Below are 55,666 nucleotides of genomic sequence, written 5' to 3' on the forward strand. Positions count from 1 at the left end.
GACAACCACCTGGGCAAAGGCCAGCGTGCCCTGCGGGGTTTCGATCTTGACGCCCCCGGGGCCGGGGTGCAACCGGGCGACATCGCACCGCAACATTTGCCCGCCCTGCCGGACCACGCGCTCTGCCAGCACCCGCAGCAGCCTTTGCGGATTGACGCTGTGACCCTGCCCGTGGATCACCACCGCCTTGCGGTAATGCGGCGAGATGTCGGGTTCCAGCTCGCGCAGCGCGCCGGCGCCCACAAGCTCGACATGCGCGCCCCGCTCGCGCCGAAGCCGCAGGCCGACCGCGTTCAGGTCGGCCTGCGCCTCGTCGCGGTAAAGCTGGATATAGACGCAGCGACGGACCAGTTCCTCGTGCCCGCTGCCGCGCAGCAGGTGTTCGTAAAGATCGACGGTCGGCGCATAGAGGCTGCGCAGAGCGTCGGCCTGCGCCGGGATTCTGCCCGGTCGTCCGGCTTGCAGAAAGCGCGCCAGCCAAGGGGCGGCCGCCGGCAGATGACGCAGCCGGATCGCCATCGGACCCAGCGGGTCCAGCAGCCAGCCGGGAACGGATTTCCACAGCCCTGGCAGGGATTCCGGCACGCAGGACCATGGCGAAAGGTTCCCGGCATTGCCATAGGAGGCCCGTTGATCGTCGGTCCCGGCCCGGTCCAGGACGGTGACCCGAAAGCCCTTTTCCTGAAGATAAAGCGCCGCGCAAATGCCAATGATACCGCCGCCGACGACGGCGATGCTTCGTTCGTCCGGTGTCATGTTCATTCCGAATTGTGAGTGCTGCCGGAACCGGCCACAGGGCCCCGGGCGCGCGACAGCCGCGCGCCCGGTCGGCCGGTCATTTCCGCATTTCGGCGGCCGCTTCGGCCATGATGCCGTAGGTGGCGCGCATGTCCGCCACCCATTCGTCGCCGTGGCGGAAATCGACTTTGGCGCCGATATTCTCGAAGGCCTTGACGACCTCAGGATCCTGCATCGCCTGTGCGCTGGCCTCGACCAGTTTGTCCACCACCTCCTGCGGCACCTCCTTGGGCGCGAAGATGCCCGACCAGCCCTCGAAATCGCCCTTGATGCCGAAATCGGCAAAGCTGGGCACGCCGGGATATTGGTCGGACTTCTTGTTCACGACCAGCAGGCGCGCGCTGCCCGACTTCAGATGCGGATCGAAGGCGGGGGGAAACGAGACGGCAGAGTCGATGTGGCCGCCGATCAGCGAAACCATCGACTCGGCGGTGGTATTGGCGTGCACGTAGTCGACGGTATAGCCCGCTTGCCGCGCGGCGATGCTGGCAAGGATCGTCCCCGACGAGGCCGCGCCCCAGGATCCCTGCGTCAGCCGCTTGTCCTTGGCGCCCTGCATGAACTCTTCGAAACTGCCGTAGGGGCTATTCTTGGCGACCAGGATCCCCAGGGGAACCGCCGACAGTTTCACCACCGGGGTGAAGCTGTCGAAATCATAGGACACGTCGCTGAAGTTGGGCGTGACCTGCACATTGCTCAGCCCGACGTTCAACAGCGTATAGCCGTCGGGCTTGGCGTTCACGACCTCGGTCGTGCCGATAACCCCGGTGCCGCCGGCCTTGTTGACCACCGCGACGGGCACGCCCAGGATCTTCTCGACCGCATCGGCCCAGACCCGCGTGGTCAGGTCGGAATCGCCGCCCGCGCCCCAGGGCACGATCACCCGGATGGGCTTGTCGGGAAACTCGGCCGCGGCCGGCATCGCAAAGGCCGATGCGAAGGTGCCGATGGCGGCAAGAAGGGCAAGCTGTTTTTTCACTTTTGATGCTCCTGTTGGAAGAGGTGTCGACCGGCCGGAACCGGCGATTGGCTTGCCGCGAGCGCGCGGCGGCGCGTCTTGCGGTTCATGCGGATCGCCGACCAGACCGACAGTGCGGCAAGGGCGATGAACCCCCAGCCGATGGGCGAGGCCAGCAGCCGCAGATAGTCGCCGCCGGCGATGGAAACCGCCTGGTCGAGGTTCTGCTCGAAGATCGGCATCAGTATGAAGCCGATGATGAAGGCGGCGGGGTTCAACCCGACAAGGCGCATCCCGTAGCCCAACACGGTAAAGACCAGCAGGATCATAATATCGTTCAGGCTTTGGTTGGTGGTGAAGGCGCCGATGACGGCAAAGGCGAAGACGCAGGGGAAGATGAAATAGGTCTTGACCGAGGCCACCTTCATCCAGAACCGGAAGCCGAAGCGCGCGATCACCAGTAGGAACAGATCCACCATCAGGAAGCCGGCGAAGATGGCATAGATGGTGTCGGTATGTTCGTAAAAGATCGTCGGTCCGGGGGTGATGCCGTGGATCAGGAACGCGCCCATCAGCAGCGCGGTCACGTCGTCGCCGGGAATGCTGAGCGTCAGCATCGGGATCATGCTCGACCCGCAGACGGCGTTGTTCGAGGATTCCGCCGCTGCGATCCCGTGCAGCGAGCCCTTGCCGAAGGTCTCCGGCTCCTTGGATGCGCGCTTGGCCTCGCCATAGGCCAGGAAGGCGGCCGCGCTTGACCCCAGACCCGGCAGAGCGCCGACCACGGTCCCGATGCCGGTCGATTTCAGAATCGTCCCGAAGACCGATCGGTATTCGCGGAAGCTGATCCGGTTGTCGGCGGGATTGGGCGAATGCCTCAGGACCAGTTCGTGTTGCGGGGTCTTGCGGCGGCGGACGCCCTCGATCACCTCGGGCATGACCAGGACCCCGATCAGCAGGGGAAGGAAGGTGAAGCCGCTCAGCAGCTCGGGGATGCCGAAGGTCAGCCGCGCCGCCCCCGTCAAAGCCGACATGCCGACCATCGCGAACAGCATCCCCAGGCAGCAGGACAGAAGCCCCCGGGGCACCGATTCCCCGGTCATCGAACCGACCACCGTGAAGGCAAAGACCAAAAGCCAGACCTTTTCGATCGGACCCGCCTGCAGCGACAGCAGCGAGATCGGCGCGGCCACGAAGATCAGCACCAGCGTCGCCAGCATCTCGCCGGTGACCGAGGCGTAAAGCGCCAGGCACAACGCCTTGCCCGCTTTCCCGGCCCGCGCCAGCGCATGCCCGTCGAGCGAGGTCAGGAAGGACGCGGCCGCGCCCGGTGTATTGATCAGGATCGCCGAAATCGAGCCGCCATAGATCCCTGCCTTATAGACCGCCAGCAGGGTCACGATGCCCACCACCGGATCGAAATAGAAGGTCAGGGGCAGCATGATCGCGATGGCCATGATCCCGGAAATGCCGGGGATGGCGCCGAAGACGATCCCGACGCAGACCCCCAGCGCAATGCCCAGCACCGGCGCGGGCGCCAGAACCGCGGTGAAACCGTTGATGATGTTGGTCAGCATGGCGATCTCACAACGACCATTCGGGCAGATAGACCCGGATCAGCTCGCGGCAGCCGTAGAAGGTGACGACCGGAATGACGATGGAGACGACCGCCATCGCCAGCCACGACCGGCCCCCGAGCAGGACGGCCACGGCGAACATCGCGGCCGAGGTGGCGACGACGAAGCCGAGCGTGGGCAGAAGCCACCAATAGGCGGCGAAGATGCCCACATAGATCAGCACACCGCCCAGACCCTCGGTCGCGATCGTTTCCTGCGGCGCCAAGGCGCTTTGTGCGATGATCTGCCGCAACGACGCTATCGCGATCATGGCCGCGAAGATCAGGATGAACCCCGCCACGACGCGCGGCATGAACATCGAGCCAAGCTGCGTCTCGACCCCGCCCTGGGCCAGCCCGTCGCGCGTCAGGATCAGGATAGCGCCGGCGATCAGGACCGAGCCCAGCACGACATCGACGTAACGCCGGTTCATGGCTGCCTCCGCGACCGGCCGGTGGGCGTTCCCCCGCGCCAGCCGCGCTCTGCATGGCCGGGCATCCATCTCTTCATGGTCATCGTTCTTGGGCGGAACAAAGCTGCCTCCTTGTCACTAAGACGCCGGTTCACTCCTGCGCCTGTCTTGTTGCCCGCAGGATAGGTGGTAACGTGCCATAAAGTCGAATTTGAAAATTCTTCATAGCTAAAATTTTCTCTTATAGCATGGGATTCGATCGCTGGAGGTAGCAATGAACAGCAAGCAGCTTGTCGTCTTTCGCGAGGTCATGCGGACCGGCTCGTTTTCCGAGGCGTCCCGGATTCTCTACCGCACCCAACCCGCGATCAGTGCCATGATCGCTAGCCTGGAATCGGAACTGGGCTACAAGCTGTTCCTGCGCCGTTCGGGACGGCTGATCCCCGTGCCCGAGGCCCATTACCTGTTCGAGGAAGCGAGCGAGATTCTGGAGCGGCTGCGCAATGTCGAACAGAACATGACCCGCATCGGCAATCTCGAACAGGGGGAACTGCGGGTCGTCTGTATGCCCGGCCCGTCGGTGATCCTGGTGCCGCAACTGGTGACGCGCTTTCTCGAGAATCGTCGGGATGTGCGGCTGACGCTGCTGACACGCAGTTCATTGCAGGTGCGGCATTTGGTGGCCACGCAGAAATTCGACCTCGGACTCGCAGATCTCAGCGACCATGTGCCAGAGGATTCGAACCTGCTGCGGTTCGAGCCCGTGACCTACGATTGCGTCTGCGCCCTGTCCGAGAAGGATCCTCTGGCGTCCCGCTCGGTCATCACGCCGCAGGATCTGGCGCAGCGCGACATCGCCGCGCTGTTTGCCGCGCATTCAACCTACGGCCGCACGGCCGAGGCCTTCGCTTCGCATGGCGTGCCGTTCCGTCCGAGGTTCGAAACGCAATATTTTTATCCGCTGCTGTCCTTTGTCGAGGCTGGCCTGGCCTGCGCCGTCATCGACCCGCTGAGCGCGGAAAGCTATCGGCTGTCGCGCAGCGATGCGGGCAGGGTGACATTCCGTCCGTTCCGCCCAGCCGTCCCATTCACCGCAGCGGTTGTCATGCCGCAGCATCGTCCCTTGTCCAAGCTCGCCCAGGCCTTCGCCGAGATTCTGCATGACGATCTTAACGTCCACCATCGAAGATATTCGGACCTGAGCTAGGGTCAGGATCCAGCCTTCGCGAGGGGACTGAAACATGAGCAACTTTTTCTGGCGGACGGATGCGCCGATGGCGGCCCCGTCTTTCCCCAAAGCCATGGCACGCTGAGCGCGGATGACCGGCGTATTCCAGGGTCCATCCCTGTAAGTTGCAGAGCCAGAAGATGATGATTGCGTTGAGGAAGATGTCGGAAAGCAATTCGGGGAACTGTTTCCCGGCGATTGGCCAGTCTTCAGTCGACCGCAGGCATTCTCGATGCGGTAACGCTTTCGATAAAGGCGTTTCTTGTGCCTGCCAGGTTTCCTGCGTTTCTTGCTGGGCGGGATGCAGGGACAGATGCCGCGCTCCTTCAGGTCGTCGCGCAGCCAGTCGGCATCCTAGGGCTTGTCACCCAGAAAGCGCCTGGCTGGCGACCGCCAGCCAGGCGCGACCCCGCTGATGCAGGCCCCCGGCAGGGCCGCGGCCCAACCTTACTCTGCCGCGCCGATGGCGGTCAGCCCGGCGGTGGCGCAGGTCGCGTCGATCTCGCCCGAGGGCGCGCCGCCGACGCCGATACCTCCCACCAGGGCTTCACCGATGCGGATCGGCAGGCCGCCCGCCTGGATGACCATCCGCGCATCCATGTCGCGCAGACCGGCATTTTCGGGGGCCGAGGCGATGAAGCCCGCCAGTCCGGCGGTATCGCGGCCCATTGCGGCCGAAGTGAAGGCCTTGCCGGCTGCACTGGCGCCGGTATGCGGACCCGATCCATCGGCCTTGAGCATGACCTTGGTCGCCCCGTCGCGCGCCACGATGGCAACGCTGACATTGTGGCCCTCGGCGGTGCAGGCCTGTAGCGCCGCATCAGCGGCCTTCACCGCCAGATCGAGGGGCAGATAGGGTGCGGTCGGCAAATCCTGCGCGGCAGCCGCAAGGGGAGCCAGCAGGGCTGCGGCAAGAACGGGAAGGCGGATCATCGGGATCTCCTGTCATTTATGATGACCGGAAGTTAGTCCCGCCCGTCCAGGCTTGGTATGCGTAGACTTGGCACGCGCATCCGTAGAACTACGGAGCGGCGCTCCCCTCCAGCCAGAGCCGGGTCATCTCTGCCTGCGAGGTGGTGCCGAGCTTGCCGCCGATGGCCGCGCGGTGGCTTTCCACCGTGCGCGGCGACAGGCGCAGTGCTTCGGCGATCTGCCGGGTGGTGAAACCCGCCGCGATCTGTTCCAGAACCTCTGCCTCGCGCGCGGTCAGGACCGACAGCAGCGCCAGCGTCTCGGCCAGTTCGGCGCGGCGGTCCAGCTGGCGGTCGAGGATCGTCTGCGCCTTCTGGATGGCGTCGATCAGATCCTGCTCATCGACCGGCTTCGACAGGAAGTCGATGGCGCCATTGCGAAAGGCGCGGCGACACGCCTCGATATCGCCATGGCCCGACATCACGATGGTCGGCCAGTCAACGGCCAGATCCGCCAGCCGCTCCTGAAGCTTCAGCCCCGAGATCACCGGCATGCGGATGTCGAGGATCAGGCAGCCCGGCGCCAGTTGCGGCAGGCGGGCAAGGAAGGTCTGCGGATCGGCAAAGCCGGTCACCGGGATATCGACGGTCGACAGCAGAAGCGTCAGCGCCTGACGCACCGCCGCATCATCATCGACAAGGTAGACGGGATGGATCATGACGCCTCCTCCAGCGGCAGGGTGATGCGAAAGCAGGCGCCTTCGGCGCTGTCCCGCAGCACGATCTCGCCCCCGGCGCGTTCGACCAGCCGTTGGCTGAGCGCAAGGCCAAGCCCCGTGCCATCCGGCCGGGTCGTGGTGAAGGGCGTGAAAAGCCGCTCTCGCAGATTCGGCGCGATGCCGGGGCCGTTGTCGCTGACGGTGAGCACGGCGTTTCCGGCCTCTGTCCGCAAGGTAACGCGGATCTGCCCTGCGCGGCTGTCCTTCAGCGCCTCCAGCGCGTTGCGCAACAGGTTGAAACCGACCTGCTCCATTTCGACCGGATCGGCACGAACGGGGACGGGTTCCGCCGGCAGGTCGAAGTCCAGCGCCACATCCTGCGCCTCGGCCTGCTGCGCCAGCAGCGCCGCGACATTGCGCAGAGCGGCCCGCAGGTCGAATGCCCGCAACGGTGCCGCCTGCGGGCGGGACCAGTTGCGAAAGCGTTCCAGAATGGCCGAAGCGCGGCGCGCCTGGGCCACCGTATCCTCCAGCACCGGGGCCAGCCGCTCACGGTCATCGCGCGCCAGAAGCCGCCGCCCGGCCTGCGCCTGGGCCAGAATGGCGGTCAGCGGCTGGGTCAGCTCATGCGTCAGGCCGCTCGCCATCTCGCCCATCGCATTGACCCGCGCTGCATGGGCCAGCCGGGAATCAATCGCGCTAAGCCGGGCCTGCTCCAACGCCAGACCGGCGCGCCGCCGCTGTCGCAGGAAGGCCAAAGCGCCGAGCCCTGCGCCGAAAGCGGCAAGAAGGATCAGCACGCTGCGCAGCGGAGGGAACAGGTCCGCCAGGACAATGCGGCGTGCGGTTTCCAGCCGCAGGGGTTGCGAGGCGCTGCCGAGGATCCTGGTCTGCGCAGTCTCTGCCATCGCGCCGCGCCGAAGCAGCGGTGTTCCATCCGGCAGCGAGAGAGCCAATCCGACTCCGGGTTGGTGCCAGAATGGCCCCGCCTCCTCCAGCAGGCGGGCTGCGTCGATGGACAGGATAAGACCATAACGTGCGGCGTCGGAATTGGGGCTACGCTTGACCATGATGTAATGCCCGCTCCGGCCCGGATCGGGCAGAAGTGCGATTTCACCGTGCGACGCCCGGGCAGCTGCCGTGACCTGTTCCGCCAGTGCGGGTTCGACGGCGGCTCCCGCGCCCATGCCCGGGCCCAGCGGCACCAGAGAAATGGCGGTGATGCGTGGATAGAAGCGGGCGATGCTTTCCGCCGCTTCCAGGAACAGCCGTTGTTCCGGATCATCGCTGGCCACCGCAATCGCGGAAAGCGCCGTCAGATGCGCATCATGCTGATCGGCCCGCTGCGACGCTAGGCGGTGCAGCACGGCGGTCTGCTGCGCCAGTTCCTCCGTCAGCGTCCGGTGCTGCACCACGCCCATGGTCGCCAGCAGGACCGCGAGCAGCCCGCCTCCGAGAAGGGCAAGTTTCAGAGGGCTTTCCGGAATGGGCAAGGCGCGCGTCATGCTGTCAGTCTGGCAGCTTGGAGCGGCGAGGGAAATGCCCGGTTCGACCGGACATGGGCCCTGCGGCATCGACCTCGGCCTGCTGCGCCAGCCAGCGACACAGCGCGGCAAGACCGGGTGACGCGATGGCAGTTTCGGGCGCGATCCGGCCATGTGGGTTGCCATCGGGGTCAAAACCGAACGGAGCAACCAGTCGTCCGCGTGCAACCCTTGGCGTATTCGCACCGAGGCCCACCAAGCGCTGCCTCTGCAATCAGGAAGCGGTGGTCCCGCATAGCGGCCGGTGCGGGCTCCGCCGATGGTCAGCGCCCACCGGATCGCCAAAGCAGCCACTCAGGCCGTGCCGCAGCGGCAAGCCGGCGCCAAGCCATGGTTGACAGGAAATGCGCTGACGTATCCTGCGCATATCAAGCCCACGCATGGCTTGCGCGGATACGACCCGAACCGGCTTGGCGTTGTTGTTCCTGCGGGCTAATTTGCCCTTTCGGAAAAAGGGAAACCGGATGCGCAAACTGAAATGCACGAGCTGCGGCGGGACGCTCGGCCTCGTGACCACGGCAGAGGGCCACCTGCTCGGCAGATGCGGCAATTGCGGGTCCGAATATGTGGTCGAAGCGCAGGGCCGCCGCCATGTCGTGCTGGAGCACCGCTTTCCCGACGGGCGGCCCGCCGGGGCGTTCCCACCGCCGCCCGTCTCGCGCCGAGGGGCGCTTGCGGCGGGGCTCGGCGTGATGGCGACCGGGGGCGGGATCTTGGTGCTGCCGCACTTCCTGCGCGGCGCGCACCGGGCAGCGCCCCAGGAGGGGCTTGCGGTCAAGACCCGTTTCAATGTCGGTGGCGAAGGGGCGGGGCCCGGGCTTTTCCGCGAATATCCGTCTCATATCGGCATCGACAGTCTTGGCCGGGCGATGATCCAGGACGGCGGAAGGCGGTTTTACATCTTTGGCCCGGATGGCGCTTTTCTGAACCAGTTCCCCTGTCCAAAGGACAGCGGTGCGATGCTGGCCGTGCTGCCGGACGGCAGCATCATCACCGGCAGTTCGCGCCGCATTTTGCGGATCGATCCGATGATCGGCGACATCGTCGGCAGCCAGCCCATGCCGGAGGGCGACAGCTATTGGGCCAATGGAGAAGGCTCTTGCGTCACACCGGACGGGGGGCTGGCCCTTTACCGCGTCGCACCGCGCAGCGACGGGGATGACGAAAGCCTGCCGCCGCCGGACACGCTGATCCTTCTTGACCGCGATCTGACCGAACAGCGCCGCCTGACCGGGCTGATGGCCCAGGCGCTGGCCGCCGACCCCATGGCCACCAGCGCGCCCACGGCAACCGGCATCGCGATCAACGGCGCGGGCAGCATCTACATCGTGATGAAGCGCAGCGAGGATCAGGACAGCCGCGATGGCATATTCGAGTTCAATGCCGATGGCCGCTTCCAGCGCCGTATCGCGACCACGCCGAAATTCTCTCCCTGCATCGTCGCCAGTCCCGACGGCAGGCTATGGCTTTCGGATCCTTGGGACAACATGTTGGAAGAGATCATGCCCGATGGTATCCGGCGCGTCGATCTGGCGGCGGCGGGGAGGGAAAACGGCGCACAGATCGGCAATATCCGCTCGATCGCGGCTTATCCGAACGGTGACATTGCCGTCATCGGCGTGTCGGCATGGCGATTTGCCCGGCTCGGCATCGGCACCAGCTAAGAAAAGGCCAAAGCCGTGAAATGCACAAGCGTGGGGATGCGCATTTGCGGACCATATCTGATCGGCAAGACGGTGCTGAAGCGTGGGCTGGTCTGGTTGGGGCGAATCGATATCCATCCGGCACGCTCCTCGGGCCTTGCCGAGTCCGGCACCCGTGTCATTCAATCCCTGGCGGCCTTCATGACGAACAACACCCTGCCTGCCCTGATCGCGTTTCTGCTGGCGGCCATTGGTCCTGCGCTGGCGCAGGATCTTCCGCCCCATCAGTCGCTGGAAACCCGTCACGTCTGCGCTGCGCAGCCTATCCATGAGACCCCGGCCGGAACGGAAGCGCGCATGCTGGAGGCGGGCGCCGAGGTCTTGCTGCGGGATGTGACCTTCGGCCCTGAGGGTGGCGCATGGTTTGCCCTGGATTATCCCACCGGCAAGGGGCTTGAGCGCGCCACGGGCTATCTGCCGGTGTCCTCGGTCAAGCATTTCTGTGCGCCGGAGGGGGCTGCCCCCGAGGACAGCGCCGCCCGCCTGCAATCCTATCTTGCACCGCCGAACACCTGCCATGCCGTGGCGGCCCGGGCCGATACGGTCGAGGAGTTGAACGGCCATGCCCGCTCCATGGCCGCCTATGCCCCGGCAATGGCTGGCTACCGGTTGCATTCGGGCGGGTTTGCCCTGTCGCTGGGGCTTGTCAGCACCAACCTCCGCGATCGGATCAGTTCACCCGCTGCGCGCCTCCAGACCGGCATCACCTGTGTGTCAGGCGCCGATTTCGCCGAGGCGCTGGTCCATGACGGCACGGCCTTCGTCCCGGCAGATCCCGGCGGCTTGTCCGATGACGCGGCCCGGCTCTCCGCCGCGCAGGCCTTGCGCGCACGGGGGCTGGAGAGCGGTGACCCGGCTGCCTTGAAACAGGCCTGCGATCTCGGCCTCGGCGCGGCCTGCACCGAATTCGCCAGCCGGATTCATGACGCGCCTGACGGCCCGGGTCGCGGCCCCGCCGTGGTCACCCGTTATGCGCTGTTGGGTTGCATGGCCGGGGATCTGGAAGGCTGCCGGATGGCCGTCAACCGGCAGGGCAATACGCTGGAGCTTGCGCGGGAGCAGGCTCTGCCCGATGCCGGGCCGGGTGAGGGCCGCGTGACGACAGAGATTGCAAAACGTCTTTGCGACGCCCAAGACCGGTTCGGCTGTGTTCTGCTGGCGCGGGGCACGGCCGTCGACCGCGCACCCTCGCTGGTCGAGGCATCGTCGAATTTCGCGGCCAATCTGACGGCCTGTCAGCAGGGTATTACCTGGATCTGCGAAGGGCTGAGCGACGATCTGGACAGGGTCCGCGCGGCCCGCGGCACCGGTTTGACCGGCAATGAACGCTATGCGCTGGCCGGGATCGAGGCGGGGCTATGCGCCCCCGGCCCGCGTGAACCCAATCAGCGCAGCTGTACCGGCGCCTATTACCTCTACCGCGATTTCCTGAACTACAGCGATGCGGCCACGCTGGATTGATCCGGTTACGGATCTCGGCCACCGCCTGCCGTTTGGTCGGTCGCTGTGTGCTGGCATAGGCGTCAATGACTTCAGAAGCCATCGCCTCGGTCCGGTGACACCAGCGCAACCCGCGATTGCCGCTGCGATGAGTGCTGGGTAGGAGTGCCAGCAGGTCGTACCCGCCGTGCTCGTAGGCACGAAGCCAGCGCAGAATGGTTTTGGCGCAAGGGAGCTTGCGTGTAACCAACTCCGCACCCGCGCGTTTTCCACCGGAGCCATTGCCAATCTGCCCCGATTTCCGCCGGACCTCATAGTCGAGTACGGGCGTGATCATCGTGACCGATGTATAGGTTCTGACGACTTTGCCGCCCTGCTCCAAGGTCAGAAAGCTGTCGCAGATCGCCTGCCGCCAGAGAAGAATGGACCTGGATCGGTCATCGAGTTCGGCCAGCACATCAGCCGGACGGTTCTTCCTGTCGCGGCTACGGGCAAAGTCGAAATACCCAGCCTGGTAGCGGGTATCGGAGGATTGCAGCAGATCATGAACCTCGGCATGGGTGAAGCTCTCCGTGATCCCCGGCTGGTCGGTACGTTCAAGAATGATGGTTTCGGCCTGCACCTCAGTAGGGCGATAAGCAACACCGCCCACCGTTAGCAGATCTGAGCGGGAGAGACGGAGGCGTATGTTCATGCTGCGACCTCCGTCAAAGCGGGACGGTTCCACATGATCCGCCGCGCAGCTTCTGAAGCCGCCCTCCGGTCCAGCTGTTCGTCGGTCACGAGTTTGACCCGATGCGCGAAATGCTTTGGCATGTCGGCAGCGATATGGCGCAACTCGGCGATGAAATCCCGTCGGATCACCCTGTCCGCAGGCTTGATAGCGACCGCGATCCGCTCGCCATTGGTCAACGTGATGAGAAAATCGAACACATGCCTCGCAGTGCTGCCATCGGCGCGGCGGTACAGAATCGCGGGCGGCTGTTCCAGAATGTCATGTATATCCGGGCGCAGCAGCGTCAGGCACAGAAAGCGGTATTCCAACATGCTTTCGAACTGGATGACACGCGGGCGCTCGTAGGCCGGAAGTTTGGCGATCATGCTGCCGCGCAGGCTCGCCTTGGAGCGGCGTACAACATCCCGGCTCGCGCGGCTCGGTTCTGGCGCGCGGTAGATCAGGGTCTGGTTCATATGGTTTCGGAACGCGCGGTCATCCATGCCCCTACCTTTCGGCGCAGGGGATGAAGCGCTTCCGCCTTCTTTCAAAAATGCAGGGGCAGTCCCGCCGAAACCATTCCGGCGGGTTGACTTTTTCTGCGTCTTGAGGGAAAGAAGAAGTGTCGCGACCAAACGACATCTAATTCTGAAGGGCCTTCCTGTTCCACTAGGAGGGCCTTTTCCCTTTGTGACGGTATGCTATTTTTCGGTTGAGCCCTCCTCCGCTGTATATCTCTCTGGGAAGAGCCGCTCTGGCGTTGTCCCCAAGGCGTATGCCAGCTCCGCTTCGACCCGCCGCGACCGGCGGTAGCCTTAGCTGACAATCGTGATTGTCTCAGGTGCTACCCCAACCTCTCGTGCGAGTGCGCTGATCGAAAGACCGACTGCACTCAAGCGTTTGCGGATGTCTGCGTGGCGCGCCAGATCAACAGTCATTGTTACTCCATGCTAGACTAGGGGTTCCAGGCGAACTGGGAGCCGAAATTTGCGAATCACCCGTCCCACAAATGGATCAAGTGATTCGACGAATCAATAACAAAGGTCTCGCAAGCCTTTGAATTATCAAATTGAATTTAGATTGAGTCATGTGCACGGTGATTTGGGTCATCACCGAACACCCGTGCGATTACGCTGTGATCCCGATCAAGGTTCGACGGCAGGACAAGGGAACCGACATTCCCCAAGTGGCCTGCCGCTTGACTTCAAGATCGCCTGATTTTGCTCGCTGGGCAAGCGTTTTTCGCCCCGAGCGGTGTCTGTCGTCGCGCAAACGGCCGAAGTCGGGTGGATCAAGCCTCGAACCCGCAGCATTCTGGCCCGGCAGAGCCGCTTTTCCGCGCGGCAGACGGACCTGTCCTGCCGCTTTCGTTCAGCTTGGGCATGGATCGTGGTCATGCGCATGACGGAGGCGTTCGAAGACGGCGGATGGCGGCAAGGACGGCCCGCACCATCGGGCCGGTGACGGCGACCTCGGCCAACTGGAAGGTAATGGCGCGGGCGTGGCGGACGACGCGGGCGCCGATCTTGATCAGCTTGAGTTGCAGGCTGGTCAACGACCAGTCCGCCATGGCCTCGGGCAGTTCGATGCAGCGCAGGAAGGTTGCCAGGTTGTAGGCCAGCGCGTGCAGTTGCAGCCGCACCTCGTTGTGCCGGAACTTCCGGCATGACAGCCGCGTCCAGCGAAAGGCATATTTGCCTTCCTTGATGTGCTGCTCTGCGGTGCCGCGCTGGTTGTAGAACCTCACCACCCAGTCTGGCTCCATCGGCAGGTTGGTGACGATGAAGCCGACTTTGGGGAACAGCTCGCCCGGATGCCATTCGATCTTGGCGATGACGCGGCGCGGCTTGTCCCAGGACGCCGCCTGATACTCGAAGTCCTCGAAGAACCGTTTGACCTTGGTCAGCGAAGGCCGTCCCACGGGCCGTGTCAGCCGATGCGCGATCTTCTCGCGCAAGACGGCGTTGGCGGGCAGACGGATGGCGTAGAAGAACCTGGCTTCTTCCAGCCGCATATAGATCGCGGGGATCGCGTAGGCAGCGTCGGCCCGGAAGAAGCGTCCACCAAGGTCGCGGCCAGCATATCGGGCAATGACGGGATCAAGGACATCCCGCCAGCCATCGGCGCTGTGGACATTGCCGTTACGCAGGGCGCAGCGCTCCAGCATGCCAAACTGGTTGAACAAGAAGATGGGGTGATAGCAGGTGCAGTCGAAATGCCCGTTCCAGGCAGCACCTTCCTGATCGCCGTGGGTGGGGCTGACCGAGCTGTCCATGTCCAGCACGATGTATTTCAACCCGTTGCGGTCATGAAACCGGTCGATCCATTGGCCGTTCAGATCGGCCAGCGCCGCCCGGTTCGCGGCCAGAGCCAGCGTCTCGGTCTCGAACCGTCCCATCTGCGATGCCGAAGCAGCTTGCGCCTCGACGGCCCTGCCGCCAACGACCTGACGCATCACGGGATCGAGGGCCAAGCGGTCGGCATCGTTCACATCCTCGTATCCGGCCAGTCGTCCGAACACCGATTGCCGGAACAATCCGTCAAGCCGATGGAGCGTGTTCTTCCCGGTGCGGCTGTCTCGCAGCGCCTCCGACGCCAGATTGGACAGGCCGAGCACGTCATCAAGCTCGCGCATCACCAGCAGGCCACCGTCTGAACTGATCTGCGCACCACGGAACTCCAGACGCACACGGCGGTCGAAATCAACCCGATCTCCCCGCGCCAAGCCCGCACCCTCCAGGTGATCCATGAAACGCGCCCCTCGCAGCCGTCAACGCCATGATTTATATGCGAAATATCACGATTACGACAGCGAAATCAGCGACTTACTTGGAGAATGTGGGGGGAAACCGTCTGGTGAACTCTGTGCAGAATCCCACAACTCTGAGTGTTCGGCTCCAGCAAAGTTGTTTTCGCCGTCTCAGGAGGACTGCGCAATCATGACCGATTATAAAAATCGGCACCGCGCCCCCACATGCACTAGTGCCGCCCAGATCGGCCGGGCCGGTGGTCATCTCCCCGGTCGGGCTACGCCCTCCATTCGTCACGCACCCGGCGCTTCGTCTCATCCTGATTGACGCGCGGCAGCTGAAAGTGCTGCTCGTAGCCCATGGCATGCCATGATACCCCTCAATGAAGGAATAGCCGGTGGGTCCATGCCAAGCCTCGGCATAGATTCTCCGCAACGCTGGATAGTATCACTGTGCGGCACAAAAAAGGATGACAGCCATGAGACGCGAGAATCGCCGTCGCTTCACCCCTTTCGCCTCCCTGTCGCGACACCGGCAGCGTGATGCCTTCGTGCGTTTGCGTTGGAAAATTCTGGGCGATAAGCCGATCTATGGTGGGCTGTTCACCAGCCATCTGGTGCTGGACGAACCGGGCCGCCCAGATATCTACAGGCAGTGGTTTCTGGGCCTTGACGGTCACAGCATCTGGAACGCCAGCATAACCACCGGCAACCTGCGTTTCTGGGAACGCGCCGAGGATCTCGCCTCGGAGCAGACCCGGTCACGGCTGACGGAGGCAGAACTGGAAGAGGAATATTGCTGGAGATTCAGTCCTGCGTTTTATGACGGAAGGCAGAAACTTTATCGGGTGATCCAGTCCGAACCGCGCCGTCATGCCGCGCTCGATGGCCTGACCGTCAGGGAGTATGAGGAGAAGGTCGCCTGGGAGGTCTTGCGCGAGACCCCGCCGGTGATCCATGAATCTTTCCGGCTGGACCACTCATACCAATACGGCATCGGGCTGGAAATTATCGTCGATGCGCCATTCATCGATCACACCGTGATCGAAGGAGCAATCTTAAGGTTTCAGGAGCTTGGCGAGATCGGTTGGAAAAACCCCGAGCCAATCCCGCGCGATCACCTGCCGTTCCAGACAGAGGCAGAAGCAATGACCGCCGCTGAGCGCCATATACCGCAAGTCTGAACAGCTGTGGTACCAGCGAGCCAATAAAGGTGCTTTCGCGACATCATGTTTTGCTTGCGGCACAGCTCTAGAAGCCGTTGATTGAATGAAAATTTTGAGGTGCCGGTTTGAACCAGATTCCACGGGTATGGGGCGTCCATATGGGCGAGCATGTCGGCAGCCGCCCCGTGGACGGCGGATATGTCGCAATCGGCTGGTCGGCCTTGGGCGACCTGAGGCAGTATGCAGATCGGGACGCCCTCAAGGCTGCACTGGCCCTACACTACCCAAACAAGAAAGTCGGCTCACGGCCCGTCGATGCAGGCATCCTTTTTCGCTTCACCCACGAGATGAAGGCAGGCGACATCGTCGTGTATCCTTCGAAGCATGACCGCATGGTCAATGTCGGCAGGTTCACCGGCGCTTTTGAACATGTTGCTGACGACCCCGATGACTATCCCAATCACCGGGGCGTCGAGTGGCTGCTGCACCTTCCCCGAAACGAGTTCGGGCAAAGCGTCCTCAACGAAATTGGCGCGTTCATCACGGTGTTCCTAATCCAAAGCAGTGCTGACGCATTCCTTACGAAGCTGGGCATAGCGGTACCTGAAGGCGATGCCCCGGTGAACGAACCGGCAGTAGAGGTTGAGGACGACGATACGGCGACAGTCGCCGTATCCAAGCAAGCGGAGTTGACGACCGGCGATTTCATCATCCGCCAGATCATGACCAAGCTGTCGGGCTATGAGTTCGAGGAGTTTGTCGCGCATTTGCTCGAATGCATGGGGTACACCGCCCGCGTCACGCAGCGTTCAGGCGATGGCGGCGTCGACGTGATCGCCCATCGCGACAAGCTCGGGTTTGAACCGCCCATTCTGAAGGTCCAGTGCAAACGCAAGACCGACCAAGTTCCGCGTCCGGAAGTAGACCAATTGCTCGGCACCTTGGGCGAAGGGGAATATGGGCTGTTCATTGGTCTAGGCCCACATTTCCCAAGTAAGGCGCTGATTTCGCTGTCCTGACCATTATATTTCCTATATAAAACATGGTGTTGAAGGCTGCGAGGGGCGCGTTTCATGGATCACCCAGAGGGTGCGGGCTTGCAACGGGCAGATCGGGTGGATTTCGACCCTCGCGTGCGGCTGGAATTTCGCGGCACGCAGCTCAGTTCCGACGGCGGCCTTCTGGTGATGCGCGAGCTTGATGACGCGCTCGGGTTGTCCGATTTGGCGTCAGCGGCGCTGCGCGATACTCGCTCTGGCAAGAACACGGTCCATCGGCTCGACGGCCTGTTCCGGCAATCAGTCTTTGGGCGGCTGGCCGGATACGAGGATGTCAACGACGCCAACCGTCTCGCCTGCGATCCGGTCATGCGCCAAGTTGTCGGCGGCAGAGCGGTCGATGCACAAGCGGCCTCGGCATCGCAGATGGGACGGTTCGAGACCGAGACGCTGGCTCTGGCCGGGAACCGTGCCGCGCTGGCCGACCTGAACGGGCAATGGATCGACCGGTTCCATGACCGTAACGGGCTGAAGTACATCGTTCTGGACATGGACAGCTCGGTCAGCCCGACCCATGGCGACCAGGAAGGGTCCGCCTGGAATGGCCATTTCGACTGTAGCTGCTATCACCCCAACTTTCTGTTCAACCAGTTCGGGATGCTGGAACGCTGCGCCCTGCGCCATGGCAACGTCCACAGCGCCGATGGCTGGCGTGATGTTCTCGACCCCGTCATTGCGCGCTACGCGGAGCGCGACCTTGGTGGCAGGTTCTTCCGGGCCGATGCTGCCTACGCGATCCCGGCGATCTATGAGCGATTGGAAGAAGCGCGGTTCTTCTACGCCATCCGGCTGCCCGCAAACGCGGTCCTCAAGGACAAGATCGCGCATCGGCTAACGCGCCCTGTCGGGCGGCCGTCACTGACCAAGGTCAAGCGGTTCTTCGAGGAATTCGAGTATCAGGCGGCGTCCTGGGACAAGGAACGCCGGGTGATCGCCAAGATCGAATGGCATCCGGGCGAACTGTTCCCGCGTGTCGGCTTCATCGTCACCAACCTGCCGATGGAGCCGGACTGGGTGGTGCGGTTCTACAACCAGCGCGGCACCGCCGAGCAGCACATCAAAGAGGGCAAATACGCCTTTCGCTGGACGCGGCTGTCGTGCCGGAAGTTCCGCGACAATGAGGTGCGGCTGCAACTGCACGCCCTGGCGTACAACCTGGCCACCTTCTTGCACTGCATCGAGCTGCCCGAGGCCATGGCCGACTGGTCGTTGACCAGCCTGCAACTGAAGCTGATCAAGATCGGGGCACGTGTGGTCCGTCACGCCCGCACCATCACCTTCCAGCTGGCCGAGGTCGCTGTCACCGGCACGATGGTACGCGCCATCCTCGCCGCTATCCGCCGATTGCGAGCGCCACCGCTATGCGCATGATCGCGATCCACGCTCAAACTGAACGAAAGCGGCTGGACAGATCTGTCCGCTGCGCTGAAAAACGCCGCCCCTGGGCAAGGAAACAGCGGCTTCGCGGTCTGATCCGTCCAGATCCAGCAGTCTGCGCGACCGCAGGTGCCGCTTGCGGCAGAAAATCCTTGTCTAGCGCTCGGATACAGGCGATCTTCACCTCAAACGACACGCCACTTGGGGAATGCAGGCTAGGATCATTCAGCCGCCAATCCGTGGAACTGGAGCGCAACCGACCCAAGCTGCGGCTGATCGACGGCGAGCAGTTTGTCGAGCTTGTCCTCGAAAACTACTCTCGGCTTTCACCGCGATATCGGACATTGCTGCCTTTGAAGCAAATCTACGTACCCGATCTCCAAGGGTGAGGGGTTGTGACTTCATGCAACAATGTTTGTTTCGGTGGCGAAGGGCGGGAAGCGGACTTGCGGCGGCGCAGCGCGGCAAACGCAGGATGTCCACATCCGATCATTCATCCAATCTGTATGCGTCAAGGATGCCAACGCTCGCCAAGTTCAGCACTCTCATCTTCTCGTTTGGCATCTCGTTCGTACCGTTGCGCAATGCGTTCAAGCATGGCAGCAACGCGAGGAAAGCTATTGGATTGTCGTACGCCGAGTTCACGGTATTCTTTCGAGAGGGCACGCTCCTGCTCGCCGCCATCATAAGGGCCACGAACCGTCACGCCCCTTGAATTGTAGACGCCGAATTCGAAGGATCGCCGAAGGTCAGTCAAATCTGGCCGATCAAGTAACCGTAGGACCGCAGCCGGTAACCATCGATCAAAGCCGTTGCGTTCAGCAACGCGGGCAAGGCAGTCAGCAAGTTGAGATAGCGCCATCCCGAGCCGCGCTTGTTCTTCCGCAAGTCGTATCATTTCCTCGCTCCATGCAAGAAAAGTGTCGCCATCAAAGGTGCCGTCTTCTTTCAAACCAGGGATTTGAGACCATGAGTGAAAGATGTGATAACCCAATTCAGCGCGAATGCGCAGTTGTTCGGGATCGACGCTCTCCATATCTGGCTCATGCGCACCATCCGCGCGCCGGAATATCCATCTTAGTAGCCCAATGAATTCTGAGGGATCCCGCATCATGATGCGGTGAGTCGCCCAAATAGGGCGATCGCTTCCGCCGCCGTAGTCTTCAAGAAGTCTCGCAAAAGGCCATTCGACTCCGGCGATTTCTGCCTCGGTGACATCCTGCGATGCATCAAGATACTGCAGGATCTGCACGAGGTGCCAACGGTCCGGCAAAGTTCCTTCTGGCTCATCGCCGCGCGCGATACAATGAAGTATCTCGATCCAGAGCTTGGCTGCTATTTTTCTGGGCTCGAAACAAGCTGCGGCATATGCGGATTTTGGACGGGATGCTTCCAGCAGACGTTTCACTAAAAAATCCGCGTCGCCTGCGTCGTCATCGCGGAATATCTGGATGTTGGCTTTTTCCCAGTACGCGCTCTGAACTTCACCACCAATCCGTTCGGCCAGTTGCCAGCCACTTTTCATATTCGGCAGGCATCTGCCGAGGCGATACCGACCAGCTTCACTTTCAAGCAATCCCCGATCCTGCATCTCTCCTACTAGATCTGCGATTTTGTCTTCATCGCGAATGAACAGTGCCTGCATCAAAAAAAGCTCTGCTTTGCCGCCTGAGTCGGTGTTGGTCAGTGCTCGGGTGGCCCAACGGACGGCCTGCTCTCGCGGAGCTTCCTCGCCAGCCAGAATCCGCGCTGCGATTTGTGGATGAGCGAGATTCAGCGCAAATTCGTAAACACCATCTTCGCCGTGTATGCGCTCGATTTCTTCGACGGCCTCACGGCGCAGCTTTTGCGTGAGTTCGTCTCGCTTGCGCCAATCCAATTCGTTGGTTTCGTCATGGCCCAACGCAGACCAGCCTAGATATTCCTGCTCAAATAGCCACAAATGGCGCTGACGGGCGTCGACCGGGCGCAAATGGTCGAGCATGCGGTCAAGCAAAGCAAGATGTTCGTCTGCCCCATCTCTATCGTGATCGCCCTGATCTGGCTTCTGAAGCCGACGGCCTAGCTGCCCTCGCTCGGTGCGAATGCGCTTGGCCAGGGAACCCTTCGCCACATCGGATGCCTCCTTGGCCCATCGCTCGATCTCTGCCCCAAGGCGTCCAAGATCATCAGGATGAAGGCCGTCATACGCATCAATGACCGCCGTCAACTCAGCGTCATTGAGCGGTGCAAGGTCGAGAAGCAATTGACTGGCGGCCCGACGTGCATTCCAGCAGTCAAGATTTGTGACAGCTTCATAGTCGCCTTCAACTTTAAGCCAACGCGGCATCGCAGTCCGGGTCGCAAACTTAGGACCTGAGGCGATCAGGGACTTACAGGCCTCAATTGCGGGCAACCGATAGGTTGCAGATAGTCTGCGCAGAACATTCATCCTCTCGGCAACACCGACGGTTGTCGAAGGTACCCAGTCCCGGAAAAGCGCCGAAGCGGTATTCGCGGGACTGTTGGAATAGTTGTCGTTTATTGGGTAGGCGCAGAGGCGAAATACGATCTCTGCCACTCGAGCGAAGTGAATTGGAGACCACGCAAGCGCTTCAAGTGCCCATAGCAATTCTGTGCGAAGGCACTCTTGCGAGATACCTGCGTCTCCGACACAGCGTATGAGGCTGGAAACAGGTGGGTTATCACTGTTTAAGTCTGCCTCCACACAATCGAGAAAGGCTGCTGGCGAAGCTTCCGCCAATGCCCGCAGATGGGGACGGATACTTACCCAAGCATCTGGTGTCATATCCGACAGCAAATTTCGGACAAGGCGATCTATACGCGAAGGCAAGTCAATTCCGAGACGGTGTCCGCAGATGACATCGCCATATGTCGAAAGGATGCCCAAGGTGTCTCCCATGCCGGAAAGCAGGGCGCCCGAGTGAGAGCGGATCTTGCCGTGAATATTGGCGCACCACCATTCATTTTCAGGGAGGTCAAGCTTCGGATCCCTTTCACCAAGCGCGTCCGCCGTCAAAAGGAGGAAATTGTCGAGATCGCCTGGCTCGATATAAGGCCCGACGGCAAAAAGGGCATCGAGCTGTGATACCATAACAGTCACATTTCCTATCTGAGCAAGCGGTGCATCCTCGCCGCGCGACAGATACCTGACAGCGCCCAACACCTCGTCCTCGGATGCTCCTGCAAGAAGCGCGACCATAGCCGGATCATCGAAACGTTCGTCCTGTATCCATCCTCCCACCAACGCATGCGGGATCAGCTGCCTTGCTGTGGCCGTGTTCCGTGCCCATGAGGGGTTACGTACGGCGGGGTCATCTGACAGGCGTCGGCGCAGCACTGTGACCGAATGTCCAACCTCCAGCGCTCGACGCTGCGCTTCATCTCTTGAAAGCCCCACTTCTTCGAGGGCCTCCCTGAAGGTTTCTGCCCCAACATGCGGCAGTTCAAGCTGCTCACGCGTGGCTAGCTGGCCTTTCGACATAGGGCGAATAATCTGGAAGCGATTTCTATCGCCTAATGCAGGCTCTAGGTCTTGGGGAAGATCCAGTACAAGGATCGGTTTCTGGCCTGTCCCAGCACCTGGCACCGCATCCGATGAGGTCACGACCACCATTCGGTCCAGAAGGTCATAGGCATCGGCCTGAATCAGAGCCGCAATTGAAAAGGCCACTGCTTCCTGTCGGCTATCCGAGATGATAGGAATTGTCCGACCGCCATCTCGGAGCATATTCTGGTACGTTTCGCTCTTACCGCCCCGTCGTTCCGCCACCAATCTGGCCGGTATGCTTGGGGTCGACGCGCTCGCCCAGCCTCTGTACCAGTCCTCAGGCGAAATTAATCCAGGATGGCTCAGTCCAAGCCGTTCTGCCAGCCAGATGCGTGTCCCAGGAGCCTCTTCCAGCCATGTTTCGATTCCACGACGTCCCAAACATGGACTTCAGCCCAGTCCCCGCTCGCGCGGCGAGCAGTCAGCCAATCCTCTTTGCTAGCCCAACGTCTTGGGGTCACAAAGACAAATGCTGTATCCTTTCGGATTTTGGCATCGAATTCTTCGACCCTCTTATCATAGTCGGCGTTAGCCTTTGTGGAGGGAGATTGATCGCAGCCCATTTCCCATAGCGACTTTCCAGCCGGCACCCACGGGGTTGAGGTCTCACTCACTGCCTCACCATCAACGCCATGGAGGGCGATTGCATCATTGCCGGGAAAGCGAAGCGACTTCAGACCCGGAGTGGTTTCACGGATCAGGCGTCGAACAAGTACAGGCAGCAGGGAACGCGCTTCAATGCGATCTGCCCATTGCCGAATATTCGTTTCCGTTATCATGTTCTTGTCCCCGCAATCCACTCTCTCAATTTGGGCGTGCAGATAGATTACTCAAGCACCCATGTGATATTCTGAGAATCATGAGAACCGTCCGATTCACATAGGCATTTAGCAAGAACAGAAGCCATCGCCGAAAGTCCGCGCAGCGCTCCCTCGTCCGAGCGGTCATCCCTCACCCGAAACCACGGTTCAATGATGTCGCATAATGCCTGTGGCTTCTAGCCCCGGCGAACTTCCGGTTCGGTGAAGCTGCGCTGCGGCATCGCGCCACCTGCGAAGGGCAGCAATGGGCCGAAAGCGGCCTTCACCTCTAGCCGCTTCGCATGAGCGACTCGCGGCTGAGCGCCGCGAGTATCCTTGAGGGCCGGAAAAACAAAAAAGCCAGCAGAGCGCGCTCCACCGGCTTCGGTTTTCTTCACAGACGCATATTCTCCAACAAATGGATAATCCGCTGTCATTAATGGAAGATCTATCTGGCACTTGCCACTTGTGAATTGGTGGAGCCAAGGGGAGTCGAACCCCTGACCTCTTGAATGCCATTCAAGCGCTCTACCAACTGAGCTATGGCCCCACCGGAGGTCCGGGCGGCGTCTCCGGCGCCCGTGTGAGGCGTCGTATAGGAGGGCGTGCCGACAGGTGCAAGCGGAAAAAACACCCCCATCGCCAAAATTTCGTCACATCCGCCTTGCGCTCTGAAAACACTGGCTTTTCATTGCCGGATCACCGTCCCGAACCATAGGCGGGCGCCGGATGCAGCGGACGGCCGATTCCCGGCCGCCCCGTGATCCCTCAGCCCAGACCCAGCTTGCCGCGCAGTGTCGCAAGATCCTCGGCCAGCGTGTTGACCTTGGCCGAGAGCAGGTTGCGGTCCTCGTCCGAAAGCTCCTCGTAGGACACGTAGCCGCCCTCCTGGGCCTGGTACTTCACCAGCACCTCGTTCACGGCCTTGAAATTGCCGTCGACCTTGGCCACGAAATCGGCGTCGCTGTCGGCGATCAACGGGCGCAGCAGCTCATAGATCTTTTGCGCGCCCTCGAAATTCGCGTCGAAGTCCCACAGGTCGACATGCGAATAGCGGTCCTCCTCGCCCGAGATCTTGGTCGCGGCGACCTCCTCCATCAGCACGGCGGCGCCGCCCACCACCACCTCGGGCGGGAAGGTCAGGCCGGTGATGCGGTCGTTGAGCTCGGTCACGTCGGCCAGCAGCTTGTCGGCATATTGCTCCAGCCCCTCGGTCGAGCCCTTCTCCCACAGACCGTATTCGATGCGGTGGAAGCCAGTGAAGGCCTCGTCCGCCTCGGCCTTCTCATAATCGTCGGCGCGGGCGTCGATCGACACGTCCAGGTCCGAGAACAGCTCGGCGATCGGCTCGATCTTTTCATAGCTGGTGCGGGTGGGGGCGAAGAGCGCCTTGGCCTCATCGACCTTGCCCGCCTTGATCGCGTCGGTGAAGAGTTTGGTGTCCTCGACCAGCTTGGCGGTGTTCTCGGCGACATAGATCTTGTATTCGGCCAGCGGCTCGACCAGCTCCAGCGACGGATCGGCGGCAAGCGCCAGCGTCCCCCAGCCCGCCATGGCCAGCGCCAGCGCCGTCGTTCCGAGATGTTTTCCGGTCATGGTTCCAAAACTCCCCATTGGTGCAGAATGTCGGCTTGGCGGATCAGCTCCGCCTGGCTGCGGTGACAAGGGACGAGCCGAGGTAGTCCCCCGGTCCGATGCCGGGCAGGGCGAAGAAGTAACCGCCCCCCACCGGCTTGATATATTCCTCGAGCGGTTCGCCGTTCAGCCGGTTCTGCACGGCGATGAAGCCGGCCTCGAGATCGGCTTGGTAGCAGATAAACAGCAGACCCTGGTCGAGCTGGCCGTTCTTCAGCGCGCCGCGGGAATAGTTGAAGGGCCGGCGCAGGATCAGGTTCCGGTCGCTGGCCGGGTCGCGCGGATTGGCCAGCCGGATATGCGAATCCGGCGGGATCACCATGCCTTCGGGGTCAGCGGCGTAATTCGGGGCGTCATGTTCGGTCGCCCCGGGCGCGTCGAGCGGGGCGCCGCTGATCTTGGTGCGGCCGAAGATGCGCTCCTGTTCCGAAAGCGGCGTGCGGTCCCAGCGTTCGACGAAATTGCGGATCACCCGCACCGCCTGATAACTGCCGCCATGCGCCCAGTCCGGCTCGTCCGGGCCGCGGGTCCAGACCAGGCGATCCATCAGCGCCGCGTCGTTCGCATCGGGATTGGCCGAGCCGTCGCGGAAGCCCAGGAAGTTGCGGGCGCTGGGGGTCGAGCCGTCAGTGGCGGGCAGGACCGGCGGCACGAAGCCCTCGATCATCCAGCGCAGCACCAGGAATTCCGACAGGTTCTTCACGATGTCGCGCAGCGCATAGATGCAGGTGTCCTGCAGGTTGGCGCAGAGCTGGATGGACAGATCGCCGTGGCAGATCTCGGGGTCCAGCGCATCGTTGGGGAATTGCGTCATGCGCTGCAGGCGGGCCGGCTTCAGCCCGGCCAGCCAGTCATGCCTTTCGAACAGAGAATCGCCAAGGCCGACGGTGATGGTCAGGTTGTCGGGCGAGATCACCGGCCCCAGCAGGCCGGAATCGGCAGGCGGCAGCTTGGGGTCGCGCGCGGCGATCAGCCCGCCCGCGGCCAGGAATTCCGCGCGCTGGGTCAGCAACCGCATCATGCGCTCGAAATCCTCGAGCGAGGCGACCACCACGTCGAAGGCCGCGAAAATGCCGTTGGCCGGCCGGGGCGTGGTGATGCCGGCCTGATGCGGGCCGTGGAAGGGCACCTGCTGTGCCGCGGTTTCCGCATGGGCCTTGGGCGCGTCGTCGACATTGGGGATGGTGTTGGCGGGACCGCCGTCCTGGGCGCGCAGCGGCAGGGCGCCAAGGGCGCCGAGCGCCCCGCCGATCCCGAGCCCCTTCAGCAGGTTGCGGCGAAAGATCGAGCGGGGGGTCTGGTCCTGCATCTCAGTTCTTCCCGATGGCCGGTTGCAGCTTGCGCAGCGATTCCGACAGCTGCGTCAGGGTGGCCGACAGCTTTTCGCGCTCGGCCCTGGGCACATCGCCATAGGTCGCATGGCCCTGGGCGACGGTGGCTTGCATCTGCGCCTGCGCCGCTTCCAGATCCTGGCCGATCACCGTGTCCAGCGCCGGATCGACGCCTGCCACGACCTGGCGCAGCAGGTCGGAAAGCTTGGCGATGCCCTCCAGCCCGGCGGAAAGATCCTGCAGGTCGTTGCCGGCATAAAGGTTCTCGCCCTTGGGCACCTGTGCCTGGGCAAGCTGCAGGGCGCTTTCGGCCGGCATCTCGATCAGCAGGCCGGGGTCCAGCGGCGCCTGCTTCAGCCGCCCGGCGAGTTCCTTCAGATCCGCGACCAGCGCATCGGCAAAGGGCTGCAAGCCCTCGGTGCTGTTCCGGGCGAAAAGCCCGTATTCGAGGCGGTGATAGCCGGTGAAGCCCGGATCCTGCTCGCGCTTTTCCAGATAGGCGGCGCGCGGGTCGATACGCTCCTCGAGGTCCGAGAAGCGATAGGCCAGCGGCTCGATGCGGCGATAGGGCAGGCGGGCGTCGCGCCAGGCCGTCCGGGCGGCCTCGAGATCGCCCGAGGCGATGGCCTCGCGCAGGGTCTCGGCCGCCTTGACCGCGGCATTGCCCTGCATAACCAGGTAGACGCGATATTCCGACAGCGGGCCCAGGAACTTGCGCAGCGTGACCTCCGAGGCGGCGACGGCGGCCTCGTCCGATGGAGTTACGCTGAGCGTGCCGCGCGGGTTCGACAGAAGCCCGCAGGTGATCGCATAGTCGCCGGGCCGCAGCTGCACCTCCAGCGTGGCGCGAAAGCCCGGGGCGATGTTCTCGCGCTCGGCCACCACCATGACGCCGTCCAGGATCTCCCATTCGATGGGGCGGTCGCTGGCGTTCACGATCTCGAAGCTGCGCCGGCCGCCGGGGACGGTGATGGCGTTCGGCTCACAGGTGGTGGCATTGACGGTCACCAGCTGGTCGGCAGCCGTCTGGCTGCCGGCGGTCTGCTGCGTCGCATACCAGAAGGCGACGCCGCCCGCCGCGACCAGCACCGCCGCCCCCGCGATCGCCAGGTAGAGGCCATTCGATGGTGAAGTCATTTGCGTCCCGCGGTTTGCGGCCGCACCGGCAGGGCACCGGAATGCGGCCTGAGAAAAAGCGTCAGCGTCACGGCCAGGAAAATGCCCCAGACCAGCGCTTCGCCCAAGGTCGGCGCCTCGCGATAGCCCAGCAGGCCCGAAAGGACGGTTCCGAGCGGGCCGGTTTCGGGCAGGATCCGGCTCAGGTCATAGATCCGCTCCTGCAGCCCGTTCCACAGCCCCGCCTCGTGCAGCGCCTTGACCGAGCCTGCCAGCAGGCCGGCCGCGACCAGCAGGATGAAGATGCCGGTCCAGCGGAAGAACCGGCGCAGGTCCAGCCGCAGCGCCCCGGCGTAAAAGCCCCAGCCCGCGACGATGGCCGCGATCACGCCCAGGGCCGCGCCGATGGGGGCCGCGCCGTCCTGGCTTTGCTGGAAGATCGCCAGCAGGAAAAACACCGATTCCAGCCCTTCGCGCGCCACCGCCAGGAAGACCATCCCGATCAGCGCCCAGGTGCCTGCGCTGCCCTTGTGCGACAGCGCCTCGTCGATGTCGGCATGCAGCGCGGCCTTGATCGAGCGTGCGGCGCGGCGCATCCAGAACACCATGCCGGTCAGCACCGCGACGGCGACCAGGCCGATCACCGCCTCGAACAACTCCTGCATCCTCTGCGGGAAGCCGTTGGCCAGGATCTGGATCGCCGCCCCGGCGAAAAGCGACAACGCCACCGCCAGCAGGACGCCGACCCAGATCGCCGGCAGCCAGGCGCGGCGGCCGGTCTGGCTCAGGTAGCTTGCGATGATGCCGACGATCAGTGCGGCTTCCAGCCCTTCGCGCAGCATGATAAGAAACGGAGCGAGCATCGGCCTTTCCCCAGCTATGTCGTGGTGCGGGTCCGGCTGGCGTCGGGCGCAGCCAGTCGGGCGGGCATCGCGGCAGGTTCTTCGACCCGGGTGGGCCGGTTTCCCGACTCATTAAGGCGGAAATCGGCAAAGTCAATCCAGAGCGAAACCCTAGGAAAGTTCCGCGACGCGGCGCGTCAGCCGCGGCCGTGCGGCTCGGTCCAGTCGATCAGCGGATTGATCGGGATGATCCGGCTGGGGTTTATCGTGGCGTGGCTGTAATGGTAATGCCGCACGATATGGTCGAAATGCACCGTCGCGGCCACCCCTGGCCATTGGTAAAGCGCGCGCGTCCAGCCCCAGAGATTCGGGTATTCGCGCAGCCAGGCGCGGTTGCACTTGAAATGCGTGTGATAGACCGGATCGAAGCGCGCCATGGTGGTGAACAGCCGCCAGTCCGCCTCGGTCACCCGGTCGCCGCAAAGATAGCGGTTCTGCGCCAGATGCGCCTCGAGCCAGTCCAGCGTCTCGAACAGGGGGTGGACCGCCTCGTCATAGGCCGCTTGCGAGGTGGCGAAGCCCGCCTTGTAGACGCCGTTGTTCACGCGGTCGTAGATCCGTTCGTTCATGGCGTCGATTTGCTCCAGCAGGTCGGGCGGGCAATAATCGTCGCGGTTGCCGGTGATCCCGTCGAAGGCCGTGTTGAACATGCGGATGATTTCGGCGCTTTCGTTGCTGACGATGGTATCGCGGGCCGTGTCCCAAAGCACCGGCACCGTCACCCGGCCCGAGGCGCTGGGATCCACCTTCAGATAAAGCTCGCGCAGGAAGCGCAGGCCGAACAGCCGATCGCCGGTGGTGCCGGGGAAATCGGCGGCGAAAGTCCAGCCGTCCGACAGCATGTCGGGATGCACGACCGAGATGTCGACATGCGGAACCAGCCCCTTCAGCGCCCGATAGATCAGCGTGCGATGCGCCCATGGGCAGGCATAGGAGACATAGAGATGATAGCGCCCGCTCTCGGCCGCGAAGCCGCCTTCGCCGCTGGGGCCGGGGCTGCCGTCGGGTGTGATCCAGTTGCGATAGGCGGTGACGCTGCTCTGGAAGCGCCCGCCCGCGCTGGCGGTGTCATACCATGCGTCGTGCCAGACGCCATCGACCAGTTGACCCATCTCGTCCGCCTCCTTGCAGCGTTTCTGCGACCTTGGGGACCAGCATAGCCGACCGGGTCCGGCGGACAACCGGGCTAGCGGCCAAGCTGCCCGCGCGTCCAGCCGACGATGGCCGCCGCATCCATGGCGCCCGATTGCCGGCCGATCTCCTGCCCGCCGCGATAGAGCAGCAGCGTCGGGATGCCGCGGATGCCCAAACCGGCGGCGGTCTGCGGTTCGGCCTCGGAATTCAGCTTGATCAGCCGGACCTCCGGCTCCAGCATCCCGGCCGCGCGGGCGAATTGCGGCGCCATCATCCGGCAGGGGCCGCACCAGGGCGCCCAGACATCGACGAGCACCGGAATCGAGTTGCGGCCGATCTGGCGTGCGAACATCTGCCCGCCCACATCGGCGGGCTGGCCGGAGAACAGCGGCAGCCGGCATTTGCCGCAACGGCCGGCGCGCGGGTCGTGTCCCGACGGCAGGCGGTTCAGCGCCCCGCAGGCGGGGCAGACGATCAGGCTGTCGGTACCGGGCATGGCCCACCTCCGATGCTTTGTCTTGACGATATATTCATATTCTTGTAGGTATGCAAGAATGGTAAACGAAACTCTTCCCGAGCCCGGCCGGATCGACCCAGAAGCCATGCGGAGCGCCGCAGGCGAGGCCAGCGAGTTCTTGAAATCTTTGGGCAATCAGCACCGGCTGATGATCCTTTGCGCGCTGAGCTCGGGCGAGAAATCGGTGGGCCAGCTGGCCGGATTCCTTGGCATCCGCGACTCCACGGTGTCGCAACACCTGGCGCTGCTTCGGCGCGACCGGATCATCTCGGGCCGGCGCGAGGGGCAGGTGATCTGGTATCGCATCGACAGCCAACCCGCCCGCCGCGTCATGGCGGTGCTTTACGAAAGTTTCTGCGCCGCCTGATCACCGGTGCCGCGCAGGGTGCGGATCGCCTCGTGCTGGCTCAGGAAAACCCGCCCCGACAGGTGGCGCAGGAAGTCGCAGCGCTGCAGCCGGTCCATCACCGGCCCCTTGACCTCGGACAGGTGCAGCTTGATCCCGCCCTCGGCCAGCCGGCGGTTGATTTCCGCCAGGCTTTCCAGCGCGCTGGCGTCGATGTCGTTCACCGCCGGGCACATCAGCACCACATGGCGGACCTGCGGGTGCTCGGCCACCAGCGCGGCGATGCGGTCTTCGAGAAAACGCGAATTGGCGAAATACAGGCTTTCATCGACGCGCAGCGACAGGATCTCGGGCCAGGTGATGACCTCGTGGCGGTCGACATTGCGGAAATGCTCGGTCCCCGGCACCTGGCCGACCACCGCCGAATGCGGGCGCGCGCTGCGGTAAAGCTGCATGACCAGCGACAGGATCACCCCGGCGCTGATGCCCTGTTCGACCCCCACCAGCAGCGTGACCAGGATCGTCGCCGCCATGGCCAGGAAATCGCGTGGCGAATAGGCCAGCACGCGGGCCAGGGCGCGCAGATCGACCAGCGACAGAACCGCCAGGATGATCGTCGCGGCCAGCACGGCCTGCGGCAGGTCGGCAAGTTGCGGGGTCAGGAACAGTGCCGCCAGCGCGATGCCGATGGCGGTAAAGGCGCCCGCCGCCGGGGTCTGCGCCCCCGCGTCATGGTTCACCACCGAGCGGGCGAAGCCGCCGGTGACCGGATAGCCGCCGGACAGCCCGGCGGCGATATTGGCGGCGCCAAGGCCGATCAGCTCCTGGTCCGGGGCGATGCGCTCGCGCCGCCGCGCCGCCAGGGTCTGCCCGACCGAGACCGACTCGACGAAGCCCACCACCGAGATCAGCAGCGCCGCCGGGGCCAGTGCCGGCAGCAGCTCGGGGGGCAGTACGGGCAGGCCGGGCCGGGGCAGTCCCTGCGGGATCGCGCCGACCAGCGCGACGCCCCGTTCATCCAGGTCCAGCGCCCGGACCAGCAGGATCGAGACGGCGATGGCAAGGATGGGTGCCGCGCGGGCCAGCATGTCGGCCAGCCAGCCGGGCAGGCCGGCGCCTGTCAGGCCGGACCGCGCCCAAAGTCGCGCGGCCCAGAGAAAGGCCAGCGCGCCAAGCCCGATGGCCAGCGTCCAAGGATTGGTGCGGCCGATCTGCGCGGCAAGCGCCGGGACGATCTCGACCAGCGTGGCGCCTGCGGCTTCGATGCCGAGAATATGCCTGACCTGCCCGGCGGCGATCAGGATGCCCGAGGCGGTGATGAAGCCGGAAATCACCGGATGGCTCAGGAAATTCGCCAGGAAGCCCAGCCGGAGGATGCCTGCGACGACCAGCATGGCGCCCGAAAGCAGCGCCAGCCCGGCGGCGGCGACCAGCGGATTTGCCAGCCCCTGGGCAACCACCGGCCCGATGGCCGAAGCGGTCATCAGCGACACCACCGCCACCGGTCCCACAGCCAGCACCCGCGAGGTGCCGAAGACGGCATAGGCCACCAGCGGCAGGATCGAGGCGTAGAGCCCGACCTCGGGCGGCAGGTTGGCAAGCATCGCATAGGCGAGGCTTTGCGGGATCAGCATGATCGTCACGATCGCCGCGGCCAGCAGGTCGGCGCGCAGCGTCGCGCCGTCATAGCCGCGCGTCCAGTGCAGCGGCAACAGGCGATGGCTGGGCATCATGAGCGCAGCCAGCGCGTCACGGCGATGCCGGCCCCCATCGCGATGACGAAGATCGCCGCGTCGGGCTGGCCGAGACCAAGCGCGGGAACCGCGCCTCCGGGGCAGAAGCCGGCGATGCCCCAGCCGATGCCGAACAGCGCCGAGCCGCCAATCAGCGCCGGATCGAGATCCCGCCGCGTCGGCAGGTGGAACCGCGGCGCAAGCAGCGGCTGCCGGCGGTTCAGCACCAGGCGGTAGCCGACGAAGGTCACAGCCAGCGCCCCGGCCATGACCAAGCCCAGCGACGGATCCCAGGCCCCCGCGAGGTCGAAGAAATTCAGCACCTTGGCCGGGTTGATCATGCCGGACAGCGCGATGCCGGCACCAAAGATCAGCCCGGCCAGCAGGGCGGCGAGAACCGGCATCTCAGAATCCTCCGATCACATGGCGGATGACGTAGACCGTGGCGAAGGCGGTCAGCATGAAGGTCAGCGTCGCCACCAGCGAACGGGGCGACAACCGCGCATTGCCGCAGACCCCGTGCCCCGAGGTGCAGCCGCCGCCATAGGTCACGCCGATCCCGACCATCAGGCCGCCCAGCACCAGCAGCGGCCGCGGCACCGGGCTGTCGAAGGGCACCGGCGCGCCAAGCGCCAGCATCAGCGCCGGTGCGGCGACCGCGCCCAGCAGGAAGGCGGCGCGCCAGCCGCGGCCCTGCCGGCCTTGATCCCCGCCGCCGGGCAGCAGACCGGCGATGATGCCGGTCATGCCCGCGACCCGGCCGATCAGCGCCATCAGCAGCACGGCTGCCAGCCCGATCAGTGCCCCGCCAAGGGCGGATTGCAGAGGGGTGAACACGGTCATTTGCGGCCGCAGGTGCTGAGGCCGAACAGCGCATAGGCCGGGCAGGTGCGGGCCAGCGCGGTGACGACCAGCGCCGCGCCGACCGCCAGGCTGAGCCATTTCCCGAAGCCAGCCAGCCCGGCCAGGAAAGGCAGCAGGATCAGCAGTATACCCAAAACCAGCCGCAGCGAACGGTCGATGCTTCCGACATTGGCTTTCATCGTTACTCTCCCTTGGTTCAATCCCAGGCCGCCTGCAGCAGGTCCAGCGGAATCTTGAGATAGCGGCGGCCGTTCGCCTCGGGCTCGGGAAGGCGGCCGGCATTGGCATTGACCTGCAGCGCGTGCAGGATCAGCTTGGGCATGGGTAGGGTCTTGTCCCGCGCCTCGCGCAGGGCGACGAAGCGGGCCTCGTCCATGCCGGCGACATGCGGGTTCTTGCGCTTCTGCTCGGCCACGGTGGATTCCCAGCGCGGCTCGCGTCCGCCCTGGCAATAGTCGTGGCCGGTGAAGATCCGGGTCTCGTCCGGCAGGGCCAGGATGGCCTGGACCGAGCGCCACAGCACATGCGCATCGCCGCCGGGAAAATCGGCCCGCGCGGTGCCGCTGTCGGGCATGAACAGCGTGTCATGCACGAAGGCCGCGTCGCCGATGACATAGGTGATCGAGGCCAGCGTATGGCCGGGCGAGAACATCACATGCGCGGGGATCTTGCCGACGCTGAACCGCTCGCCCTCGGCGAAGAGCCTGTCCCATTGCGAGCCGTCGGCGGGAAAGTCCGGCCAGTGGTAATAGCCTTTCCACAGCTTCTGCACCTCGGTCACCTTCTCGCCGATGGCGGTCGGGGCGCCGGTCCGGCGCTTGAGGTAATCGGCGGCCGAGAAATGGTCGGCATGGGGATGGGTGTCCAGAATCCACTGCACCTCGTAGCCCCTTTCGGCGACGAACCGCAGGATCCGGTCGGCCTGGATCGTCGCCGTGGCGCCGGATTTCTCGTCGTAATCCAGCACCGGATCGATGATCGCGCATTGCTTCGTCTGGGGATCGGCCACGACATATTGCACCGATCCGGTGCGCGCCTCGTAGAACCCTGTCACTTCCGGGGCCGTGGTCATGGGAAAACCTCTTGATATGATCGCGGGATCTGGAATTTCCTCCCCCCATATATTCGCTTATGCGAAGATATGCAATAGCGGGATACGCGGTGAATCCGCCATGGCCGGCCGCAGGAAAAGGCCGGGCTTTGCGGCCCGGCCTGGTCTGAAAAAAACGGGAGGCCGCCGGTCAGTCTTCCAGCGGCTTGCCGGCGGTTTCGCGGGCCAGCAGCATGGCGATCAGCGCCAGCCCGGCGGCGCCGACCAGGTACCATGCCGGGGCCAGCTTGCTGCCGGTGGCGCCGATCAGCCAGGTCGCCACGAAGGGCGCCGTGCCGCCGAACAGCGCATTGGCGGCGTTGAAGCTGAAGGCGAAGCCGGAATAGCGCACGCGGGTCGGGAAGATCTCGGACAGGAAGCAGGGCAGCGTGCCGTCGTTGATGGTCAGCAGCGCGCCGAAGGCGATCTGGATCAGCACGATGGTGACGAAGCCCGCGCCGTCGAGCATCCGGAACAGCGGCACCGTCAGCAGGATGAACAGCACCGAGGCGGTGATCAGCGCCGTCTTGCGGCCGAAGCGGTCGGAAAGCTGGCCCATCAGGAAGATCAGGAAGATGTAGACGGCAAGCGACAGGCTGGCGGCGATGAAGGATTCCGTATGCCCCATGCCCATCTCGGTCGAAAGATAGGTCGGCATATAGCTGAGGATCAGATAGAAGCCCACGGCGTTCAGGCAGGTGGCGCCGAAGGCGATGGCGATCTGTCGGCCGTGGTTGCCGAACAGCTCGCGGATCGGCGTGCGCTCGAGGTGATGCGCCTGTTCCAGTTCGCGGAACCTGGGCGTATCCTCGAGCCGCAGCCGGATATAGAGCCCGACCAGCCCCAGCGGCAGCGCCAGCAGGAAGGGCAGGCGCCAGCCATAGGCCTGCATCTGCGCCTCGTTCAGCAGCCAGAACAGCGCCGCCGACATCAGCGACCCGGCCAGAAGCCCCGCCGCGGTCGAGGCGGGCACGATGCTGGTATACAGCCCGCGGCGATGCGTCGGCGCATATTCGGCAATGAACGAGGTCGCCCCGGCATATTCGCCCGAGGCCGAGAAGCCCTGGACCATGCGCACCAGCAGCAGCAGGATCGGCGCGGCGATGCCGATCTGGTGGTAATCGGGCAGCAGCGCGATGACCGTGGTGGCCCCCGACATGATCAGGATCGACCAGGACAGCGCCGTGCGCCGGCCGACCCGGTCGCCGATCGCGCCCCAGATGATGCCGCCCAGCGGCCGGATCACGAAGGAAATGGCGAAAACCGCATAGGTGGCCAGCAGGGCGCTGCCCGGCGCGATGTCGGGAAAGAAGGCGGCGGCGATCACCGTCGCGAAATAGCCATAGGACGCATAGTCGAACCATTCGACGAAATTGCCGATGAAGCTGGCGCCCAAGACCTTTTTCAGCACGGTCTGCGAGCCGTCGGCATCATCGGTCCGGGCGGCCGCTGGCGCGGCCACGGAATGTGACATGATTTTCCTCCCTTGGGATTTTGTGCCGGCCCCTCCTGCCGGCGCGCATGATGCGAAGCGGCCCGCCTGGCGGATGCCGGCGGGCCGCTGGGGGATCAGGCTGCCTTGGCCTTGCCCGTCACGATCAGATGCTCGGGGCCGTAGGGGAAGCCGGTGATGTTGCGGTTGCCGGCCTCCTCGATCACCAGGATGTCGTGTTCGCGGTAGCCGCCGGCCCCGGGCATGTCCTCGGGGATGGTGATCATCGGCTCCATCGAGACCACCATGCCGGGCTCCAGAACGGTGTCGCAATCCTCGCGCAGTTCCAGCCCGGCCTCGCGGCCGTAATAGTGGCAGAGCACGCCGAAGCTGTGGCCATAGCCGAAGCTGCGGTATTGCAGCAGGTTCTCGGCCGCATACATCTCGTTCAGTTCTGCGGCGATCTCCGAGCATTTCTTGCCCGGCACAAGCAGTTCCTTGCCGCGGTCATGGACCTTGCAGTTGAACTCCCACAGCCGGATATGCTCGTCGCTGGCATGTTCGGCGAACAGCGTGCGCTCCAGCGCGACATAATAGCCGGCAACCATCGGGAAGCAGTTCAGCGACAGGATGTCGCCGGCCTCGATCCGGCGCGAGGTGACGGGGTTGTGGGCGCCGTCGGTGTTGATGCCCGACTGGAACCAGGTCCAGGTGTCCAGCAGTTCGGCATGCGGCCAGGTTCTGGCGATCTCGCGCACCATGGCGGCGGTGGAATGCAGCGCCACCTCGTGCTCGGGCACCCCCACCGCCGTCGCCTCGACGCAGGCGGCGCCGCCGACATCGGCGATGCGGGCCATCTCGGTGATATGGGCGATCTCTTCGGCCGACTTGACCATGCGCAGCCGCATGGCGGGGGCGGCGATGTCGACGAACTCGACGCCGGGAAACTCCGCCTTCAGCAGCTTCAGCAGGTCGATGTTCACATGGTCGAACTCGATGCCGATGCGCTTGGCGGCGCCGACCAGCTGGCGGATGGCGTGGAAGTAATTGTCCTTCTGCCAGTCGGTATAGGTAAGGTTGCCGCCGAAGGTGCGCCGCCAGGGCTGGCCGCCGTCGATGCCGGCGCTGATCGAGGTCGCCTTGTCATGGTCGACCAGGAAGCCGTAGCGGCGGCCGAACTGGCAATACAGGAAGTCCGCGTAATAGTTGATGTTGTGATACGAGGTGAACAGCGCCGCGTCGATGCCGGCCTGTGCCATATGCGCCCGGATTGCGTCCAGGCGGCGCTGCATCTCGGCTGCCGAGAAGGTCGGCTGCGCCTTCCGCCCGTTGCCGACATAGTTCTGCAGTCTTTCGCGTTCGGTCATCTATGGTCTCCCAGTTAGGTTTCGTTCAGATTGCCGTCGCATTTGCCCTGCGTCAAAAGACCATTTATAATCAAACCGATTAGAAATTCTTATCCGAGGCACCATGACGACCGCCCCTCTGAACGCCCTGCGCGCCTTCGAGGCGGTGGCGCGGCTCGGCAGCTTCCGCGCCGCCTCCGAGGCGCTTTTCGTGACCCAGCCGGCGGTCAGCCACCAGATCCGGCATCTGGAGGAATGGTTGGGCGCGTCGCTGTTCGACCGCAGCGGCCGGGTGCCGCGGCTGCTGCCCCATGCCCAGGCCCTGGCCCGCGACCTGACGCTGGCCTTCGGTGGCATCGACGCGGCCTGCCGCCGGGCCCGCCACGCGCCCGCCGCCGATTTTCTGGTTGTCGCTGCCATCCCCTCGGTCGCGGTCTGCTGGCTGATCCCGCGCCTGCCGCGCTTTCGCGAAAGGCATCCCGAAGTGCAGTTGCGCGTCATCTACGCCCATCACGGCCACGAGATCGACTTCGGCGATGTGGACCTGGCGTTCACCTTTGCCGCCGCGCGGCCGATGGGCGCCGGCTTCCGCTCGGAACCGTTCCTGAGCGGGATCAGCGTTCCGGTCTGCAGCCCGGCGCTGCTGGATGGCGAGGCGGTCGAGAGCCTGACGCCGCAGCGGATGCTGGGCCTGGGCCTGCTGCATGACGCGGACCCGGCCGGGTGGCAGACCTGGCTGCGACGGGCGGGTCAGCCGCTGCCCGAAACGCTGCCCGGGCCGATCTTCGAGGATTTCAACCTGCTGCGCGCCGCCGCCCTGGCGGGGCAGGGGGTGGCGCTCTGCTCGTTGGCGATGGTCGCGCCGGACCTGGCCGAGGGCAGGCTGGTGCGGCTGTCGGATATCGCGGTGCTGGAGCAGTTCGACTATTACCTGACCCGATCCGACGCCGCGCCGCCGAACAGCGACCGCATCGAGGCCCGGCGGGTCTTCGTCGAATGGCTGATGGCCGAGCGGACGCAGATGATGCCCTGACATGTCACGCGACTGGCGAATACCGCCGGCTGTTTGTAATATATTGCCGCGGATGGGTCCGCAGGCGGAGAGATCATGTTCGACGGCAATCTGCTGGCCGGCATCCTGCGGGGGCTGGAACTGCGCTCGGCTTCCTTCATCGTCACCGTCTATGGCGATGTGGTGGTGCCGCGCGGCGGCGTCCTGTGGACTGGCACGCTGATCGAGATCTGCGCCCGTGTCGGTATCAGCGAGTCGCTGGTGCGCACCGCCGTCTCGCGCCTGGTCGCCGCCCATCGCCTGCGCGGCGAGCGTGCCGGGCGGCGCAGCTACTACCGGCTGGACGCCTCGGCCCGCAAGGAATTCGACCAGGCGGCCCGGCTGCTCTATGCGCCCGACCCGGTTTCGGAGGGCTGGCAGATCATCCATGCCCCGGCGATGACCGAGGATCAGGCCCGCCATCTGCGGCTGGGCCGCATGGGCGGCACGGTCTTCATCCGCCCCGATCGCGGCCAGGAACCGCCCGAGGGCGCGGTGGTCTTTCAGGCCCGGGACCCGGAGGCGGCTGCGGAACTGGCGCGCTACTGGGATCTGTCGGCGCTGCAGGGCCGCTATCTCGAGATGCTGGGCCGTTTCGGGGATGTGCTGGAGCCGGCGCGGCGTGGCGCGTTGCCGGACGAGACGGCGCTGGTGGTGCGCCTGTTGCTGGTCGAGGTCTATCGCAAGGTGTTGCTGCGCGATCCGCGCCTGCCGGCCCGCGTGCTGCCGCCAGACTGGCGCGGCGGCGCGGCGCGGGACCTGTTTCGCCGGCTCTATGCCGCCCTGTCGCCGGCGGCCGAGCGTCATATCGCCAGCCGCTTCGAGGGCGTGGATGGCTTCCTGCCGGCCAGAACGGCGGAAAGCGCCAACCGGATGGATGGAATGCTATGATGCAATATCATGATAAGAAAAGAAAATTTTACGGACGCGCAAAAACATCACAAGATGGGCGCAATTTTTTCTTCCGGTGTAATGTTTCTCGCGCTATAAGCTGACCAATCGGTCGGCGAATTGGGAGAATCGCCGGTTTTCCAAGGCAAAGGGAACAGGCATGCAGGAAGCCTTCATCTGCGACGCGGTGCGCACACCCATCGGGCGCTATGCCGGCGCGCTGGCCTCGGTCCGGGCGGACGATCTGGCGGCGATCCCGCTCAGGGCGCTGATGGAACGCAATCCGGGCGTGGACTGGTCGGCGGTGGACGACCTGATCTATGGCTGCGCCAACCAGGCCGGCGAGGACAACCGCAATGTCGGCCGCATGGCGGTGCTGCTGGCAGGGCTGCCGGTCGGCGTGCCGGCGACCACGGTGAACCGGCTTTGCGGCTCGGGCATGGATGCGGTCGGCATGGCGGCCCGCGCGATCAAGGCGGGCGATTGTGATTTCGTCATCGCCGGCGGGGTCGAGAGCATGACCCGCGCCCCCTTCGTGATGCCCAAGGCGGAAAGCGCGTTTTCCCGCTCGAACGCGGTTTATGACACCACCATCGGCTGGCGTTTCGTCAACCCGGCGATGAAGGCGCGGTTCGGCGTCGATTCGATGCCGCAGACCGCCGACAACGTCGCCGCCGATTTCGCTGTCAGCCGCGCCGACCAGGACGCTTTTGCCGCCCGGTCGCAGGCCCGCTGGGAAGCGGCGCAGGCGGCAGGGGTCTTTGCCGACGAGATCGTGCCCGTCACCATCCCGCAGAAGAAGGGCGAGCCCGTCGTCGTCGACACCGACGAGCATCCCCGCCCCGGCACCACGGCGGAAACGCTGGCGAAGCTCAAGGGCGTGAACGGCCCCGACCTGACGGTCACCGCCGGCAACGCCTCGGGGGTGAACGACGGCGCCGCGGCGCTGGCGATCCTGTCGGGCGAAGCCGCGAAGCGGCACGGCTTGGTGCCCAGGGCGCGCATCGTCGCCATGGCGGCGGCGGGGGTCGAGCCGCGCATCATGGGCATCGGCCCGGCGCCGGCGGCGAAAAAGGTGCTGGCGCGCGCGGGACTGACCATCGAGCAGATGGATGTGATAGAATTGAACGAGGCCTTCGCCAGCCAGGCGCTGGCGACCTTGCGCGATCTTGGCCTGCCCGACGACGCCGCCCACGTCAATCCGAACGGTGGCGCCATCGCGCTTGGCCATCCGCTTGGCATGTCGGGGGCCCGGCTTGTGACGACGGCGATGTATCAGTTGCATCGCACCGGCGGGCGCTATGCGCTCTGCACCATGTGCATCGGTGTGGGACAAGGGATCGCCATCATCATCGAACGCGTTTGATCCAGGGGAGGATCCAGCCATGTATGCCCAGCTCGTGAAATCCGAAGGCAGCAAGTCCCGTGAGGAGATGACGCCCGAGGAGCTTGCCTTCCAGGAACGCATCGACCGCGGCGAAAAGATCGAGCCCAAGGAATGGATGCCCGAGGGCTATCGCAAGACGCTGATCCGCCAGATCGGCCAGCACGCGCATAGCGAGATCGTCGGCCAGCTGCCCGAGGGCAACTGGATCACCCGCGCCCCCACGCTGGAGCGCAAGGCGATCCTGCTGGCCAAGGTGCAGGACGAGGCCGGGCATGGGCTGTATCTCTATTCGGCGGCCGAGACGTTGGGCGTCAGCCGCGACGAGCTGATGGAACTCTTGCATGCCGGCAAGATGAAGTATTCCTCGATCTTCAACTATCCGACGCTGACCTGGGCCGACATGGGCGCGGTCGGCTGGCTGGTCGATGGCGCGGCGATCATGAACCAGGTGCCGCTGCAAAGGACCAGCTACGGCCCCTATTCCCGCGCCATGATCCGCATCTGCAAGGAGGAGAGCTTCCACCAGCGCCAGGGCTACGCCATCATGATGAAGATGGCGCAGGGCACGCCGGCGCAGAAGCGCATGGCGCAGGATGCGCTGAACCGGCTGTGGTATCCCTCGCTGATGATGTTCGGGCCGTCCGACAAGGACTCGGTGCATTCCGCGCAGTCGATGGCGTGGAAGATCAAGATGAACACCAATGACGAGCTGCGGCAGAAATTCGTCGACCAGACCGTGCCGCAGGCGGAATATCTGGGCCTGACCGTGCCCGACCCGGACCTGAAATGGAACGAGGAGAAGGGCGGCTACGATTTCAGCGAGCCGGACTGGTCCGAGTTCTACGACGTTCTGGCCGGCAACGGGCCCTGCAACAAGGATCGGCTGGGCGCCCGCGTCAAGGCCTGGGAGGACGGCGCCTGGTTCCGCGACGCGCTGGTCGTCCATGCCGAGAAGGCCGCCGCCCGCCGGGCGCAGGCCGCCGAATAACCCGTCATCGCCAGGAACACGCGCCAGCCGCGCAACCAAGTTTAGGGAGAGAACCATGTCCAAGGAATGGCCGCTCTGGGAGATCTTCATCCGGGGTCAGCACGGGCTGAACCACCGCCATGTCGGCAGCCTGCATGCGCCCGACGCCGAAATGGCGATCATGAACGCCCGTGACGTCTATACGCGCCGCAACGAAGGCGTGTCGATCTGGGTCGTGCCCTCGGCGCAGATCACCGCCTCCAGCCCCTCGGACAAGGGGCCGCTGTTCGAGCCGTCGAACTCCAAGGTCTATCGCCATCCGACCTTCTTCGACATTCCCGACGAAGTGGGGCATATGTGATGCCGTCGCTGCCCGACATGAACACGCCCGAGGTGGCGGATCTGGCCCGGCGCAAGGCCGAAGCTCATCCGAACCATCCCGCCGCGCCGCAGCCCGATGCCGGGCAGGAGGCGTTCTTCGAGGCGCTGCTGCGCCTCGGCGACAGCACGCTGATCCTCGGCCATCGTGTGTCCGAATGGTGCGGCCACGCGCCGGCGCTGGAGGAGGACATCGCCCTGGCCAATGTGGCGCTGGACCTGATCGGCCAGACCCAACTGTGGCTGGGTCTGGCGGCCGAGGTCGAGGGGCAGGGCCGGACCGCCGACGACCTGGCCTATCTGCGCGACGCCTGGGATTTCCGCAACCTGTTGTTGGTCGAGCGTCCGAACGGCGATTTCGGCCATACGCTGATGCGGCAGTTCCTGTTCGACGCCTGGCACCACGAGCTGCTGAAGGGCCTGTCCGCATCCTCGGACCCGCGCGTGGCCGAGATCGCGGCCAAGGCGGCGAAAGAGGTGGCCTATCACCTGGAACGCTCGTCCGATCTGGTGGTGCGGCTGGGCGACGGCACCGAGGAAAGCCACCGCCGGATGCAGGAGGCGCTGGATGCGCTCTGGCCCTATACGGGCGAGATGTTCATCGGCGACGACAAGGATGCCCAAGTCGCGGCGCGCGGCATCTTCCCCGATCCGGCCAGCCTGCGCCCGGCATGGGACGAGACCCTGCGCCATGTGCTGGGCGAGGCGACGCTGCAGATCCCCGACAGCCCATTCGCGCACAAGGGCGGCAGGCAGGGCACCCATACCGAGCATCTGGGCTATATCCTTGCCGAGATGCAGTTCCTGCAGCGCGCCTATCCGGGCGCAAGCTGGTAACGGCCATGGCCGCCGCGACCCATCCCAGCGTCGAGGAAGTCTGGGGCTGGCTCTCCGAGGTTCCCGATCCGGAAATCCCGGTGCTCAGCCTGACCGACCTGGGCATCATCCGGGGCGTCGAATGGCAGGGCGACACGCTGGTCGTGAAGGTGACGCCGACCTATTCCGGCTGTCCCGCGACCAGCATCATCAACCTGGATATCGAGACCGCTCTGCGCGGCCACGGCATCGGCAAGCTGCGGCTGGAACGACAGATGTCGCCGCCCTGGACCACCGACTGGATCACGCCGGAGGGGCGGGAAAAGCTGCGCGCCTATGGCATCGCGCCCCCCATCGACGGCACGGCGGCGGACGGGCAGATCGCCGGGCGCATCGCCCGGATGACCGGCACGAACTTGACCATCGCCTGCCCGCGCTGCGGCTCGGCCAATACCGAAAAGATCAGCCAGTTCGGCTCGACCCCCTGCAAGGCGAGCTATCGCTGCAAGGACTGTCTGGAACCCTTCGACTATTTCAAATGCATCTGAGAATGCGCCCCGCTTCAGGAAGGATACCCACATGGCACGCTTCCACCCGCTGAAGGTCACCGATGTGCGCCGAGAGACGCGCGACTCGGTGGTCGTCACCCTTGCGCCCCGTGACGAGGACCGGGCGCTGTTCGACTTTACCCAAGGCCAGTATCTGACCTTCCGCCGCGAGTTCGATGGCGAGGAGCTGCGCCGCAGCTATTCGATCTGCGCCGGCAAGGACGAGGGCGCGCTGCGCGTCGGCATCAAGCGCGTCGATGGCGGGGCCTTCAGCACCTGGGCGAACGAGAACCTGGCGCCGGGCGACGAGATCGAGGCGATGCCGCCCATGGGCAAGTTCTACAGCGAGATAAACCCGGCCGCCGGGCGGCAGTACCTGGCCGTCGCCGCCGGCTCCGGCATCACCCCGATCCTGTCGATCATCAAGACGGTCCTGGCGCGCGAGTCGCGCTCGCAGTTCACGCTGGTCTATGCCAATCGCCAGATCAGCTCGATCATGTTCCGCGAAGAGCTGGAGGATCTGAAGAACCTCTATCTGGGCCGCTTCTCGGTGCTGCATGTGCTCAAGGCCGAGGCGCAGGAGATCGACCTGTTCACCGGCCGCATCGACGCGGGCAAGATGGCGGCGCTGTTCCAGCACTGGATCGACGCGAGCGCGCTGGACACCGCCTTCATCTGCGGCCCCGAGGGCATGATGCTGGCCGTGGCCGCGTCCTTGCGCGACCATGGGCTGCGCGACGACCAGATCAAGTTCGAGCTGTTCGCCAGCAGCCAGCCCGGCCGGGCCAAGGCCCGCGCCGTCTCGCGCGAGGCCGCGACGCAGGGCAACGGCACCGCCGCCACCGTGACGCTGGACGGCGCCACCCGCAATTTCCAGATGCCGCGCGAGGGCGAGACGATCCTGGACGCCGCCATCGCCAACCACATGGACGCGCCCTATTCCTGCAAGGCCGGGGTCTGCTCGACCTGCCGCTGCAAGGTGCTGGAGGGCGAGGTCGAGATGGCGGTGAACCACGCGCTGGAAGATTACGAGGTCCGGGCGGGCTATGTGCTGTCCTGCCAGGCCTATCCGGTCAGCGACCGGGTCGTCGTGACCTATGACGAATGACCGGACGGGAGGGGGAACCATGTCTGACACCATGAGCATCGAGGACTATCTGGCGCAGGGCGGCGTGCTGACCGCGCCGGGCAACGTGCCGGCCCGCTATCGCGGCGAGCTTTTGCGGCTGATGTCGTCTTTCGTGGACAGCGAACTGGCCGCCTCGGCCGGGTTCGCCAATGCGATCAACTTCGCGCCCGGCATCAAAGAGCGCATTGCGGCCAGCCGCATCACCCTGGAAAAGGCCGACCACGCCGAGCAGGTGCTGGCGGTGATGGGTGATTTCGGCACCGATGTCATGCGCTACCAGACCAGTCACGACTGGGCCGCCCGCGTCGCGCGCGAGGCCGATCTGGGCGCGGCGCGCCGGCCCGGCGACATGCGGCTGTCGGTGTTCCACTATCCGATCGCCGGCTGGACCGATGCGGTGGTGATGAACGTGCTGCAGGGCCTGGCGACCGGGGTGCAGATGACCGAGCTGACCCGCGTCTCCTACGGCCCGCTGGCCGAGGTCTTCCGGCAGATCGCCCCGCGCGAGGCCCGCCATGCCCAGCTGGGGCTGGAAGGGCTGGAACGCATCGCCGCCACCCCGAAGGGCAAGGCCGAGATTCTGGCGGCGCTGGATTATTGGCGGCCGCGCGTCGCGGCGGGCTTCGGCCTGTCGCAATCGGCACGGCACGAAATGCTGCGCCGCCTTGGCCTGCGCCACCAGCCGAACGAGGCGTTGCTGGCGCGATGGGAAGCCCAGGTGCAGGACGAACTGGCCCGGCTGGGCCTGTAGGATGGCGGGCGGCGGGGGACAGGCCCCGCGCCTTGCCGGCAAAAACGCGACCGGAAACGCGAAGGAAACGCACATGAACGCAGTCACCCGCAACCCGCGCCGCCTGGAAAGCTATGTTTGCGGCGGCTGGACGCCCGGCTCGGGCGAAGGCCAGGCGCTGCTGGACGCCGCCACCGGCGAACCGGTGGCGCTGATCGACTCGACCGGGCTGGATTTCGCCGCCGCGCTGGCGCATGGCCGCGAGGTCGCCGGGCCGGCATTGCGCCGCATGTCCTTTCACGAGCGTGCGGCGATGCTCAAGGCCCTGGGCCAGGCGCTGATGGCGCAGAAGGAAGAGTTCTACGCCGAAAGTCTGCATACCGGCGCCACCCGCACCGACGGCTGGGTCGATATCGAGGGGGGGATCGGCACCATGCTGACCTATGCCTCGAAGGGCCGGCGCGAACTGCCGAACACCCGCGTGCTGACCGATGGCGATATCGAGCCGCTGTCGCGCGACCATACCTTCAGCGCCCAGCATATCCTGTCGCCGCTGCAGGGCGTGGCGGTGCATATCAACGCCTTCAACTTCCCGATCTGGGGGATGCTGGAAAAGATCGCGCCGACGCTGCTGGCCGGGGTGCCCTGCCTGGTGAAGCCCGCCAGCCAGACCGCCTATCTGACCGAATTGATGGTGCGGCGCATCGTCGAGACCGGCATCCTGCCCGAAGGCGCGCTGCAGCTGATCTGCGGCTCGGTCGGCGATCTGCTGGACCATGTCACCGGACAGGACGCGGTGACCTTCACCGGCTCGGCCTGGACCGGGCGCAAGCTGAAGGCGCATCCGGCGGTCATTGCCAATTCCGTGCGCTTCACCATGGAGGCGGACAGCCTGAACGCCTCGATCCTGGGTCCGGACGCCGTGGCGGGCACGCCCGAGTTCGACCTGTTCGTGAAGGAGGTCGCGCGCGAGATGACGGTGAAGGCGGGGCAGAAATGCACCGCGATCCGCCGGGTGATCGCGCCGCGCGCGCAGGTGCAGGCGCTGGTCGCGGCGCTGGGGGAACGGCTGGGCAAGACCGCGCTCGGCCTGCCGGGCGAGGAAGCCACCCGCATGGGTCCGCTGGCCAGCCTCGATCAGCGGCAGGAGGTGCGCGAGCGCATCCGCGAGTTGCAGGCCGTGGCCGAGATCGTGGCCGGCGACCCCGGGGAGGTGCGCCTGGCTTCCGGCGATGCCGGCAAGGGCGCCTTCCTGAACCCGGTGCTGATGTATGCCGAAAAGCCCTTCGCGGCCGCCGCCGTGCATGAGGTCGAGGCTTTCGGCCCCGTCTCCACCGTCATGCCCTATGACGACCTGGACGAGGCGATCCGGTTGACCCGGCTGGGCAAAGGCTCGCTGGTTTCCTCGGTCTTCACCGACGATCCCCGGGTGGCCGAGGAGGTGGTGCTGGGTGTCGCGCCCTTCCACGGCCGGGTGCTGATCGGCAACCGTGCCTCGGCCAAAAGCTCGACCGGTCACGGCTCGCCCCTGGCACCGCTGGTCCATGGCGGGCCGGGCCGCGCCGGCGGCGGCGAGGAGATGGGCGGCATCCGCGGCGTCAAGCATTACATGCAGCGCACGGCGGTGCAGGGCACGCCGCGGCTGCTGTCGGCCGTCACCGGCCGCTGGATCGAGGGCGCCGATGCGCAGCAGGGCATGCATCCCTTCCGCAAGTCGCTGGCCGAGCTGCGCATCGGCGACCAGCTGGTCACGGCGACGCGCACCATCACCCGCGAGGATGTCGAGCATTTCGCGCATTTCACCGGCGACACCTTCTATGCCCATATGGACGAGGCGGCGGCCAAGGCGAATCCGTTCTTCGACGACCGCGTGGCGCATGGCTATCTGATCGCCAGCTTTGCGGCCGGCCTGTTCGTCGAGCCGAACCCCGGCCCGGTGCTGGCCAATTACGGCGTGGACAACCTGCGCTTCCTGACCCCGGTCTATTTCGGCGACACGCTGCAGGTGCGGCTGACCTGCAAGGAGATCAACCCGCGCGAGAATGCCGAGCATGGCGAGGTGCGTTGGGACTGCCAGGTCACCAACCAGAAGGACGAGGTCGTGGCGCAATACGACGTGCTGACCATGGTGGCCAAGGAATGGCCGCTGGCGCGGGCGGCGGAATAAGCCGGAAAGGCGGGGCGGTGCTTCGGGATCGCCCCTCCCTTCCGAAATTGCGATCGACGCCGCCCGGCCATCATGATCGACCTCTCCGATCCAGATCCGGCTGAAATCGACGCTGTTTTTGACGAATGCCTCGACCTTCGCGCTATGCTGCCCCCGCTGTCGAAGATATGCGGTCGAAACGGTCATGAAAGACGGCTGCTCGGGGGTGAGCACCCGGTTCTATCGCTGTTCCCGCCAAGATGACAGGCTGCCGGCTTGCCTTGCGGTTTCCTGCCAGCGCCGCGAACGGCAGCGGTTGCCGCCTTGGCCAAGATCAAAAGCGGGATGGCGGTGCCGGGTCTTGCCGCGTCACCGCACCGCCTTGATCCCCTCCAGGATCAGGGTGGTCGCCACGTCGGCGTAATCCTCGCGCGTGATGCGGCCGCCGTCGCGGAACCACATGTAGACCCAGTTCATCATGCCGAACAGCGACATGGTGACCGGGGTCAGCAACGGGCGCTGCGGGTTGTCGAGGTCGGGATTGATCTGGCGCAGGACCACGGCGAAACGCTTGACGATATGCCGCTCGACGCCAAGGATCTCGGTTTTCTGCTCGTCCGACAGGGCCGAGGTGGCGTTCAGCTGCACCTTGTGCTGGTTGTCGGCGCCGCGATAGCTCTCAAGCACCGTGCCCACCAGCCGGCGCAGTCGCTGCTGCGGCGGCAGGGTGGGGTCGTCGGCCGCCTCGATGGCGGCGTCCAGCTCCTGCAGATGGGTGATGATGATCGCGAAGATCAGCGCATCCTTGCTGGGATAATAGTGGTAAAGCAGTGCCTTGGAGATCTGGCCATGCGCCGCGATCTGCGACATCGAGGCCTTTTCCATCCCCTGCTCGGCAAAGACCGCGGCCGCGCTGTCAAGGATGCCGCGCCGCTTTTCCTCGAAATCAACCGCTCGGGTGCGAGCCATGGGTTCCTCTTTGCATCGCGTGCCCGCCTGATGAATTGACGGGAAAAATCAGGGGGGCGCGAGCCCCCCTTGCTTGCGTTTAGCGGTTTTGCGCCGCCCTGTCACGGGCAGCGCCTCGCCGCGCTTGCGTCATTCCTTGGGGCGGTTGTCGATGACGCGCTTGGCCTTGCCCTCGGAGCGGGCGATGGTGTCGGGATCCTGCACCTCGATCCGGGTCGAGACGCCGACCACGCTCTTGATGTGATGCGCCAGCACCTTGGCCGAGGCGGCGCGGGCATCGGCATCGGCCATCGCGGGCGCGCATTCGACATGGACGGTCATGGTGTCCATGCGCCCGGCGCGGGTCAGCTCGATCTGGAAATGCGGGGCCAGGCCGTCGCATTTCAGGATCTGTTCCTCGATCTGGGTCGGGAAGACGTTGACGCCGCGCAGGATGATCATGTCGTCGCTGCGGCCGGTGATCTTCTCGATCCGCCGCATGGAGCGCGCGGTCCCGGGCAAGAGCCGGGTCAGGTCGCGGGTGCGGTAGCGCACCATCGGCAGCCCTTCCTTGGTCAGCGTGGTGAAGACCAGCTCGCCCAGCTCGCCATCGGGCAGCACCTCGCCGGTCACCGGGTCGATGATTTCGGGATAGAAATGGTCTTCCCAGATATGCAGCCCGTCCTTGGTCTCGACGCATTCCATGGCGACGCCGGGGCCCATGACCTCGCTGAGGCCGTAGATGTCGACGGCGTGCATGTCGAAGGCTTCCTCGATTTCCTCGCGCATGGCGTTGGTCCAGGGCTCGGCGCCGAAGATGCCGATCTCCAGCGAGGATTCGCGCGGGTCGAGGCCCTGGCGGCGGAACTCGTCCAGGATCGACAGCATGTAGCTGGGCGTCACCATGATGATGCGCGGCTTGAAGTCGTTGATCAGCGTCACCTGCCGCTCGGTCATGCCGCCGGACATCGGCACCACGGTGCAGCCCAGCCGCTCGGCCCCGTAATGCGCGCCCAGTCCCCCGGTGAACAGCCCATAACCATAGGCGTTGTGCAACATGTCGCCGGTCCGGCCGCCGGCGGCACGGATCGAGCGGGCGATCAGGTTCGCCCAATGGTCGATATCGGCCTGGGTATAGCCCACCACCGTCGGCTTGCCGGTGGTGCCGGACGAGCCGTGGATGCGCACCAGCCGGGACTGCGGCACGGCGAACATCCCGAAGGGATAGGTGTCGCGCAAGTCCTGCTTGACCGTGAAGGGGAATTTCGCGATGTCGCGGAGCGACTTCAGATCCTCGGGATGCACGTCGTGCTCGATGAAGCGCTTGCGGTAGAACGGCGAGTTCTCGAAGGCATGTTTCAGCGACCGCTTCATGCGGTGGAACTGCAGCGCCTCGATTTCGTCGCGCGAGGCGGTCTCGATCGGGTCGAGATCCTTTCGGTTGGGGGACAGGTCTTGCATGGTTTCCTCCCTTGCGATGCGGGTCCGGTCAGGCTTCGACCGGCAGGTGGGTGCCTTTGACGGTGCGCGAATGGCCGCGGAATTCGGCCACATGCTCGCCGTCCTGATTGGTGATGCGGATGTCGTAGATGCCCGAACGGCCGCGGCGCGACACCTCGCGCGCCTCGGCCGTCAGCCGGTCGCCGATGCGGCCGGGGATCAGGTAGGTGATCGAGCAATGCTGGGCCACGACCAACTGATTGTAGCTGTTGCAGGCGAAGGCGAAGGCGCTGTCGGCCAGGGTGAAGATATAGCCGCCGTGACAATTGCCGTGCCCGTTCGACATCGCCTCGGTGATGGTCATCGACAGCGTCGCCTGGCCGGGCGCGATGTGGTCGAGGCTCATGCCGAGCCGCTGGCTGGCGGAATCGTCGTTCCACATCGCTTTTGCCGAAGCCTCGGCCAGCTCCTGCGGGGTCATCTGCGGGACGGGTTTCACGGCGGCGTCCTTCATTGTCCCTTGAACTCCGGCTTGCGCTTTTCGAGGAAGGCGGTGACGCCCTCGACATAATCGGCGCTGCGGCCGGCCTCGCGCTGGCAGTCGCGCTCCAGGTCGAGTTGCTGGTCGAGGCTGTTCGTGGCGGCGGCCTGGATCAGCCGCTTGGTCAGGCCAAGGCCCAGCGTCGGCCCCGCCGCCAGAGCGGCGGCCAGCGCCCGGGCCTCGGGCAGCAGCGCCTCGTCCTCGACCGCCTTCCAGATCAGGCCCCAGTCGGCGGCCGTTGCGGCCGGCAACGGCTCGGCCAGCAGGGTCAGCGCCTTGGCGCGCGGCTCGCCCAGGATGCGGGTCAGGTTGAAGCTGCCGCTGGCATCCGGGATCAGGCCGATCTTGGAAAACGCCTGCACGAACTTCGCCGATTTCGCCGCCAGCACGATGTCGCAGGCAATGGCGATATTGGCGCCGGCGCCGGCGGCGACGCCGTTCACGGCGCAGACGACCGGCTTTTCCAGGCTGCGAATCAGCCGCAGGGTGGGGTTGTAGAAGGTCTCGAGCGTCTGCCCCAGATCCGGCGCGGGGCCGCCCTTGCGCGGGTCGCGGTCGCCCAGGTCCTGCCCGGCGCAGAAGCCGCGGCCCGCACCGGTCAGCAAAACCGCGCGCACCTGCGAATCATCATGGGCGCGCTGGAATCCGGCGCGCAGCGCCAGATGCATTTCCTCGTTGAATGCGTTAAGCTTTTCCGGCCGGTTGAGCGTCAGCGTCAACACACCGTCGGCAAGAGACGCAAGCACGGTATCCGTCATTCGTGAACTCCCTTGCCCCAGAATTTTTGGGGTCCTCGAAGATTCATGTTGCATAAACCGACCGGCCGGTCAATGATAATCTCCAGTCCAGGGAGGGATAGCATGACCGCGTTTTTCGACCACCACCGGCCGATGCTCGATGCCGCGCTTCGGGCTTTGCACAGTCGCGCATTCTGGACTCCTTTTCCCGAAATCCCTAGCGGCAAGATCTATGGCGAAACCGCGCGCGAGGACGGGGCTTCCGGCTTCGAGGCCTTGCTGGGCAAGCCCTTCGACCTGCCGGGCCATCCCGAGGAGACCCGACTGGGCGCCGAGGAATCGCCCTATGGCCGCGCGCTGGGGATCAGCTATCCGGCTGCCGCGCCGCAAACGCTGATCGCGGCGGCGCAGGCGGCGGCGCCGGCCCTGGCCGAGGCCGGGGTCGAGGCCCGAATCGGTGCCTGTCTGGAAGCGCTGGTGCGGCTGAACCGGGCGAGCTTCCTGATGGGGAACGCGGTGATGCACACCACAGGGCAGGCCTTTGCCATGGCCTTCCAGGCGGGGGGGCCGCACGCCCAGGATCGTGGGCTGGAAGCCGTTGCCATGGCATGGGAGGAAATGTCCCGCTTCCCGGCCGAGGCGCGTTGGGAAAAGCCGCAGGGAAAGGCCGCGCCGCTGCTGATCGAGAAGCATTGGTCGCTGGTGCCTGCCGGGCTGGCCCTGGCCATCGGCTGCAATACCTTCCCGACCTGGAATTCCTATCCCGGCATCTTCGCCAGCCTGGCGACCGGCAACCCGGTGATCGTGAAGCCGCATCCCGCCGCCATTCTGCCGCTGGCGCTGGCGGTGCGCACCCTGCGCGAGGTGCTGACCGAGGTCGGGCTGCCGGCCGATTCGGTGCTGCTGGCGGTGGATACGCCGGAAGCTCCGGCCGCCGCGCATCTGGCCACCGACCCGGCGGTCAGGCTGATCGACTATACCGGCTCGAACGCCTTCGGCGCCTGGCTGCGCCAGAACGCCCGGCAGGCGCAGCTGTTCACCGAGGAGGCCGGCGTGAACAGCGTCGCCATCGCCGCGACCGAGGATTTCACCGGCATGTGCGAGAACCTGGCCTTCTCGCTGGCGCTGTATTCGGGACAGATGTGCACCTCGCCGCAGAACATCTACGTGCCCGAGGCCGGGATCGACACCGACCAGGGCCGCAAGAGTTTCGACGAGGTGGCGGCGGCGCTGGCCGCGGCCATCGACGGGCTGCTGGCCGATCCGGCGCGGGCCGCGGGGGTCTGCGGCGCCATCGCCAACCCGGCGACGCTGGAGCGGGTGCAGCAGGCGCGGGGATTGGGCCGGATCGTGCGCGATTCGCATCCCGTGGGGCAGGGGCGCAGCGCCGCGCCGCTGCTGCTGGCCATGCGCGACGGCGACGCGGCGGTCGAGGGCGAATGGTTCGGCCCCATCGCCTTCGTCATCGCGGTGCCGGATGCGGCGGCCGGCATCGCCCGCGCCGCCGACCTGGCGCGGCGCAAGGGCGCGATCACCGCTGCGCTTTACGACACCGATGCGGCGCGCGTTGGCGCGGCCGCACGCGCCTTTGCGCAGGCCGGCGTCAACCTGTCGGTCAACCTGACCGGCAACATCTTTGTCAACCAGTCGGCGGCCTTCAGCGATTTCCACGTTACCGGGGCCAACCCGGCCGGGAATGCCAGCCTGACCGACACCGCCTTCGTCGCCAGCCGGTTCCGTCGCGCCATGTGGCGGCGTCCTGTGGCGGCCTGACCGTTTCACGTTCTCTGGGAGGAGGAAAACCATGATCAAGACCACCCTGACCACGACCGTTCCGGCCGCGCTGATCGCGCTTGCCTTGGCCTCGGCCGCCAGCGCCGAAATCAGGATCGGAGCCTCGGTTTCGGCGACCGGCCCGGCCGCCTTCCTGGGCGATCCCGAGGCCAAGACGCTGGAGATGCTGGTCGAGGACCTGAACGCCAAGGGCGGCATCAATGGCGAAGAGATCGCGCTGGTGCTTTACGACGATGGCGGCGACGCCAACAAGGCACGCACCTTCGCCACCCGCCTGATCGAGGATGACGAGGTGCAGGCCATCATCGGCGGCACCACCACCGGCACCTCGATGTCGATCCTGTCGGTGGCCGAGGATGCCGAGATTCCCTTCATCTCGCTGGCCGGCGCCATCGACATCATCGACCCGGTGAAGCCCTATACCTTCAAGACCCCGCATACCGACCGCATGGCCTGCCAGAAGATCTTCGAGGACATGCAGAAGCGCGATATCGCGAAGATCGGCATGATCTCGGGCACCGACGGCTTCGGCGCCTCGATGCAGGCGCAGTGCAAGGAGGTGGTCGGCGATTACGGCATCGAGATCGTGGCGGACGAGACCTATGATCCCAAGGACGCCGACATGACGGCGCAGCTGACCAAGATCAAGAACGCCGAGGGCGTGCAGGCGGTGCTGAACCCGGGCTTTGGCCAGGGTCCGTCCATCGTGACGCGCAACTACAAGCAACTCGCCATCGACCTGCCGCTCTATCAGTCGCACGGCGTCGCCTCGGACGGGTTCATCGAACTGGCTGGCCCGGAGGCGGCCGAGGGCGTGCGCCTGCCCGGCACCGCGCTGCTGGTCGCCGAGCTGCTGCCCGAGGGCGACGCGCAAAAGCCGGTCGTCACCGCCTATAAGGCGGCCTTCGAGGAAAAGACCAAGACCCCGGTCGGCACCTTCGGCGGCTATGCACATGACGCCTTCCTGATCCTGACCGACGCCATCATCCGCGCCGGCTCGACCGAGCCCGGGGCGATCCGCGACGCCATCGAGGCGACCAAGGGCCTGGCCGGCACCACCGGCATCTATTCCTTCACGCCCGAGAATCACCTTGGTCTCGACCTCTCGGCCTTCCGCATGCTCGAGATCAAGGGCGGCGACTGGACGCTGGTCGAGTAAGCGGCTGAATTCCGGCCCTCGCGCCCTAGGGGGCGCGGGGGAATGCGCCTGCCACCCACGCACAAGACAGACGCCGGAGAGCACATGTCAGAGTTCTTGCAGTTCCTCTTTTCCGGGGTGACGGTCGGCGCGGTCTATGCGCTGGTCGCCCTTGGCTTCACCATCATCTACAACGCCTCGGATGTGGTGAACTTCGCCCAGGGCGAATTCGTCATGCTGGGCGGCATGATCACCTGGTTCGCCCATGCTGCCGGCCTGCCGTTGCCGCTGGCGGCGCTGATCGCCATCGTCGCCACCGCCGCGCTGGGGGTGGCGATCAACAAGCTGGCCATCGAGCCGGCGCGCGGCGCGCCCGTCGTGTCGCTGATCATCATCACCATCGGCGCCTCGGTCTTCCTGCAGGGCGCGGCGCAGCTGGTGTTCGACAAGCAGATCCACAGCTTCCCGGCCTTTTCCGGCGATACGCCGCTGCGCATCGGCGGCGCGACCATCCAGCCGCAAAGCCTGTGGGTGATCGGCGGCGCGCTGCTGGTCTTTGCCGGCCTGTGGCTGTTCTTCACCCGCACGCTTCTGGGCCGGGCGGTGCTGGCGACCTCGAACAACCGGCTCGCGGCGCAGCTCGTGGGCATCAACACCAATTTCGTGATGACGCTGTCCTTCGCGCTGTCGGCCGGGATCGGGGCGCTGGCCGGGGTGCTGGCGACGCCGATCACGCTGACTGCCTATAATGTCGGCATCGGCTTCGCGCTGAAGGGCTTTGCCGGCGCCATGCTGGGCGGCATGGGCAATCCCAAGGGCGCGCTGGCCGGCGGCTTCCTGATCGGGCTGATCGAGGCGCTGACCGCGGGCTACCTCTCCTCGACCTACAAGGAGGCCGCGGCTTTCGTGGTGATCCTGCTGGTGCTGTTCTTCATGCCGCAGGGCCTGTTCGGCCGCAAATCGACGGAGCGGGTGTGATGCCGAAACTCTCCGCCAAGTCCGCCACGCTGCTGGTGCTGGCCGCGCTGATCGCGGTCACGCCGTTCTTCTTTCCCTCGGGCTATTACTACCGGGTCGGCGCGCTGATCTTCGTCAACGGCCTGGCCGTGACCGGCATCGTGATCCTGACCGGCTATGCCGGGCAGATCAGCCTGGGCCATGCCGGTTTTGCCGGCATCGGCGGCTATGCCTGCGCGCTGGCGCCGACGCATCTGGGTCTGCACCCGTCGCTGGCGGTGGTGCTGGGCGCGGCGGTCTCGGCCGTGCTGGCTTACCTGGTCGGCCGGCCGATCCTGCGGCTCAAGGGCTATTACCTGGCCGTCGCCACGCTGGGCTTCGGCATCCTGGTCTCGATGGTGCTGAACAACGAACGGGCGCTGACCGGCGGGCCAGACGGCATCGAGGTTCCCGACCTGGGCCTGCGCGGCGTCCTGAAGGACTGGGGGCTGGAGCTGAGCAACGGCCAGTTCTGGTATTTCCTCTGCGGCATCGCGCTGATGATCGGCGCCTGGATCGCGCTGAACCTGCATCAAAGCCCGACCGGCCGCGCCCTGCGCGCTTTGCACGGCTCGGAAATCGCCGCGCGCACCGTGGGCGTGGACGTGGCGCGGCTCAAGCTGCAGGCCTTCGTCATCTCGGCGGTCTATGCCTCGGTCGCGGGATCGCTGGTGGCGCTGCAGAACAAGTTCATCACCCCCGATATCGCCGGCTTCATGCATTCGATCGAGATGGTGACCATGGCCGTGCTGGGCGGCGCCGGCTCGGTGCTGGGCGCGATCTTCGGCGCGGGCGTGCTGACGCTGCTGCCGCAGGCGCTGACGGTGCTGGCGGAATACGAGCAGCTGGTCCTCGGCCTGGTGATGATGCTGGTGATGATCTTCCTGCGGGACGGACTTCTGCCCTCGATCCTGCGCAAGCTGCGGGGGACCGGCGAATGACGCTGCTTTCGGTCGAGGGTCTGGGCATCACCTTCGGCGGCCTCAAGGCCGTGAACGATGTCAGCTTCAAGGTCGAGCCGGGCGAGATCGTCTCGGTCATCGGCCCGAACGGCGCCGGCAAGACCACGCTGTTCAACATGATCTCGGGCGTCTATCAGCCCGGTTCGGGCCGCGTGGTGCTGAAGGGCGAGGACGTGACCGGGATGCGCCCCGACCTGCTGGCGCGGCGCGGCATGTCGCGCACTTTCCAGAACCTGCAGATCTTCCAGGCCATGACGGTGCTGGAAAACGCCATCTCGGGCTTTCACCTGCGCGAAAAGGGGCCGGTGCTGGCCGACCTGCTGAACCTGCCCGCCTCGCGCCGCCGCTCGCGCGAGGCGCGGGACGGCGCGCTGGCGCTGCTGGCCCGCGTGGGCCTGGACCGCGCCGCGGATCGCGAGGCGGGGAACCTGTCCTATGGCTCGCTCAAGCGGCTGGAAATCGCGCGGGCGCTGGCGATGAACCCGGCCGTCCTGCTGCTGGACGAACCCGCGGCCGGCTGCAACGCCGTCGAGACCGAGGAGATCGACCACCTGATCGCCGAGGTCGCGGCATCCGGCACCGCCATCCTGCTGGTCGAGCATGACATGAAGATGGTGATGCGCATTTCCAGCCATATCGTCGTGCTGGACCATGGCGAGAAGATCGCCGAGGGTGCGCCGGCCGAGGTCAGCCGCAACCCAGCGGTGATCGCCGCCTATCTGGGAACCGAGGAGGGTGCCGATGCTGACGGTTGAGGGCTTGCGCTCGCGCTACGGGCGCATCGAGGTCTTGCACGGCATCGACCTGCATGTCGATTCCGGCGAGATCGTCACCGTGGTCGGCGCCAACGGCGCGGGCAAGACCACGCTGCTGCGCT

56 protein-coding genes and 1 tRNA gene (2 of these 57 only partly in view) are annotated in these 55,666 nt (G+C 65.1%); 26 read left to right on the plus strand and 31 right to left on the minus strand.

What is annotated here, in order from left to right:
* From NBE95_RS18430 to NBE95_RS18445, 4 genes are all read right to left on the minus strand, one after another.
* Positions 1-756 carry the 5' portion of an FAD-binding oxidoreductase gene (locus NBE95_RS18430; RefSeq protein ID WP_289896487.1) on the minus strand. The gene continues 522 nt to the left of window position 1, outside the view, so only the first 756 of its 1,278 coding nucleotides appear in the window; the start codon lies at positions 754-756; the stop codon falls past the left edge of the window.
* Positions 757-835: 79 nt separating this feature from the next.
* Positions 836-1,777, minus strand: a complete 942-nt coding sequence (locus NBE95_RS18435; protein ID WP_289896488.1) for a tripartite tricarboxylate transporter substrate binding protein — start codon at positions 1,775-1,777, stop codon at positions 836-838.
* Positions 1,774-3,333 carry a tripartite tricarboxylate transporter permease gene (locus NBE95_RS18440; RefSeq protein WP_289896489.1) on the minus strand — a complete coding sequence of 520 codons (1,560 nt, stop codon included), beginning with the start codon at positions 3,331-3,333 and terminating at the stop codon, positions 1,774-1,776. Before NBE95_RS18440 ends, NBE95_RS18435 begins: the two co-directional genes overlap by 4 nt.
* Before the next feature lie 7 nt (positions 3,334-3,340).
* The gene (locus tag NBE95_RS18445; RefSeq protein ID WP_289896490.1) at positions 3,341-3,805 is read right to left on the minus strand and encodes a tripartite tricarboxylate transporter TctB family protein; all 465 of its coding nucleotides are present in this window, start codon (positions 3,803-3,805) and stop codon (positions 3,341-3,343) included.
* A gap of 289 nt (positions 3,806-4,094) precedes the next feature.
* On the opposite strand from NBE95_RS18445, the gene NBE95_RS18450 reads away from it, so the two are divergent.
* On the plus strand, positions 4,095-4,991 hold the full coding sequence (locus NBE95_RS18450; protein WP_289896491.1) for a LysR family transcriptional regulator: 897 nt from the start codon (positions 4,095-4,097) through the stop codon (positions 4,989-4,991).
* A 468-nt stretch (positions 4,992-5,459) separates the two neighbouring features.
* Here the strand turns inward: NBE95_RS18450 and NBE95_RS18455 are convergent, their stop codons facing one another.
* From NBE95_RS18455 to NBE95_RS18465, 3 genes are all read right to left on the minus strand, one after another.
* Positions 5,460-5,945 (minus strand): heme-binding protein, encoded by a 486-nt coding sequence (locus tag NBE95_RS18455; RefSeq protein WP_289896492.1) that lies wholly within the window; start codon positions 5,943-5,945, stop codon positions 5,460-5,462.
* 88 nt (positions 5,946-6,033) lie between these two features.
* Positions 6,034-6,642: a response regulator gene (locus NBE95_RS18460; RefSeq protein WP_289896493.1), complete on the minus strand. Its 609-nt coding sequence runs from the start codon at positions 6,640-6,642 to the stop codon at positions 6,034-6,036.
* On the minus strand, positions 6,639-8,147 hold the full coding sequence (locus tag NBE95_RS18465; RefSeq protein WP_289896494.1) for an ATP-binding protein: 1,509 nt from the start codon (positions 8,145-8,147) through the stop codon (positions 6,639-6,641). The genes NBE95_RS18460 and NBE95_RS18465 overlap by 4 nt, the downstream gene beginning before the upstream one ends.
* Before the next feature lie 503 nt (positions 8,148-8,650).
* Here NBE95_RS18465 and NBE95_RS18470 point away from each other — a divergent pair.
* From NBE95_RS18470 to NBE95_RS18480, 3 genes are all read left to right on the plus strand, one after another.
* A complete protein-coding gene (locus tag NBE95_RS18470) occupies positions 8,651-9,850 on the plus strand; it encodes a hypothetical protein (protein WP_289896495.1) in 1,200 nt (399 codons plus the stop codon).
* A gap of 36 nt (positions 9,851-9,886) precedes the next feature.
* Positions 9,887-11,350: a hypothetical protein gene (locus NBE95_RS18475; RefSeq protein WP_289896496.1), complete on the plus strand. Its 1,464-nt coding sequence runs from the start codon at positions 9,887-9,889 to the stop codon at positions 11,348-11,350.
* 166 nt (positions 11,351-11,516) lie between these two features.
* Positions 11,517-11,987, plus strand: a complete 471-nt coding sequence (locus NBE95_RS18480; protein WP_289896497.1) for a hypothetical protein — start codon at positions 11,517-11,519, stop codon at positions 11,985-11,987.
* A gap of 32 nt (positions 11,988-12,019) precedes the next feature.
* Here NBE95_RS18480 and NBE95_RS18485 read toward each other — a convergent pair whose 3' ends face one another.
* From NBE95_RS18485 to NBE95_RS18490, 3 genes are all read right to left on the minus strand, one after another.
* Positions 12,020-12,547 carry a TnsA endonuclease N-terminal domain-containing protein gene (locus tag NBE95_RS18485; protein ID WP_289896498.1) on the minus strand — a complete coding sequence of 176 codons (528 nt, stop codon included), beginning with the start codon at positions 12,545-12,547 and terminating at the stop codon, positions 12,020-12,022.
* A 198-nt stretch (positions 12,548-12,745) separates the two neighbouring features.
* The gene (locus NBE95_RS22440; RefSeq protein ID WP_354670376.1) at positions 12,746-12,814 is read right to left on the minus strand and encodes a hypothetical protein; all 69 of its coding nucleotides are present in this window, start codon (positions 12,812-12,814) and stop codon (positions 12,746-12,748) included.
* Between the two features lie 623 nt (positions 12,815-13,437).
* Positions 13,438-14,793, minus strand: a complete 1,356-nt coding sequence (locus tag NBE95_RS18490; RefSeq protein WP_012112698.1) for an IS1380-like element ISPme1 family transposase — start codon at positions 14,791-14,793, stop codon at positions 13,438-13,440.
* Between the two features lie 479 nt (positions 14,794-15,272).
* Here NBE95_RS18490 and NBE95_RS18495 point away from each other — a divergent pair, with 479 nt between their 5' ends.
* From NBE95_RS18495 to NBE95_RS18510, 4 genes are all read left to right on the plus strand, one after another.
* Positions 15,273-15,977 (plus strand): hypothetical protein, encoded by a 705-nt coding sequence (locus NBE95_RS18495; protein ID WP_289896499.1) that lies wholly within the window; start codon positions 15,273-15,275, stop codon positions 15,975-15,977.
* Positions 15,978-16,117: 140 nt separating this feature from the next.
* Positions 16,118-16,978, plus strand: coding sequence for a restriction endonuclease (locus NBE95_RS18500; RefSeq protein WP_289896500.1), 861 nt, complete (start codon positions 16,118-16,120; stop codon positions 16,976-16,978).
* A gap of 54 nt (positions 16,979-17,032) precedes the next feature.
* Positions 17,033-18,388, plus strand: a complete 1,356-nt coding sequence (locus tag NBE95_RS18505) for an IS1380-like element IS1247 family transposase (RefSeq protein WP_078527637.1) — start codon at positions 17,033-17,035, stop codon at positions 18,386-18,388.
* Positions 18,385-18,783 (plus strand): hypothetical protein, encoded by a 399-nt coding sequence (locus NBE95_RS18510; RefSeq protein WP_289896501.1) that lies wholly within the window; start codon positions 18,385-18,387, stop codon positions 18,781-18,783. The genes NBE95_RS18505 and NBE95_RS18510 overlap by 4 nt, the downstream gene beginning before the upstream one ends.
* 122 nt (positions 18,784-18,905) lie before the next feature.
* Here the strand turns inward: NBE95_RS18510 and NBE95_RS18515 are convergent, their stop codons facing one another.
* The 10 genes from NBE95_RS18515 to NBE95_RS18560 form a co-directional block, all read right to left on the minus strand.
* Positions 18,906-22,067, minus strand: coding sequence for a hypothetical protein (locus NBE95_RS18515; RefSeq protein WP_289896502.1), 3,162 nt, complete (start codon positions 22,065-22,067; stop codon positions 18,906-18,908).
* 179 nt (positions 22,068-22,246) lie between these two features.
* Positions 22,247-22,723 (minus strand): hypothetical protein, encoded by a 477-nt coding sequence (locus tag NBE95_RS18520; protein ID WP_289896503.1) that lies wholly within the window; start codon positions 22,721-22,723, stop codon positions 22,247-22,249.
* A gap of 218 nt (positions 22,724-22,941) precedes the next feature.
* Positions 22,942-23,181, minus strand: a complete 240-nt coding sequence (locus NBE95_RS18525; RefSeq protein WP_289896504.1) for a hypothetical protein — start codon at positions 23,179-23,181, stop codon at positions 22,942-22,944.
* Between the two features lie 37 nt (positions 23,182-23,218).
* Positions 23,219-23,294, minus strand: a tRNA-Ala gene (locus NBE95_RS18530).
* Positions 23,295-23,512: 218 nt separating this feature from the next.
* Entirely contained in the window at positions 23,513-24,340 is an 828-nt protein-coding gene (gene efeO, locus NBE95_RS18535; RefSeq protein WP_289896505.1) for an iron uptake system protein EfeO, read from the minus strand.
* Positions 24,341-24,383: 43 nt separating this feature from the next.
* Positions 24,384-25,688, minus strand: coding sequence for an iron uptake transporter deferrochelatase/peroxidase subunit (gene efeB, locus NBE95_RS18540; RefSeq protein WP_289896506.1), 1,305 nt, complete (start codon positions 25,686-25,688; stop codon positions 24,384-24,386).
* A gap of 1 nt (position 25,689) precedes the next feature.
* Positions 25,690-26,847, minus strand: coding sequence for an iron uptake system protein EfeO (gene efeO / locus NBE95_RS18545; RefSeq protein ID WP_289896507.1), 1,158 nt, complete (start codon positions 26,845-26,847; stop codon positions 25,690-25,692).
* A complete protein-coding gene (gene efeU, locus NBE95_RS18550) occupies positions 26,844-27,689 on the minus strand; it encodes an iron uptake transporter permease EfeU (RefSeq protein WP_289896508.1) in 846 nt (281 codons plus the stop codon). Before efeU ends, efeO (NBE95_RS18545) begins: the two co-directional genes overlap by 4 nt.
* A 176-nt stretch (positions 27,690-27,865) precedes the next feature.
* Positions 27,866-28,840: a glutathione S-transferase family protein gene (locus NBE95_RS18555; protein ID WP_289896509.1), complete on the minus strand. Its 975-nt coding sequence runs from the start codon at positions 28,838-28,840 to the stop codon at positions 27,866-27,868.
* Positions 28,841-28,914: 74 nt separating this feature from the next.
* A complete protein-coding gene (locus NBE95_RS18560) occupies positions 28,915-29,358 on the minus strand; it encodes a thioredoxin domain-containing protein (RefSeq protein WP_289896510.1) in 444 nt (147 codons plus the stop codon).
* 58 nt (positions 29,359-29,416) lie between these two features.
* Here NBE95_RS18560 and NBE95_RS18565 point away from each other — a divergent pair, with 58 nt between their 5' ends.
* Positions 29,417-29,746, plus strand: coding sequence for a metalloregulator ArsR/SmtB family transcription factor (locus tag NBE95_RS18565; protein ID WP_289896511.1), 330 nt, complete (start codon positions 29,417-29,419; stop codon positions 29,744-29,746).
* On the opposite strand, the gene sulP is transcribed toward NBE95_RS18565, so the two are convergent.
* The 7 genes from sulP to NBE95_RS18600 form a co-directional block, all read right to left on the minus strand.
* The gene (sulP, locus tag NBE95_RS18570) at positions 29,722-31,455 is read right to left on the minus strand and encodes a sulfate permease (protein ID WP_289896512.1); all 1,734 of its coding nucleotides are present in this window, start codon (positions 31,453-31,455) and stop codon (positions 29,722-29,724) included. The genes NBE95_RS18565 and sulP overlap by 25 nt on opposite strands.
* Positions 31,455-31,862 (minus strand): DUF6691 family protein, encoded by a 408-nt coding sequence (locus NBE95_RS18575; RefSeq protein WP_289896513.1) that lies wholly within the window; start codon positions 31,860-31,862, stop codon positions 31,455-31,457. The genes sulP and NBE95_RS18575 overlap by 1 nt, the downstream gene beginning before the upstream one ends.
* A 1-nt stretch (position 31,863) precedes the next feature.
* On the minus strand, positions 31,864-32,301 hold the full coding sequence (locus tag NBE95_RS18580) for a YeeE/YedE thiosulfate transporter family protein (RefSeq protein WP_289896514.1): 438 nt from the start codon (positions 32,299-32,301) through the stop codon (positions 31,864-31,866).
* Entirely contained in the window at positions 32,298-32,501 is a 204-nt protein-coding gene (locus NBE95_RS18585) for a DUF2892 domain-containing protein (RefSeq protein WP_289896515.1), read from the minus strand. The genes NBE95_RS18580 and NBE95_RS18585 overlap by 4 nt, the downstream gene beginning before the upstream one ends.
* Positions 32,502-32,518: 17 nt before the next feature.
* The gene (locus NBE95_RS18590) at positions 32,519-33,394 is read right to left on the minus strand and encodes an MBL fold metallo-hydrolase (RefSeq protein ID WP_289896516.1); all 876 of its coding nucleotides are present in this window, start codon (positions 33,392-33,394) and stop codon (positions 32,519-32,521) included.
* A 169-nt stretch (positions 33,395-33,563) separates the two neighbouring features.
* Positions 33,564-34,886 carry an MFS transporter gene (locus NBE95_RS18595; RefSeq protein ID WP_289896517.1) on the minus strand — a complete coding sequence of 441 codons (1,323 nt, stop codon included), beginning with the start codon at positions 34,884-34,886 and terminating at the stop codon, positions 33,564-33,566.
* A gap of 95 nt (positions 34,887-34,981) precedes the next feature.
* Positions 34,982-36,211, minus strand: coding sequence for an aminopeptidase P family protein (locus NBE95_RS18600; RefSeq protein ID WP_289896518.1), 1,230 nt, complete (start codon positions 36,209-36,211; stop codon positions 34,982-34,984).
* Between the two features lie 103 nt (positions 36,212-36,314).
* Here NBE95_RS18600 and NBE95_RS18605 point away from each other — a divergent pair, with 103 nt between their 5' ends.
* The 11 genes from NBE95_RS18605 to NBE95_RS18655 all read left to right on the plus strand — a co-directional run bounded on the left by NBE95_RS18605 (position 36,315) and on the right by NBE95_RS18655 (position 46,497).
* Positions 36,315-37,223 carry a LysR substrate-binding domain-containing protein gene (locus tag NBE95_RS18605; RefSeq protein ID WP_289896519.1) on the plus strand — a complete coding sequence of 303 codons (909 nt, stop codon included), beginning with the start codon at positions 36,315-36,317 and terminating at the stop codon, positions 37,221-37,223.
* Positions 37,224-37,298: 75 nt separating this feature from the next.
* Complete coding sequence (locus NBE95_RS18610) at positions 37,299-38,132, plus strand: PaaX family transcriptional regulator C-terminal domain-containing protein (protein ID WP_289896520.1); 834 nt, start codon at positions 37,299-37,301, stop codon at positions 38,130-38,132.
* A 160-nt stretch (positions 38,133-38,292) separates the two neighbouring features.
* The gene (pcaF, locus tag NBE95_RS18615) at positions 38,293-39,498 is read left to right on the plus strand and encodes a 3-oxoadipyl-CoA thiolase (protein WP_289896521.1); all 1,206 of its coding nucleotides are present in this window, start codon (positions 38,293-38,295) and stop codon (positions 39,496-39,498) included.
* Between the two features lie 19 nt (positions 39,499-39,517).
* A complete protein-coding gene (paaA, locus tag NBE95_RS18620) occupies positions 39,518-40,507 on the plus strand; it encodes a 1,2-phenylacetyl-CoA epoxidase subunit PaaA (protein WP_019352084.1) in 990 nt (329 codons plus the stop codon).
* A gap of 55 nt (positions 40,508-40,562) precedes the next feature.
* On the plus strand, positions 40,563-40,847 hold the full coding sequence (gene paaB, locus NBE95_RS18625) for a 1,2-phenylacetyl-CoA epoxidase subunit PaaB (RefSeq protein ID WP_019352085.1): 285 nt from the start codon (positions 40,563-40,565) through the stop codon (positions 40,845-40,847).
* Positions 40,847-41,701, plus strand: a complete 855-nt coding sequence (gene paaC, locus NBE95_RS18630) for a 1,2-phenylacetyl-CoA epoxidase subunit PaaC (protein ID WP_289896522.1) — start codon at positions 40,847-40,849, stop codon at positions 41,699-41,701. The genes paaB and paaC overlap by 1 nt, the downstream gene beginning before the upstream one ends.
* A gap of 5 nt (positions 41,702-41,706) precedes the next feature.
* A complete protein-coding gene (gene paaD, locus NBE95_RS18635; RefSeq protein WP_289896523.1) occupies positions 41,707-42,228 on the plus strand; it encodes a 1,2-phenylacetyl-CoA epoxidase subunit PaaD in 522 nt (173 codons plus the stop codon).
* Between the two features lie 31 nt (positions 42,229-42,259).
* Positions 42,260-43,336: a 1,2-phenylacetyl-CoA epoxidase subunit PaaE gene (paaE, locus tag NBE95_RS18640; RefSeq protein ID WP_289896524.1), complete on the plus strand. Its 1,077-nt coding sequence runs from the start codon at positions 42,260-42,262 to the stop codon at positions 43,334-43,336.
* 19 nt (positions 43,337-43,355) lie between these two features.
* On the plus strand, positions 43,356-44,108 hold the full coding sequence (locus tag NBE95_RS18645; RefSeq protein ID WP_289896525.1) for a Phenylacetic acid catabolic protein: 753 nt from the start codon (positions 43,356-43,358) through the stop codon (positions 44,106-44,108).
* Between the two features lie 73 nt (positions 44,109-44,181).
* The gene (gene paaZ / locus NBE95_RS18650; protein WP_289896526.1) at positions 44,182-46,254 is read left to right on the plus strand and encodes a phenylacetic acid degradation bifunctional protein PaaZ; all 2,073 of its coding nucleotides are present in this window, start codon (positions 44,182-44,184) and stop codon (positions 46,252-46,254) included.
* A 72-nt stretch (positions 46,255-46,326) separates the two neighbouring features.
* Positions 46,327-46,497, plus strand: coding sequence for a hypothetical protein (locus tag NBE95_RS18655; protein WP_289895962.1), 171 nt, complete (start codon positions 46,327-46,329; stop codon positions 46,495-46,497).
* 105 nt (positions 46,498-46,602) lie between these two features.
* On the opposite strand, the gene NBE95_RS18660 is transcribed toward NBE95_RS18655, so the two are convergent.
* From NBE95_RS18660 to paaG, 4 genes are all read right to left on the minus strand, one after another.
* A complete protein-coding gene (locus NBE95_RS18660) occupies positions 46,603-47,202 on the minus strand; it encodes a TetR/AcrR family transcriptional regulator (protein WP_019352480.1) in 600 nt (199 codons plus the stop codon).
* A gap of 129 nt (positions 47,203-47,331) precedes the next feature.
* A complete protein-coding gene (paaK, locus tag NBE95_RS18665; RefSeq protein ID WP_289895963.1) occupies positions 47,332-48,642 on the minus strand; it encodes a phenylacetate--CoA ligase PaaK in 1,311 nt (436 codons plus the stop codon).
* Between the two features lie 28 nt (positions 48,643-48,670).
* The gene (gene paaI, locus NBE95_RS18670; RefSeq protein ID WP_289895964.1) at positions 48,671-49,135 is read right to left on the minus strand and encodes a hydroxyphenylacetyl-CoA thioesterase PaaI; all 465 of its coding nucleotides are present in this window, start codon (positions 49,133-49,135) and stop codon (positions 48,671-48,673) included.
* Positions 49,132-49,920: a 2-(1,2-epoxy-1,2-dihydrophenyl)acetyl-CoA isomerase PaaG gene (paaG, locus tag NBE95_RS18675; RefSeq protein ID WP_289895965.1), complete on the minus strand. Its 789-nt coding sequence runs from the start codon at positions 49,918-49,920 to the stop codon at positions 49,132-49,134. The genes paaI and paaG overlap by 4 nt, the downstream gene beginning before the upstream one ends.
* Before the next feature lie 102 nt (positions 49,921-50,022).
* On the opposite strand from paaG, the gene paaN reads away from it, so the two are divergent.
* The 6 genes from paaN to NBE95_RS18705 all read left to right on the plus strand — a co-directional run.
* Positions 50,023-51,672 carry a phenylacetic acid degradation protein PaaN gene (paaN, locus tag NBE95_RS18680; protein ID WP_289895966.1) on the plus strand — a complete coding sequence of 550 codons (1,650 nt, stop codon included), beginning with the start codon at positions 50,023-50,025 and terminating at the stop codon, positions 51,670-51,672.
* 31 nt (positions 51,673-51,703) lie between these two features.
* Positions 51,704-52,852 carry an ABC transporter substrate-binding protein gene (locus NBE95_RS18685; RefSeq protein ID WP_289895967.1) on the plus strand — a complete coding sequence of 383 codons (1,149 nt, stop codon included), beginning with the start codon at positions 51,704-51,706 and terminating at the stop codon, positions 52,850-52,852.
* Positions 52,853-52,936: 84 nt separating this feature from the next.
* Positions 52,937-53,809: a branched-chain amino acid ABC transporter permease gene (locus NBE95_RS18690; protein ID WP_289895968.1), complete on the plus strand. Its 873-nt coding sequence runs from the start codon at positions 52,937-52,939 to the stop codon at positions 53,807-53,809.
* Complete coding sequence (locus NBE95_RS18695; protein WP_289895969.1) at positions 53,809-54,768, plus strand: branched-chain amino acid ABC transporter permease; 960 nt, start codon at positions 53,809-53,811, stop codon at positions 54,766-54,768. Before NBE95_RS18690 ends, NBE95_RS18695 begins: the two co-directional genes overlap by 1 nt.
* Positions 54,765-55,544 carry an ABC transporter ATP-binding protein gene (locus NBE95_RS18700; protein ID WP_289895970.1) on the plus strand — a complete coding sequence of 260 codons (780 nt, stop codon included), beginning with the start codon at positions 54,765-54,767 and terminating at the stop codon, positions 55,542-55,544. Before NBE95_RS18695 ends, NBE95_RS18700 begins: the two co-directional genes overlap by 4 nt.
* Positions 55,531-55,666, plus strand: partial view of an ABC transporter ATP-binding protein gene (locus NBE95_RS18705; RefSeq protein ID WP_289895971.1) — the 5' end (the start) only. It continues 566 nt past the right edge of the window; 136 of the gene's 702 nt are visible here — the first part of the coding sequence; the start codon lies at positions 55,531-55,533; its stop codon lies off the right edge, out of view. Before NBE95_RS18700 ends, NBE95_RS18705 begins: the two co-directional genes overlap by 14 nt.

It is taken from the genome of Paracoccus sp. TOH, from assembly GCF_030388245.1.
Lineage (GTDB): Bacteria > Pseudomonadota > Alphaproteobacteria > Rhodobacterales > Rhodobacteraceae > Paracoccus > Paracoccus simplex.

Bases quoted from the DNA above. Each gene is read 5' to 3' on its own strand.
- NBE95_RS18440 (WP_289896489.1), bottom strand. From the start codon at position 3,333: ATGCTGACCAACATCATCAACGGTTTCACCGCGGTTCTGGCGCCCGCG.
- NBE95_RS18445 (WP_289896490.1), bottom strand. From the start codon at position 3,805: ATGAACCGGCGTTACGTCGATGTCGTGCTGGGCTCGGTCCTGATCGCC.
- NBE95_RS18450 (WP_289896491.1), top strand. From the start codon at position 4,095: ATGCGGACCGGCTCGTTTTCCGAGGCGTCCCGGATTCTCTACCGCACC.
- NBE95_RS18455 (WP_289896492.1), bottom strand. From the start codon at position 5,945: ATGATCCGCCTTCCCGTTCTTGCCGCAGCCCTGCTGGCTCCCCTTGCG.
- NBE95_RS18460 (WP_289896493.1), bottom strand. From the start codon at position 6,642: ATGATCCATCCCGTCTACCTTGTCGATGATGATGCGGCGGTGCGTCAG.
- NBE95_RS18465 (WP_289896494.1), bottom strand. From the start codon at position 8,147: ATGACGCGCGCCTTGCCCATTCCGGAAAGCCCTCTGAAACTTGCCCTT.
- NBE95_RS18470 (WP_289896495.1), top strand. From the start codon at position 8,651: ATGCGCAAACTGAAATGCACGAGCTGCGGCGGGACGCTCGGCCTCGTG.
- NBE95_RS18475 (WP_289896496.1), top strand. From the start codon at position 9,887: ATGCGCATTTGCGGACCATATCTGATCGGCAAGACGGTGCTGAAGCGT.
- NBE95_RS18485 (WP_289896498.1), bottom strand. From the start codon at position 12,547: ATGGATGACCGCGCGTTCCGAAACCATATGAACCAGACCCTGATCTAC.
- NBE95_RS18490 (WP_012112698.1), bottom strand. From the start codon at position 14,793: ATGGATCACCTGGAGGGTGCGGGCTTGGCGCGGGGAGATCGGGTTGAT.
- NBE95_RS18495 (WP_289896499.1), top strand. From the start codon at position 15,273: ATGAGACGCGAGAATCGCCGTCGCTTCACCCCTTTCGCCTCCCTGTCG.
- NBE95_RS18500 (WP_289896500.1), top strand. From the start codon at position 16,118: ATGGGCGAGCATGTCGGCAGCCGCCCCGTGGACGGCGGATATGTCGCA.
- NBE95_RS18505 (WP_078527637.1), top strand. From the start codon at position 17,033: ATGGATCACCCAGAGGGTGCGGGCTTGCAACGGGCAGATCGGGTGGAT.
- NBE95_RS18510 (WP_289896501.1), top strand. From the start codon at position 18,385: ATGATCGCGATCCACGCTCAAACTGAACGAAAGCGGCTGGACAGATCT.
- NBE95_RS18520 (WP_289896503.1), bottom strand. From the start codon at position 22,723: ATGATAACGGAAACGAATATTCGGCAATGGGCAGATCGCATTGAAGCG.
- NBE95_RS18525 (WP_289896504.1), bottom strand. From the start codon at position 23,181: ATGACAGCGGATTATCCATTTGTTGGAGAATATGCGTCTGTGAAGAAA.
- efeO (WP_289896505.1), bottom strand. From the start codon at position 24,340: ATGACCGGAAAACATCTCGGAACGACGGCGCTGGCGCTGGCCATGGCG.
- efeB (WP_289896506.1), bottom strand. From the start codon at position 25,688: ATGCAGGACCAGACCCCCCGCTCGATCTTTCGCCGCAACCTGCTGAAG.
- efeO (WP_289896507.1), bottom strand. From the start codon at position 26,847: ATGACTTCACCATCGAATGGCCTCTACCTGGCGATCGCGGGGGCGGCG.
- efeU (WP_289896508.1), bottom strand. From the start codon at position 27,689: ATGCTCGCTCCGTTTCTTATCATGCTGCGCGAAGGGCTGGAAGCCGCA.
- NBE95_RS18555 (WP_289896509.1), bottom strand. From the start codon at position 28,840: ATGGGTCAACTGGTCGATGGCGTCTGGCACGACGCATGGTATGACACC.
- NBE95_RS18560 (WP_289896510.1), bottom strand. From the start codon at position 29,358: ATGCCCGGTACCGACAGCCTGATCGTCTGCCCCGCCTGCGGGGCGCTG.
- NBE95_RS18565 (WP_289896511.1), top strand. From the start codon at position 29,417: ATGGTAAACGAAACTCTTCCCGAGCCCGGCCGGATCGACCCAGAAGCC.
- sulP (WP_289896512.1), bottom strand. From the start codon at position 31,455: ATGCCCAGCCATCGCCTGTTGCCGCTGCACTGGACGCGCGGCTATGAC.
- NBE95_RS18575 (WP_289896513.1), bottom strand. From the start codon at position 31,862: ATGCCGGTTCTCGCCGCCCTGCTGGCCGGGCTGATCTTTGGTGCCGGC.
- NBE95_RS18580 (WP_289896514.1), bottom strand. From the start codon at position 32,301: ATGACCGTGTTCACCCCTCTGCAATCCGCCCTTGGCGGGGCACTGATC.
- NBE95_RS18585 (WP_289896515.1), bottom strand. From the start codon at position 32,501: ATGAAAGCCAATGTCGGAAGCATCGACCGTTCGCTGCGGCTGGTTTTG.
- NBE95_RS18590 (WP_289896516.1), bottom strand. From the start codon at position 33,394: ATGACCACGGCCCCGGAAGTGACAGGGTTCTACGAGGCGCGCACCGGA.
- NBE95_RS18595 (WP_289896517.1), bottom strand. From the start codon at position 34,886: ATGTCACATTCCGTGGCCGCGCCAGCGGCCGCCCGGACCGATGATGCC.
- NBE95_RS18600 (WP_289896518.1), bottom strand. From the start codon at position 36,211: ATGACCGAACGCGAAAGACTGCAGAACTATGTCGGCAACGGGCGGAAG.
- NBE95_RS18605 (WP_289896519.1), top strand. From the start codon at position 36,315: ATGACGACCGCCCCTCTGAACGCCCTGCGCGCCTTCGAGGCGGTGGCG.
- NBE95_RS18610 (WP_289896520.1), top strand. From the start codon at position 37,299: ATGTTCGACGGCAATCTGCTGGCCGGCATCCTGCGGGGGCTGGAACTG.
- pcaF (WP_289896521.1), top strand. From the start codon at position 38,293: ATGCAGGAAGCCTTCATCTGCGACGCGGTGCGCACACCCATCGGGCGC.
- paaA (WP_019352084.1), top strand. From the start codon at position 39,518: ATGTATGCCCAGCTCGTGAAATCCGAAGGCAGCAAGTCCCGTGAGGAG.
- paaB (WP_019352085.1), top strand. From the start codon at position 40,563: ATGTCCAAGGAATGGCCGCTCTGGGAGATCTTCATCCGGGGTCAGCAC.
- paaC (WP_289896522.1), top strand. From the start codon at position 40,847: ATGCCGTCGCTGCCCGACATGAACACGCCCGAGGTGGCGGATCTGGCC.
- paaD (WP_289896523.1), top strand. From the start codon at position 41,707: ATGGCCGCCGCGACCCATCCCAGCGTCGAGGAAGTCTGGGGCTGGCTC.
- paaE (WP_289896524.1), top strand. From the start codon at position 42,260: ATGGCACGCTTCCACCCGCTGAAGGTCACCGATGTGCGCCGAGAGACG.
- NBE95_RS18645 (WP_289896525.1), top strand. From the start codon at position 43,356: ATGTCTGACACCATGAGCATCGAGGACTATCTGGCGCAGGGCGGCGTG.
- paaZ (WP_289896526.1), top strand. From the start codon at position 44,182: ATGAACGCAGTCACCCGCAACCCGCGCCGCCTGGAAAGCTATGTTTGC.
- NBE95_RS18655 (WP_289895962.1), top strand. From the start codon at position 46,327: ATGATCGACCTCTCCGATCCAGATCCGGCTGAAATCGACGCTGTTTTT.
- NBE95_RS18660 (WP_019352480.1), bottom strand. From the start codon at position 47,202: ATGGCTCGCACCCGAGCGGTTGATTTCGAGGAAAAGCGGCGCGGCATC.
- paaK (WP_289895963.1), bottom strand. From the start codon at position 48,642: ATGCAAGACCTGTCCCCCAACCGAAAGGATCTCGACCCGATCGAGACC.
- paaI (WP_289895964.1), bottom strand. From the start codon at position 49,135: ATGAAGGACGCCGCCGTGAAACCCGTCCCGCAGATGACCCCGCAGGAG.
- paaG (WP_289895965.1), bottom strand. From the start codon at position 49,920: ATGACGGATACCGTGCTTGCGTCTCTTGCCGACGGTGTGTTGACGCTG.
- paaN (WP_289895966.1), top strand. From the start codon at position 50,023: ATGACCGCGTTTTTCGACCACCACCGGCCGATGCTCGATGCCGCGCTT.
- NBE95_RS18685 (WP_289895967.1), top strand. From the start codon at position 51,704: ATGATCAAGACCACCCTGACCACGACCGTTCCGGCCGCGCTGATCGCG.
- NBE95_RS18690 (WP_289895968.1), top strand. From the start codon at position 52,937: ATGTCAGAGTTCTTGCAGTTCCTCTTTTCCGGGGTGACGGTCGGCGCG.
- NBE95_RS18695 (WP_289895969.1), top strand. From the start codon at position 53,809: ATGCCGAAACTCTCCGCCAAGTCCGCCACGCTGCTGGTGCTGGCCGCG.
- NBE95_RS18700 (WP_289895970.1), top strand. From the start codon at position 54,765: ATGACGCTGCTTTCGGTCGAGGGTCTGGGCATCACCTTCGGCGGCCTC.